This window comes from Nocardia macrotermitis, from assembly GCF_009604405.1.
Taxonomy (GTDB): Bacteria; Actinomycetota; Actinomycetes; order Mycobacteriales; family Mycobacteriaceae; genus Nocardia; species Nocardia macrotermitis.
On sequence record NZ_WEGK01000006.1, the window covers coordinates 57,672 to 114,186 of the forward strand.

Here is a 56,515-nt window from a genome sequence, read left to right on the forward strand (position 1 = left end):
GGTGCGGGGGACCCGGGTCATCACCGCCCCGATCCCGCGAGCGTGCTCGGCCGAGATGTCCCCGCGTCGTAACGCTGCTGCCGTGCACGGTAATTCGGGTTCGCGTTCGTCCCCGGCAAGGTTGCGGAACGTGCCCACACGAGTGGCGGCGCGGACTCGTGCACCGGCCTCGGCGTGGGACAGGCGCAGGGTTTCGGTCAGGAACCGTTTGATCGTCTTCGCACCCGTGTTCGCGGGGATGGATCGGGAATCGATATCGATCAACACCTGATGCTGGACCGCGGTGAGTATGCGTGCCGCGCGTTCGATCCCACGCAGAAACTCCACCACCGCACTATCGGACAGCGGGGTCAATGGCCGGTCGAGCAGGTCACCGACCGCGGCCAGCAACGCCTCGGCGGTGAGCTCCTCGATCCCCTCGCTGTTCGAATCCATGTTCGAATTCTATCCCGAAAATCACCCCCCGAACACCGCCACAGCGATGTGAAATCAGAATCTTCACCCTGGACAACCGACCGAATCACACACGCACACACCACCTTTCACCACCGAGCAAGCGGAAGGCTCGCCCTGGCTCTGCGCGCACTCCTGGACCCGATACAACGCCGTTCGTCTGGCGCGCGCTCGTATTGAACCTCGATTCACCCGAGGCGACGGTGTGTCCGCCTGACGGTTGCGAGTCCGCCTCGATGACCGGGCTCATCCCGTCGAGTTGGTCCGCGACCCGTGTGCGGGCCGTCGACCGAGTAGTCGACGGCCCGCAGCAGGCGGGATCGGGGCGTTACTCCTCGACTTCGATGGCCAGGGCCGGGCAGACTCGGGCTGATTCTCGGACGGCTTCGTGCTGGTCGGCGGTGGGGTTTTCCTGGAGTAGGACTACGACGCCGTCTTCGTCGCGTTGGTCGAAGACGGCTTCCGAGAGCATTACGCATTGGCCGGAGCCGACGCATTTGTCTTGGTCTACAACGACTTTCATGGGATGGTCCTTACCAGGTGACGGGGAGGGTGTGGACGCCGTAGACGACCATTTCGTGTTTGAACTGGACCTCATCGAGCGGGATCGCAAGGCGCAGTGTGGGAATCCGCTTGTACAGGGTGCTGTAGACGACCTGTAGTTCCATGCGGGCCAGGGGTTGGCCGAGGCATTGGTGGACGCCGTAGCCGAAGGCCACGTGGTGGCGGGCCTTGCGGTGGATGTCGAGGACGTCGGGGTCGGGGAAGGCCGAATCATCGCGGTTGCCGGCGTCATTGGCCAGGATGACGCCCTCGCCCGCGCGGATCAGCTGGCCGCCGACCTCGACGTCGGTGAGGGCGACGCGGCGGCGGCCGCCGTGCACGATGTTCAGGTAGCGCAGCAGTTCCTCGACCGCGTTCGCGATCAGCGCCGGATCGTCGGTGTCGCGGAGTTCGGCGAGCTGATCGGGGTGTTCGAGCAGGGCCAGGGTGCCCAGGGCGATCATGTTGGCGGTGGTCTCGTGCCCGGCGATCAGCATCAGCACGGACATGTCCGCGGCTTCCTCGACGGTCAGCTCGCCCTCGGCGACCTGTCCGCTGACGAGCCTGCCGATCAGGTCGTCGGCCGGCGTCTGTTGTTTGGCCGCAATGAGTTTCAGCAGATACTCGCGCAACGCCTCGTTCGCGGCGATGGCCTCCTCGGGCGGCGATTCGCGGGAGATCAGCTTGCGGCTGCACGCCTGGAAGAAGTCGTGATCCTCGTACGGCACGCCGAGCAGTTCGCAGATCACCAGCGAGGGCACCGGTAATGCGAACGCGGTCACCAGATCCGCGGGTTGCGGTCCGGCGAGCATGTCGTCGATCAGGCCGTCCACGATCTGCTGCACCCGCGGCCGCATCGCGTCGACGCGTTTGACCATGAAGTTGCGCGTCAACATCTTTCGCTGTCGATCGTGTTCGGGATCGTCCAACGCGATGAAGGTGCGGAAGGTGCGACGTCGCGCGTTGATCGCCGCGGACTGGTGCGGATAGCCCGCCCGCGAGGAGTCGGCGCTGAACCGCTGATCGGCCAGCACCGCGCGTTGCTCGTCGTAACCCGTGACGAGCCAAGGTGTTTCGCCACTCCAGATGCTCACCCGGCTGATCGGATCGAGCTCACGCAGCTGCGGCGGCGGGTCGAACGGGCAGCCCGTGGCGCGCGCCATGGGGAAGGTGGGAAGGGTTTCGGTCATGGGGACCCCCTGACAGAGTTACTAAACAATCGTTCACTAACTCGGCCAGGATAGATCCGGATGGTTCTGTTAAGCAACGATTAGCGAGATGTGAAGGGACTCAATCGATGACGAGCGAGATGAGTTCGTCGACGAAATCGGTGACCACCTCGGTCGGCCGCGCACCCTGGCTGGCGTGCCACAGCGCGACCCGCCCGTGCGTGCCGACGAACACCACCACCGCGGCCCGCTCCGGTGGCAGCCGCAGTCGCACCCCGGCCTCCTGACAGCGTTCGAACGCGGTGATCACCTGCTGCACGAACTGCGTCAGCGGCCCGGGACGCCCGGTATTGGCGGAGCGGTTGTCGATCATCAGCCGGTAGTGGCCCGGACTGTCCAGCGCGAACCGGCAGTACGCCTTCATCTGCGCGCGCACCCGATCCAGCACCGCGTCGGCGGGGAGTTGCGCCTGCGCCTGTGCCATCACCTCGGCCAGTTGCGTGGCGTCGTAGTCGATCAGGCCGTCGACCAGCGCGGATTTATCGCTGAAATGTTGATAGATGCTCGCGGGGGAGATCCCGGCCACGCGGGCCACGCCGCGGATGGTGAGCCCCTCGGCGCTGCCCAGCTCGGACAGCAACCGCGCGGCGGCCTCGAGAATCTCCAGCCGCAACCGCTCGCCCTGCCCCCAGGGGTTGCGTGCGCGTTGCGAGGTCTCACCCACGCGAGCACTGTAACCGGTGCCGATGCCCCGAGTCCGGCCCTCCTTGCCGGTGCTGGCAGGCCCGGTATCGGTTCACCCGGTCAGGCCCAGCAGGGCCGCGGTGAGTCCGAAGTCCGGGCCCAGATCCTGAACCCGTCCGGTCCGGCAGCCATCGGCCCGCAACTGGATCCGCTCGCAGAAGGTACTGACGATCTCGCCGCTGACGGTGCCGATCAGCGCGTGCGCGCGCCCGAACCGGCCCTGCCGATCGACCAGGCGATCGAGGTTCTCGGAGATCAGCGGGGCGACGTCGACGAACTCGATGACGCCGGATGCGTTGGCGCGCAACTGATTAGTGACGTTCGTCAGCCCGGTGAGACTGGACGCGAGCCGATCCTGATAGCCGCCGAAGGTGCCGCTGCTGTCGGACAGGAACGCCTCGAGTCGATCGAGCGTCGCTTGCAGGCCGGGGGCCTGTTCGGCGAGCATCGTGGACATCCGGGTGACGTTCGCGCCGAAATCGCGCACCGATCTATCGTTGTCGGCCAGCATCGAGGTCAGGTCGTTGAGCTGCACGATGATCTGCGAGATCGCGTCCCGGTTGTCCACGCCGACCCGCAAAGCGCCGGTCAGCGCGGTCAGGGTGTCGCGGATCTTCGCGCCCTGGCCGCCGACCATGTCGTAGAGCAGGGTGCCCGACAGCGGGCCGCGCGTACTGCCCGGCGGCGGGTCCAGGGCGGTGGTGAAGTCGTCGATGGTTTTCAGCAGCGTGTCCAATTCGACTGGGCTGCGGGTGGATTCGGTGGTCAGGTGCGCGCCGTCGGACAGCGCCGGGCCGCCGGTGTAGGCGGGGGAGAGTTCGATGTGCCGGTCGGTCACGATGGATTGCGAAATCAGTGCGGCCGTGACGTTTTCGGGGATCGTGATGTCGGGGTCGATGGTCATGTGCACCTCGGCGTACCGGTTGTGCGGGACGATCGCGTCCACGGTGCCGACCCGCAGGCCCAGGACGGTGACCGGGTTGCCCTCGAACATGCCCGAGATGCTGGTGAAATCGGCGGTGATGTGCCGGGGTTCGGGACGTCCGGGCATCGCCGAGCAACCGGTACACACCACTGTCAGCACGCCGATCAGCACTGCCGCCGCACACCGGATTCGTTGCTTCACAGTGCGGCTCCTCGTGGCGGGGACGACTGGTGGAGAAGGCATCGCCCGGTCGTAGGCCAAGGTAGCAGCGTTGCGCTCGCGGTACGGCGCAGTTGGACAAATTCCTGGACATTTGTATCGCCGATGGAATTCGGGTGCCCCCGAACAGGATTCGATCACAGGAAGTGTGAAACCGGACACAGTGTCCGGCTATGGTCTAGCTATTGATTGGCTATTCCTCGACGGTGACGGTGAGCCGCGGTTTGGCGGTATCGGGCTCGTCGGTCACCATCTGCCATACCGAATCGATCATCGGGGCCAGCAGCAGTTCCCCGAACTGACGTACCAGCACCGCCACCACCTGGGTCGATTCGCGGCGGGAGGTCGAGGCCAGGCCCGCCTCGCGCAGGGCGACGACCTCGCTGCGCACCAGTTCCACCTGGCGTTCCAGGAACTTCAACCGCGCCGGTTCGGGTTCGAGGACCGCGCGGCGGATGTAGTTCACCACCGCCGGGTTCTCCCGCAGCATCTCGCGCACGGCCTCGTCCCGCGCGCCCGCGACCTCGGCCGGGGTGCCGGTATTGGGCACCGAGTGCACGGCCTGATAAAAGTACTCGCTGACCAGCTGATCCACCGCCTCGCGCAGGCCCGCCTTGGTCTTGAAGTGGTGCTGGACCAGCCCGAGCGTCACGCCCGCCTCGGCCGCGACCGCCCGCAGCGACACCCGGGACTCGCCGTACTGCGCGAACAGATCCATCGCGGCATTGCGGATCCGTGCCTTGGCGGTCAGATCCTCGTTGGTCGCGCGTGGGTTCAGCATCGGTCCTCAGCTCGTCAGGGTCTGTCGGCGATCTTACGTCGGCGACGGCTCGCTCCGGTGGGGAACGACTGTGCTGTTGACCGGCAGACGATACAACTGTACTGTCACGTGCCGAGAACGACCGGGGTGCCTCACCCCGCGCGCCGGAAAGCAGAGGATCACCGATGTCCGAACTCTTCCCCGACTACCGTCCCTCCTGGGAGACCGATCAGCATCGCGAACTGCGCAAGCACGCGGCGGAGTTCTTCCGCAAGGAGAGCGTGCCGAATCGTCAGCGCTGGAGCGAACAGCACCACGTCGATCGCGAGTTCTGGAACAAGGCCGGAGCGGCGGGGCTGCTCGGACTGGATCTGCCGGAGGAATTCGGCGGCGCCGCAGGCGATTTCGGTATGCAGGCGGTCGTGCAGGAGGAACTGGTCTACGCGCACGACAACGGGTTCGGCTTCTCGGTGCACTCGCCGATCGTGTCGCACTACATCCACCAGTACGGCAGCGCCGAGCAGCGGGAGAGGTGGCTGCCGGGCATCATCTCCGGTGAACTGGTGCTGGCCGTCGCGATGACCGAGCCGGGCACGGGGTCGGACCTGCAAGCCGTGCGCACCACCGCGATTCGCGATGGCGACCACTACGTCGTCAACGGCTCGAAGACGTTCATCTCCAACGGAACCCACTGCGATCTGGTCGTCATCGTGGCCAAGACCGATCCGTCCCAGGGGGCCGCGGGCGTCTCGCTGATCGTGGCCGAGACCAAGGATCTGCCCGGTTTCGAACGCGGCCGGGTGCTGGAGAAGATGGGGCAGCACGCGCAGGACACCCGCGAGCTGTTCTTCTCCGACATGCGGGTGCCGGTCACGAATCTGCTTGGCGCACAAGAGGGTCTGGGCTTCTATCAGCTGATGGAACAGCTCGCCCGCGAGCGGCTGATCATCGCGACCATCTGTTCCGCGCTGGCCGAGGCCGCGGTGCTGGAGGCGCTGCGGTATTCCCGCGAGCGCGAGGCGTTCGGCCGCCCGATCGGCAAATTCCAGCACAACGCCTTCGCGCTGGCCGAGGTCAAGACCGAGGCGTTGGCCATCAAAACCCTTGTGGACCATGCGATCTCGCAGTACATCGCCGGGAAGAACGATCCGGCGACCGCGTCCATGGCCAAGCTGTTCGCCGCCGAGACCTCCGACCGGGTCGTCGACAAGTGTCTGCAACTCTTCGGCGGTTACGGCTACATGATGGAGTACCCGATCGCCAATATGTACACCGCGTCGCGGGTGAACCGAATCTACGGTGGCACAAGCGAAATCATGAAGGAGATCATCTCCCGGGCACTGTGATCCCGGGGCCGCCGCGGTGCTCAGCTCGGCCGGACCGGGCTGCACTCGGCGGGGTCGGCGAGTTCGCCGCAGGGGGTGCCGCCGTGCGTGCGGATGACGTCCTTGCCCGCGCCGTCGGTGAGGAAGCGCAGGAAGGCCGCGGCCAGTGAGTCGGGCGGCAATTCGCCGTTGCTGTAGGCGTATTCGACGCCCCAGAAGGCGTAGTCGTGCGCCAGCACCTCGTCGCGGGTGGGTGCGTGTCCGTCGATGGTGACCGCGGTGACGCCCCGATATCCGGCGGCCTCCTGGTAGGAGGAGTAGCCGACCGCGCCGGGGATGGCGGCCACGGCCTCGAGCATATCGCCGGTGAGCGGCACCTCGCAGGCGTGCACGCCCGGCGGATTGGTGACCTGCAAGGCCCGGCAGGTGTCCTCCGGCAGCGTGACGGACCGGCCGCCGAGCAGCCGCTGCTGGAAGGTCTCGCGGGTGCCGGATCCGAAGGCGCGGTTGACAAGTCGCACCGGCAGGTCGGGGCCGCCGAGGGTTTTCCAGTTGGTGATCCGGCCCTCGAACAGATCCTGGATCTGCCGGGTGCTCAGATCCCGCACGACCGGATCGCTGTGCACGATCACCGAGAACACCGCCATGGCCAGCGGGCGCTGGCGCAGATCGGGATAGCCGACGCTCTTGGGGCCGTCGGTGATGGCCAGCAGGTCGGGATTGCCGTGCCCCTGCTTGTCGACGGTGGCCAGGCCGCGCTCACTGCCCTCGAAGGCGTAGGCGAAATTCGCTGCGGGACAGGTCTTCCGGTACTCGGTGGCGGCGTCGCGGATCACCGGTTCGAACGCCGAGGACCCGACCAGGGTGAGTTGACCCGGCACACAGCCCTGCACCGGCGGATTGCTCCCGAACAGGGCGATGCCGAACTGCACGACGATCACGATCACCAGAAATCCGATGAACGCCAACATGTTTCGTGTCAGTCCGGTGCGGCTCTGGGTGGTGCGGACGCGGCCGCCCTTGAGTTTGCCGTGCAGGGTGGGTTCGGGGTAGTCGCCCGCGGTGGCGCCGCGCGCGAGAATGGCGAGGATCTTGTAGTGGTCCCGCCGGTTCATCGGGACCTTCGGTAGATCGATGATGCCGATATCGTGTGTTTCGTCCGCGCGCGCCGCGATTCCCCGGCCCGGTTCGAGATAGTCGCCCAGGACGGTGTCGCTCAACTCGGTGACCGCCATTCCGGCGACCCGGCGATTCGGGAAATGCAGATGCAGACCGGTGTCGTCGGGCATCGCGTAATCGTCGGAGTCGATACTCGTGACGCCGTCGTTCTCCACGCGAATCAGCACGATCGACAGGTCTTGCAGATTCTTGTCCGCGGCATTGCCGCCGGGCTGCAATTGTTCCAGCACGCCGGGAAATACCGACTCGATCTCGCCGGTCACCGGGGTGTCCATCTGCACGCGATAGCCCAGGCGTTTACGCCGGATGACCACGAATTCCCAGAGGAACGCGACCAGTGATACGACGAGCGCGATGACCGGTAGGCCGATCTGCACCAGATAGCTGTCCATTCGGATCAATCCCCCGAATATCTCGATGTCCAGCCATCTTCGTCGCTGCTACTCGCGGATTCATCCTCGGATCGAAGTGTTGGGCAACAGTTCACCGTTCGGATGAATCGGGCGAATGGTTCGCGCTGTTGTGTGGATCGGGCGTGGGAGCAGGTCGGTGGGTGCCGATTATGTTGTGTGGCAGTGGGATTCGAGGTCCAGGAGGGTGCGCTTGTGCTCCAGGCCACCCGCGTAGCCGGTGAGCGCGCCGTTCGCGCCGACGACCCGATGACACGGCCGCACGATCAGCAGCGGGTTCGCGCCGATGGCCGTACCCACCGCTCGCACCGCCGCGCGGGGCGCGCCGATTCGTTCGGTGATCCGGCCGTAGCTCACGGTCGTGCCGTAGGGGATCTCGTCCAGTGCGTGCCATACCCGGCGTTGGAAATCCGTTCCGCGGCTGGTGTATTCGAGGTCGAAGCCGGTTCGTTCGCCTGTGAAGTAGGCGTTCAGCTGAGCGATCACCTCGGCGAACGCCTCGGGTGCCGCGGTCCGTTCGCCCACGGCCGGTGGTTGCTTTCCGCCGCTCATGGACACCGAGTCGAGCATCAGGCCGTCCGGGCCGAGTTCGCCGGTCAGCAGCAGTTCGCCGACCGGGCTGTGGATTGTCGCGTAGACCGCCATCGCGATTCCTCTCACTCGTCGTCTCGCTACCGACTCTGCCCGAGTCGCACCGCCGATACCAGCGGTAATCGGACATGGCATTCGGTGGTGATTCGACACCGAGTTGCCTGGTCAAGGCCATGTGCACGCGGAAATCGGACGGCCGACGGGATCGAATCAGTCGATGGTCGTGCGTCCGGGGCGGATATCGATATCGCTCTTGGCCAGCAGAGTGGCGAGCTGTCGCCACCGGCGCTGCCGATGCCGGAACATGAGGTGGACGAACACCCGGACGCCGAATCCGGGCAGGCCGTCCTGCACCTCGACCTCATCGGTGTAGCGGCAACGGTTTTCGTCGATCGGCTCGAAGGTCAGCCGGTGATTCCAGACCCGGACCGGCCCGCCCCACTCGTTGGTGTAGATCTCCCGATCGGTCAGCCGCACGAGTCGCAGATGATGTCGCCACGCGGGGATCACACCGAACCACCAGATCCGTGCTGCCCCTTCGACTCCCGGCTCGACCCGATCCGGGATGTCCAGCCGGGGCGCCGAAATGATCGGGGCGACAACGAAAGCGAACAGCTCCGGTGTGCGGGCCAGTGCGCATGCCACCTCGGGGCACAGTGGCAGCTCGGCACTTAGGGTTACCTTACTAATGGTGTCATGATGGCTGTTGTCGCCTGCGGTCCGCAAGGGATTCGTGCTCGGCTACGGGTTTCGGGCCGAATCGATCCGGTCCAGGAGCCAGCGGGGGCCGGTTGTGCGTGCGCCGAGGGCTTCGACTCGGGTGCGTAGGCCGCGGTCGGCGGTGACGACCAGAACCTGGGTGCGATCGTCGCGTTCGGCCGTGACCGCGACGATGGTGTCGTCGCCCGAACCTGCGGCTCGCACCACGCGCAGGTTGCGGAATGTGTTGTCGTCCACGGCTTTCGCGGCACCTTCCAGGACGACGACCACCTCGCATGGAAGTTGTGCTCGGAGAGCCGCTACTCCCGTCAGTAGCCGGTGGGCCGCGCCCGCGCGGTCACGCCACCAGCCGTCGGGGCGCGAACCGACCACATTGGCCGCATCCACCACGAGCATCCGCACGGAATCGTCCATCACGTCCCAAGTCTCCACCACGGGCAGATGAGAGGTCGGGTTCCGTAGACTGCGGACGTGACCGATCTCGCGGATTTCGCCCGGCTGATCGCCGGTGATCATGGGCTCTGCGTCGTGTCGACCGCGCGGGCGGACGGCACGATCCACTCCTCGCTCGTCAACGCCGGTGTGCTGAAACATCCGCTGACCGGCGAGGGTGTGGTGGGAATGGTGTTGCGTGGGGGCACCCGCAAGATGGCGAATCTGCGGGCCCGGCCGCGGATGACGGCCGTGGTGCGCGTCGGCTGGGAGTGGGCCGCGGCCGAGGGGCCGGTGTGGATCGCCGGGCCCGATGATCCGGTTTCGGGGATCGATGCCGAACGGCTGCGTCTGCTGTTGCGTGCGGTGTTCACCGCTGCCGGTGGTACGCACGAGGATTGGGACGAGTACGACCGGGTGATGGCGCAGGAGCGGCGTGCGGTCGTGCTCATCGAGCCTGACCGGGTGTACGCCAACGGCTGAGTTCGTACTCGGGTCAGCGCAGCCCGTCGTGGGGATCGGTGGGCTCCCACGCGACCGGCAGGACCACATCCACGTCATCCCGCTGTGCCAGCGGCAGCAGCAGGTCCATCGTCGCGTCGAAGTTGTCCGCGAAGTACGGCAGTGGGCGTAGCGGCTGGTCCAAGCCGCGGAAGAAATCGTCCCAGTGCACCAGGACGACGCGGCGCGCGCCGACCGTGCCGGCGACATCGTCCCAATAGCGGTGCACGAACTCGCGGGACTGCCTGCCCAGGCCGCCGATACCCAGATAGACGACCTCGGCGCGTCGCCCGTCCAACATCCCCGGACGATGATTCGCACTGGCGTGCAACAGGATTCGGCCGACCGGATGCTCGATGAGTACGGAATAGGCGGCACCGGTCTTCCACGCGCCGGTCCGCGCCGGGGGCACCAGCGGGCGCGTCACGACGCCGGGATACCGATCACCCGGACTGTGCACCGAATCCAGAAACGTCAGCGTGAACCGCCCGTACTCGAGCGCATCCCCATCACCCACCACCCGCAGCGACGCCTCGGCGAGCCCGAGCCCACGCCCGATATTCGCGGTGGACTCCGAACCCACCAGTTCGGCCCCGGTCTGCGCACACCACACCGGCGCGTCGAGGGCATGGTCGTAATGCGAATGCGCACAGAACACCGCGGCCAGCGAACGCACCCCCAATCGCTCGATCGCCGCGCGCACCAGCCCCGCGTCCGGCGCGATCCGACCGAGCCCGACGCGGAGAAGCCCGGGGCGAGTGACGAATCCGTCGCACAGCAGCGTCGTCGTACCGTCCGACAGCAGCAGCGAACTGGTCCCCAGGAAGTGCGCCGTCAACCCGCCGGACGCGGTGCCGGACCGCTGCCGGTAGGTGAGGTAGGGCTCGAGATCGGGCCGGCCGAGAGGATTGCGCACGTGGTCATCCTGCACCCGTTCGGCGGGATGGTGTGCGATCGGGTGGCCGCGTGGTGTGTCACCAGGTCGGTAGATCGGGTGGGCGATCGAAACCGCCGTAGCGTTCGTCGGCGGCGCGGATGTAGCGGTGCAGCGCGATCGTGCCGTCGGGCATCCGCAGCAGCGGCGGGGGCCGCACGGGCAATGTGGCTCCGGCGACGATCGCACGGACCGCATCGGACGGGCGGCCGGCCGTCTCGGACACTGCTTGCGGCTCCGGATCCGGTTGGGCAGAAAGTGTTTCCAGGATCAGCACCGCGAGTTCGGTGGTCGTCGAATCCGGTGGCGGGCCGCCGGGCACGCCGACATTGAGCAGTACCTCGATCAGTTCCGCCATCAGTGCCGCGTCCGCGAGCCTGTCCACCCAGTCGAACAGCAGGGCCTGGAGCGTGGAATACAGTGCGGCGGTGCCGATCCGGCCCGCCGCGTCCGCTAGTTGCACGCGGCGCGACTCCAGGTACAGCATGGCCGGAAGCGCCAGATCCAGGGCCGGTCGCAGCGGGCCGTCCGGTCGCATGAGGGTCGTCTCGGCCGCCAGGATGTCGATGAACGCGACGTCGATCGTCGTGCCCAGTGTCACATTCAGTTCGCGGGCCCGCGCCAGATGTCGCAGCGCGAGTTCGTAGTTGCCGCAGGTGCGGTGCGCGATCCCGATATTGCGGTGGCAGGCCGTGGTGTTCGCGCGGAACGCCGGATCGGACTCGAAGTGGGACAGTGAGGATTCGAGCAGGGCCAGCCCCTCGGAGGTGTGGCCCTGCATGAGGATCGCGACGCCGAGGTTCTGTCGGCAGGCGGCGGCGCGATCCGGGAAACCGGTGCGCTCCAGATCGGCCGCGGCGTGGCGGAACGCGGCCGCGGCGTCGGCGTAATTGGCCTTCTTCATGTGGACCCCGCCCAGATTCGCCTGTGCCTGAGCGAGATCCGCGGTTCGGCCGATCTCGGTGAATATCGCGATCGAACGGTGGAAGGACGCGATCGCGCGGTCCAGTCGGCCGGTCTGCATGAACAGCAGGCCGAGGTGGTGTTCGGTGGCCGCCTCATGGGTGTGGGTGCCGAAGGACCGTTGTGCGACAAGGGCTTCGGTGAGTGCCTGCTCCGCCTCGTCGTAGCGGCCGAGCTGTTGCAGGCAGGCGCCCTCGGTGGCGCGGCAGGCCGCCGCCAGCGGCCACGATCCGATGCGTTCGAGTTCCAGTCGTGCTGCGGCGGATTCTCTTGCAGCACTGTCATATTCGCCCATATGCAGCAGTGCGGCGGCGCGGTTCGACCGGCAGTGGGCATGGAATTCGGGATCGTCGCAGCGCGCGGCGAGCGGCAGGGTGATGGTCGCCAGTTCCAGGGCCTCGGCGTATCCGCCGCGCTGTAGTGCCGCGGAGCCGAGATGATGTAGTGCATGGGCGAGCAGTTTGTGTTCGTCGGCGGCCCGGAACAGATCGCGGCACTGCCGGAGGGTCCGCTCGGCGATACCGTCCGGATCGCCCTGCGAGAGACGTAATGTGGCCAATTCCATGTCGCAGCGGGCGATCTGGATCTCGTTCTCGGTCGTGAGATGACAGTCCCGTGCCCGGACGAAGGCCGCGCGGGCCTCGTCGTATCTCCCCAGGTTCTGTGCCATCGATCCCTGGACGATGGCCATGTCGGCGGTGATACCGGGCTCACCGGCCGCGGCGAATTCGTCGGTCGAGAGTCCGAATTCTCTTGTCGCCGCGTCGATTCGACCGATTTCGAGCAGCAGCATGCCGATCCGCCGATGGCAGTCACCCGCCTGGAGATGATCCTCGAGCGCACGATGGACAGCCGCCGCGGCGCGGAATTCCTCGATCGCCTCGGCCGTTCTGCCCAGTTCGGCGAGTATCTCGGCCAGCGTCCGGCCGCACTCGGCGAGCGCCTGCCGCGATTCGGCCGCGTCGGTCTGCCGGTACAGCCGCGTCGCGGCGAGATACTGTTCGCACGCCGCGGCCGCGTCCTCGTCCGCCAGCGCCATATCGCCGGCCGCGTGATGACATTCGGCTGCCTCGGAAAGGTTTTCGGCGGCAATGAATTTCGCCGCGGCCTCGGACATGGTCCGGTATCCGGACCGGACCTCGCCGGTGTCGGCCAGAGCGAGGGCGAGTTCGCTCGTGCACTGGGCCTCGTCGCCGAGGCATTCCAAGGTGTGATAGCCCCGAATCGCTTGTTGCAGATACGGAATCGACTTCTCGGTCCGACCCGACATATCGAGGGCGTTCGCCGCGAAATGGGCGCAGTCGGTACACAATTCGGAGTCTTCGTCCAACAATCCGATCGCCTCGACGAAGGCTTCCGCCGCTGCGGCCGGGTCCTCGGCCTGTAAGTGGGCCAAGCCGATCCAGTACAGACACAGAGCGGTGTCGTCATCGAGTTCATTTGCAGTACAAAGCATCCTGGCCTGGTCGAGCAAATCGATCGCGCGCGTCGTATGCTCCTGCTGGAGCGCCTCCACTCCGGCCTGGAAGAGCGTCTCGGCGATCTCGATATCCTCCGCGCCCATCGCGTGACCTTTCGAATGTCCTGCGTGTGAATGATTTCCGTGGGCGCGCTGCGGTGCTAATTTTTGATCCGTCCCCACGGAATTATTCGGTTGTCAAGGGATTCAACGGAATTCAGGGTGGCCGAAAAGTATTCGGCTGCTCCGAGACTGGAGTATTCGATATGCATATCTTTCTTGTCATGGTGGTGGCCGGTGTGATCGCGACGGTCGGCGTCGGCGCGATCGGCGGTGCCGGAGCGGGATTCGTCGGACTGCTGATCTGGATCGGTGCGCTGCTGATCCTGGGCCTGGTGCTCAGCTCCATGGCGAAGCGGCAGGTCAGCGTGCGGCTCGGCGCGCCCGCGGAACTCGTCCTGGAGGCGGTGCTCGACGAATTCAAGACGCTCGGCTGGACACGGGTGAACGGTCCCGGTGCGTTCAATTTCAAGGCCCGTGGCTTCGGTATGTCGATGAACCTCGGGAAGCCGGTGGTGTCGGTCGATGTCGAACAGCAGGAGGACGGCAGTACGGGGGTGGATATCTGGCTGTCGACGTGGAATTCGCAGTGGGGCGTGGTGGGATGCTGCGATCGGGTGGTGACCAAGGTGTGGCAGGTGCAGCGGCGGATGGCGCAGTTGGAGGCCGATACGCGCACCGACGCATAGCAATTCGATGCGCGCGTGATCCCCGGGCCGAGTGACTCGGCCCGGGGATCACGCGTGGTGTCACAGCTTCGCATCTCGACGCAGTTCGGCGAACCACGTCACCTCGTCGGCAGCGCCGAGTTTCTTTCCGTCCAGGCGGGTCCGAACCTTGTTCAGGTATCCATCGGCGACGGCGTCGTCGGACGCGGCCAGCAGCAGGGCGTGCCGGACGATATGTCCGCGCGCGGCCGGATCCAGGTCGATCGCGCGGTCCTTCGCCGCGGTGAGGGAGCGGCCGACCATGTCGTGCCAGTTCGCATCGATCATCCGGAATCCGGACCGCTGGCCGTCGTTGCCGAGGTAGGTCAGCAATTCGCTGTCGTACAGGCCCTGGACCACCGATTCGGCGGCGCGGTTCTCGACCAGGTCGCGCAGGTCCGCAGCGGTCGTCACCGGATGACCGGTGTAGGCCAGGTCCGCCGACGGGGCCAGTCGCGCGACGAAGTAGGTAACCAATTCATCGGGGCCCCAATCGTTTCCGTGGGTCTTCAACGCCGAATAGGCGTCCCCGGTGCGTACCTCGGTGGTGAGCCATTCGACGAGTCGCGGCCGACCCTTGCCGGCCAGGGCGCGGGCGGCCGCGTCGGGATGGGCGGCCATCGCTCGGCCGAGTTCGGTCGCGTCGAAGAACTCGCCGACCCCGGCGATCACGAAGGGTTCGGCCGCCCGCGTTCGCCCGGCGTCCACCGGTGCGGCGTGTACCTGCGGTGATTGCCCGTCCAGCCAGGCGGTGACCTCGTCGTAGCCCCAGCGGGTGTGGTGATCGTGGGTCAGCAGCCCGGACAGCAGCAGCCGCCAGCGGGCCCGGTGTCCGGGTGGGAGCGGGGTGTCGTCGAGTGCGTCGAGGGAGATGTCGTTGTCGAACAGCGCGCGGCCGATGACCCGTTCGTCGATGGTGCCGCCGTCGGCGCGGACGAAGTAGCGCCGCCCGACCAGCACCCGGTACAGCACCATGCCCAGACTCCACCAGTCTGCGGCGGGTCCCTTGAACAGCACGAGTTCGGGCGCGCCGTAGGCGGCGGTGCCCAGGCCGAGATTGGTCACCCGGGACCGGTCGCCCATCTCGGCGGCCAACCCGAAATCCGCGAGTACCAGATCGAGTGGTTTCGCCACGCGGACCAGGATGTTTCCCGGTTTGATATCGCCGTGCACCAGCGTGGAGCCGCCGGTGCCGCCCTGGAGGCCGTGGATGGCTCGGGCCAGCCCGGCCAGGATCTCGCGGGCGCGCGCGTTGCCGGGCGGGCCGGGATTCTCCTCGAGTTGTTGCTCCAGGGAACCGAGCGGGCAGTACTCCATCACCTCGTAGTGCACGCCGTGGTCGGCGTCGCGTTCGAAGACCTCGACGGTGAATTCGCGGTCGAGATTCGCCCGGAACTCCGGCGCACCGAAATCGACGTTGTAGGTCGGCGCGGTCCGGTAGAGCTTGATCGCCACCTGCGCGCCCGTGTCGGTGTCGCTGCACAGCCACACCGACGCCTCCCCTCCGCGGCCGAGCAGGCGTTCGATGCGATAGTGCGACTCCAGCCGGGGCGGGAGGCGTTCGAGGTGATACTGCTGCTGTGGCGCGGCGGTGGCGGTCGCGTCGGTGTCAGCGCGATCGGAACTCTCGATCCGGGTGGGTGGCGCCGCCCCATCCGTTCGGGTCTCCGGCGCCGAACGCGCCGTGGAGGTTTCGATCCGGGTGGGTTCTGCCATCGTCTTCTCCTTCGTCGGAAGCGGACCCGGGTCTGTGCGTCACCGGAGCCGCGATCGCCTCGACGCGGACCACCGTGACGTTGTCGCCGCCACCGCCCGCGAAGGCGAGATCCCTGGTGGCGGTGAGGAATTCGGGTCCGGGGGTGACTGCGAGTCGTTCCAGGTCCGCGGTGTTCGTGTAGTCGGACAGGCCGTCGGTGCACAGCAGTAGGCCGGGGGCGGGCGGGATCGGGCAGTCGAAATAATCCGGCTCGACACGCGTCCGCACGCCCGCCCCCAGGGCCTGGCGCAGGACGTTCGACCCCGCCCGGCGATGATCGACGGTCAGTTGGGCCAGGTAGCGGCCCTCGACGCGGTAGCAGCGCGAATCGCCGACGTTGAACACGATCGCCCGGCCGTCGGGGACGACCACCACACCGACCATGGTGCAGCCCATCCGGGCCAGCCGGGGATCGGCCGCGCCGAGGTCGTTGATGATGTCCGACGCCTGTTGCAACTGCCGGCCCAACGTGTCCAGGATCGCGTCGTTGTCGGTGGCGGTGCCGAAAATCCCTGGTTCGGTGAGGATTTCGCAGGCCAGGCGGGCGGCCTCGCGGCCACCGGCGTGACCGCCGAGGCCGTCGCACACGACGATCGTGGTCGGCTGCTCGATATCGAACTCCACCGTCATCGGTGCCGGGGCCGGGCCGCTGAACGACCAGCCGTTCCAGCCGACGCTGTCCTCGTTGACCTCGCGATGCAGGCCGCGATGGGTGAGTGCCTCGATCCGGATCCGCATCAGCGCCGCCGCAGGATCTCGATCGGGACGTCCGCGGCGAGGCGCAGACGCTGTCCGGGCCGGACCTCGTGCTCGCGGTGGGTGTCGATGCGGATGTCGTCGACGAATGTTCCGTTGGTGGAATCGGTATCGGTGACGAACAGGCGTTCGCCGTCGAAGCGGGCGATCGCGTGTCGGCGTGAGATGTTGGTGTGGGCGCGGAAGGCGGGTTCGACCGGGTAGTCGTCGTCGCGGCCCAGGAGTAGTCGATCGCCGGGGGCGAGGGTGTGGTGGGTGCCGTTCACCACGAGGTCTATGTGTGTGGTCCGCTTGTCGGGGTCCACTCTGGTTCCCGCGCCGGGCTGATCGGGTTCGATTGGGCCGGTGTGCCCGCGGCCGGTTGTGGTGCCGTCGTCGGTGTCCCCGGGTGCGGGCGGGGTACCCCGGTTCGCGAGATCGGTCAGATCCGTGCCACAGTACGGGCATTGCGCGAATTGCGCACTGTCCCAATACTGTTCGCATACGCAGAGAACGGGCTCGCGCATCACATCAGCCATGAGGTCCTCGTCAGGTCGACGCCCCGCTCGGCGAGGTCGTGTTCGAGTCGGCGCAGATCGCCGGGCAGCGGTATGCCGACCATCCAGACGGACCGGTCGTCGACGTGCAGGGCCAGGCTGCGGCGCTGTTCGCGGTAGCCGTCCTCGAGCGTGGCCTCGGGATAGCGGTCGCGGCCCAGGTCGGTGTGGGTGCGCACGAGCTGGTTGTCCGAGCCGCGCAATGCGCAGTCGGTGGCACGCGCCGCGATGAACGGTTCGCTCACCAGCACGTCGGTAGAGTCGGCGAGCCAGTCGAACTCCCGGTCCAGATGTTCGCTCGAACGTCCCGAGTACAGCAGGATGTCGACCGGACGGTCGTATCCCGCGCGCCAATCATCCAGTCCCGCAAGCAATTCACGCAGTGCGTCGAGCTGGTCGGTGGGTTCGCCGCCGGAGATCGTGATGCCGTCCACGGTGTCGGCGGGCAGGGCACGCACCCAGGCCAGCACGTCCTCGACGCTGCTGCCGCGCGCCGGATCGAACGGCCAGGTGTCTCGGGAGATGCAGCCGCGGCAGTACACCGTGCAGCCCTGGAACCAGATTCCGGCGCGGCAGCCGAAACCGAGATTGTGGATCGGAAAGTGCAAGCGGGACAGCAGAAGTGGGGTCATGTCAGTACCGCCGTCCAGCCCTCGGGGGATTCGGTGAGGTCGGTCACGGTGGCCGTGCGGGTGGTCGGCGGGAGTTCGAACAGGGCCCGGGCCAACGGATTCACCAGCAGCGACTCCACCGTGCTCGACACGCCCCGGGCGCCGAAATCCAGTTTGGTGAACGCCTTTTCGAGCAGTTGGTCGTGCACCTTCTCGGTGACCGACACCTCGATCCCGGTGGTGTCGCGCACCCGGTCGGTCACATTGCCGATGAATCGGGGTATCAGCGACCGCGCGGTGTCCTCGCCGATGAAGTCGAACACCACGATGTTGTCGCCGATGCGGTTGAGCAGTTCCGGGCGGCCGATCTCGCGGGTGAAGTGCTCGCCGACGGCCGCGCGGATCGTGAATTCGACCTGCCGGTAAGCGATTCCGCGCGCGATCACCGGTGCGCGCTCGCCGCGTTCGTCGAGCCGGTAGACCCCGAGGTTGGAGGTGAACACGATGAGGGTCTCGGTGAAGAACACGGTCGCGCCGGTCCCGTCGGTGAGGCGGCCGTCCTCGAGGATCTGCAGGAATTTGTCCAGGATGCGCGGATGCGCCTTCTCGATCTCGTCGAACAGCACCAGCTGGAACGGCTTCTGCCGGATGGCGTTGGTCAGCTCGCCGCCGGTGTCGAATCCGGTGTAACCCGGTGGGGCGCCGATCAATCGGGCCTCGGCGTGTTCGGCGGAGAATTCGCTCATATCGAAGCGGACGAAGGCGTCCTCGCGGCCGAAGACCAGTTCCGCGATGGATTTGGCCAGTTCGGTCTTGCCGACGCCGGTCGGGCCCGCGAAGAACAGCACGCCCTGCGGCCGGGTCGCGCTGCCGGTGGTCTGGGCCCCGGTCAGGCCCAGTGCGGACCGGATCAGGATGTCGACCGCCTTGCGGACCGCAGCGGGTTGTCCGAGTACCTTCTCGCCCAGCAGATTCGGCGCGTTCCGGATGCGTTCGCGCAGATCCGGTGCCTGCCAAGGGTTTCCGGGCACCCCGACGCGGAAGGTGCGCACCGCCTCCTCGATGGACCGCGCCGGGATCCGCCGATCGATGGCCAGCCGGTTGATCTCCCGGATCGAGCGCAGCGACAACCCGGCGGTGCGCGCCGCGTACCGCTGCACCACCTGGTCGAACTGTTCGCTGCCGCGTTCGGGTGCGTCGGGCAGGGAGGGGATCAGGGTGCTGGTCAGGGTGATGCGCTGGGACATCTCCGGCTCGGGTATGGAGATCACCCGGGCGGTCTCGCCGCCGATCAGCCAGTGCGGCAGGTCGTTTCCGCGATCCAGCAGCCAGATCACCGTGTTGTACAGCAGGGCCCGATGCGGGCCCGGCACCTGCACGCGCGGTGCGGTGGTCATCGCCTTCTCGGCGGTGACCAGCAGCCGGTGCATGGCGGGGTCGGCGAAGTCGCCCTGCGGCGTCAGCCGGGACGCGCCGTCGATGATCAGGCAGTTCGGACCGCTGGAATGCACTGCCGCGCGCAGCAACTCGGGCAGCCATCCCAACAGTGGGATGCCGCCGTCGCGCGGCTGGGCATTGCGGATCAGGGCCGTCGCCATACCCTTACCGTCGAGCGCGGGGCGTGCGCCGTCGACCGAATCGGCGACCACCACCGCGGTATGTCCGGCCGCGGCCAGCACGGCCAGGAGTGCGTCGACCACGGATACCGTGCGCGGCAGCATATCTCGTGTGAGGGGCGGTGCATCGACCACGGATATGTTGCGCGGCACGGTATTTCGTGTCGGCGATGCGGCGTCGGCTGTCGACGTGCGGTGTGAGAACGCATCTGGTGTCTCGTCCGTGGCCTGCGGTGTCTGCCGGACCGGCGGCAGCAGGACGAGATCTCGGAGGTTGCCGGTGATCAGCAGTTGGGGGTGGGCGGCCAGGGCGACGTCGATCTCGCGCAGCCACTCCGGGAAACGGTCGATCGGTTCGGGTGTGGTCATGAGGTGCTCCGGTCGATCGTCCGGGGTGCGGCCTTGCGCTTGGTCTGCGCGGCCGGTGTGGTGAGCCGGACTTCCGGGGGCGTGACGCTGCCCGGCGGGAGTCTGCGGACGCGGCCGGGTTGGATGCCGCGGCGGCGGAGTTCGTCCAGCAGCGGTTCGACCTCGGCGCACAGCGCGGCGTCCGCGTCCCGGTCCGCCTCGCGGTCGGTCGCCGGGCCGGTCCGCACCGTGTGCAGGTCGATCTCGTCGTCGGAGACCCGGGCGCGGATCGCGTGTGTGCCGGTTCGGTTGGGGCGCAACACGATCGAATCGGCGGTGTCGAGTTCGACCGGAGCGACGTGGTAGCCGAGTTCGGCCAGCGATTCGGTGACCGCGGACAGTACGAAACGCCGGTCGCGTTCGGCCCGCGCGGCGACGGTCAGGCGTTCGAGTGTGATGCGGGCGTGCTCGAGTACCGCGGCCGCGTCGCCACCGCCGTCGAGTGCCGCATCGGCCTGCCGCAGCTGCGCCGAGACGGCCGATGGGTCGTCCAGACCGGCTGCCTCGCAACGTAATTGCTCCAACTCGAGGCGCTGTTCGCGCCGCCGGGCACAGCGCCGGTTGGCCGCGCGTGCCCGCGCGTCCAGATCGGCCAGCAGCAGTCGGGTGCGGTGCGGTTCCGCCCGCAGCGCCGCGCTCGCGGCAGCGGTGAGTTCGGGTGAATCCTCGCTCAGGGAGGCGAGGATTCGGGATACCCGGGCCGGCACGTCGAGGTCGGGGGCCTGCGGACGGGCGACCGGCGCCGAGGCGGCGGCCTCGCGCCGGGCGAGATCGTCGAGCAGTCCGGACAGGTCGTGCTCGACGCGGCGCGAGCGTTGTCGGACGAGGCGGTTCTCGAGCCGGGATTCGGCGTCGCGGATCCGCTCCTCGAGCCGGGTGCAGGCGGCCTCGAGCGTTTCGGCGTCCCGCGCGGGCGCGCTCTCCGGCTCAGTCACCAGCAGGTCGGGGCACTCGAATGCGTTGCAGCGCAACGAATGCGCCCGCGAACGTCCGAGCAGTCGCCGCCAGCGCCGCTGCGCGTCCTCGAGGCGTTCGCGGGCCGAGGTGATGCGGTAGGCGACCGCGGTCGGCCCGCTCATCGCGGTTCTGCCAGCTGCTCCGACGCCGCGAGGGTGCGGAGGTAGAACCCGTACGCGGCGTGTGCCAGGACCGCGAACAGCGGCCCCCAGCACCAGCTCATTCCCGATCCGGAGCCGGAGAACGCCTGCACGACCAGGATGAAGGTGCCGATCGCGAAACCACCGATCGCCGGTGTGGAGACGACCTCCTTGTCCCGCGGATACGGCAGCAGCAGCGCCAGCACGGTGAGTGCCGCGATCATGCCGATGATCAGTTCGGCGCTGAGTACGTACAGCGTGCCGGGCCCGCTGCCCGCAGTGTCGCCGGTGTCGCCGTGCAGGAAGATCGCCGAGGTGACCTTGTCGTCGGCCGCCGCCAGGAACGATCCGACGACCGGGGTCAGCAGCCAGACCGGGATGGAGATCAGCAGCAGACCGGTCGCCTGCCGCCGGATCCGGCGGAGGCGGTCCCGGCGTTCGCGACGGTGGCGGATCTCGGCCTGCTCCTGGGCCTGTCGCTCGCGCTCGTCCGCCTCGGCCTGCCGGGCCTGGGCCTCGGCGCGCGCCTGTACCGCGAGTTGTTGTGCCTGCGTTGCGGTCGCGTCGACCAACAATGCCAGTGCCATGTCATGGCTCGATCGCATCAGCCCACGATGGCACGGCCGGTGCGGGCTGTCTGTCGGCCGAACACCCGACATCCGCTGTGCCGCTTGACCGTACCTGTCGGCTGTTCGAATGAACTTCGGGCCGAAGGGATTCCGCGCACGATGCGGATCGGGTGAGAATGCGCGGGACAGTTGTCGTCGCCGAGATGTCAGGACGGTGGAGCGGATGCCGGGATACCCGAAACCGACATGGGTACGGCCGCTGTGGTGGGCGTCGCCGCCGAATTCGGGCGCGACATCGCGGCGGCGGATCGCGGAGCTGTGGGTGCGCGCGGCCGCCTCGCCCAAACCTCGGCTCAAGGAGTTCGCCACCGAGCTGCGCGGCTGGTCCGGTGGGCTGTCCGCGCTCGCGTGGGTGTCGGCGAAATACGGTGCCACGGCGGTGTTCCTGGCGCGGGTGGATACCGAGATGGAGGATCCGGAGGGCTGGCTCGCGGTATCGCGGCTGTATGCCGATCACGGCGACGGGCTGGCGCGGTTCACCGCCCAATTCGCCGCTGCCGCACACGAATACCGGCCGCAGGGGCTGCCCAATCTGCTGGGTGAGACGATCCGGAGCTACCAGCTGAAGGTGCCGCCCGCGGTGCGCGCGGTGATGTGCGGTCCGGCGCGTGGCGAGGTCGGCGCGGTGGTGGAGACCGAGGAGTCGGTGTACCGGTTCCTGGCGGATCCGAGCCGCCCGCGGCGGGTGTACCACCCGCTGGCCATGCGCCGGTACGCGTCGATCCTGCTCGCGAAGCGGCCCGAGTTCGCCGACGATCCCGGTGCGCTGGAGTCCTTCGACGTCGCGTTGGCGGCGTTGCGGCAGTTCGGGGAGCCCGATCGGCCGCGTGCCGACCCGACCGAGGCGCAGCGCCGGCATGTGGACGAGTTGCTGTGCGCGCAGGTGCGCGCCGACACTCGTCTGTTCGACGACCCGTATCTCGACGAGGCCTATCTGCGGGCGCGAAACACCATGCTGCGCTGGGCGATCGACGGGCGGGAACTCGACAACGCCGCGGTGCTCTACACGAAGTTGCGGGCGGCCAGACTGGACGGGCAACGCGCCGAACGGGTCGTCGCCGAGCACGAGCAACCGGTCGCCGAGCCGATCGCGGTGCCCGCCTCCCTGTCCGAGCCGATGGATCTGCGCCGCGTCCCCGACGCCGATATCCTGCGGCGTGCGGCCGCGGTGGTGCGCGCGGTCGCCGCGCCCGGCCCGGACGACTGTGCGGACTGCTGGGAGAAGACGACCGCGATAAGTATTCTGAATGATGGTGTGGCACAGGAGAGTACGTCCGCCACGGTGGTCGCGGCGTGGTCGGCGCAGCGGCCGTCCGGGCATCGTACGCGGCCGCGCGGCGCGGTCACCGCGTCGGCGATCGCGGCCACGGAGCTGGTGTCGGCGTTGCTGTTCCTGGGTGCGTCGGCGGTGACGCAGACCGGTGATCTGCCCGAGGTCTTCCGGGACGCGGCGGCGATCGGCCGGCTGTCCCGTCGGCAGGCCGAGATCACGAATCTGTTGTACCGCTGCGGATTCGACATCGATGGAGACGGTGAGTGATGAGCAGGGAGCAGGACGGGGTGTTGGTCGTCGAGGCCGACGGCGCGGTGAGCTGGTGGTCGCGGCGCGCGGCGGCGGTCGGCGAGGTCGATCTGCTGATCGCCGCCGGGATCGGTGCGCAGACCGACGCCGCGCGCTCGGATATGTTGCTGGCCTGGACGATTCGTCCGGAAGCCGAGCCGGGCCCGCTCGCCGCGGCGGTCGGCGATCCGGTACTGGCCGAGGTGGTGGACGAGTTGCGCCGCCACGGTGAGCGGGTGTGCGCATACCGCTGCCCGCCGCTGGTCCCGGTGTGGCGGCGGCGGGCGCTGGTCGCGGCGATCGGCCGCTGGACGATGCGTCCGGTGCACAGCGGGGCGTTCCTGCTGGACGAGGCGGTAGCGGAGAAGGATCTCGGGCACGACGCGGTGGCCCGGCGGCTGTTCGGTTACGCGGAGGCGGCGCTGCTCGACCTCGGCGAACGCTGCGCCGCGAACGAATTGCCCGGCGAGATCCTGCCGCTGCTGCGTCGCGCGGCCACCGACGCGACGGTGCTCGGCGTCGGCGACGACGGGCTGGTCGCGACGTTGGCCGACCTCGATCGCATCGACGATCAGGAGTTGCTGCGGGTGCTGGGGGAGTGGAGTCAGAACAGCGGTACCGCCGGGGCCGTACCGGTCGCCTCGGCGCTGGACGCGTCGGTTCCCGGGCGCGAGACCGACAGTTATCCGCTCGATCCGGCCGTGCTGCCGCCGCGGATCGTCGCGTGGCACGGTGCGCGGGCCAGTGAGCTGCTCGTCGAACATCGGCGGGCGCGCGATGTGTTCGTGGTGAGTGCGGCGTTGGCCGAGCGGGTCGATCCGACCTGCCGCGAGCTGGCCGAACTGCTCGCGTACGCCGTGCACCGGAACAGCGGGCGGGTGTTGGCTGTCGCGCCGATCGCGGTGCAGGACAACGTGATTCAAGCCGAACTTCCGGCGCAGGGAGCGCGGATCGGCGCCCTGGTGTTCGGCCTGTGCCGCGGTGATGTGGCTGCGGCGGCCGCGCGCTGCGGATCGCTCGGGCGCACGCTGATCGATATCGACCGGCGGATGCTCGACGGCTGGAATCAGCACCGCGCCGCGCTGGCGAAATTGTCGGCCGCGGGTGCGTCCGGTGGCCGGGCCCGCGCCGCGGGGGAGATGCAGTGGTTCGCTGCCGCGGCCGCGGTGCGCAGCGCCCGACGGCAACTGCGCGACCTGCTCGAATCCATGACCGAGGAGACGGACCCGGCGGTGCTGGCGGCGTTGCGGGCGCGGCGGACCGCCATCGACGAATATCTGGGCGATCTGGCCGGGCCGACCGCTGTCGACACCGCGGAACTGCTACTGGCCGAACTGATTCCGCCCGATCCGGCGGAGCTGTGAGCCGGACGCTGTGAGCGGGGCGCAGGTGCTGCTGCGGGCTGTCGATCGCAAGCACACCTATCTGGCGTGGCGTTGGCTGGATCGTCCCGGGGACCCCGACTACGTGGTCATCGGCGAGACCGCGGCGCGGGCCGCCGGAGCCGCCCTCGAATCGGCGCTGTTCCCCGCGCTGCCCGGTGAGACCGGCGCCGAACGCGAACATCGGGCCCTGGTGACGGGTGCGTTCGCCGACCGGGATCGGGAACGGGCCTTGGCGCGCAGCCTGACCGACGCCTTCCTGCCGGACCGGTTGCGCACGCAGATCCGGGACCGGTGGCGCGCCGGGGAACGGGTGCGGGTCCGGATAACGCCCAGTCCACGGCTCGCCCGGGTGCCGTGGGAACTGCTCTGGATCGATGCCCGGCATCGCCTGATCGACGCCGCGACCGTCGTCTACGAGCCACCGGCGGTCGTGCACGCGGGTCGTGCGCGGACGCCGGAGGAGTGGGCGGAGGTGCGGGATCGTCCGGTGCTGTTCGTCATCGATCCGGCCATCGGTTCGAATGCCGCCGCGTTCGGCCTGAGTTCCGCGCTGCCGGGAGACGGTACCGAGCCCTTCGTGGCTCGGATCGGGCAGTACATCGCAGCCGGGCGGGCACTGGCCGAGGAACTGGATCTCGCGATGGGGCCGACGTTCACCCGGCGGGATCTGACCGAGGCGCTGGAGACTCCGCGATCGCGGCTGCTGTATTTCGGGCACGCTTCCGCCTCGCCGAACGAACCTGCTTCTGCCGCAATACATCTCAGCGACACCGCGGCGATCTGGGGATTGGCGCCGCCGCTCGTCCGCGCCGGGAGCACGCCGTCCGAATCCGATCATCGTCCGCTCGCGGCCATCGACCTGCTGCACGGGACCGGCACCGCGGATGAGCGCTCGCGCCGGACGTACCGGATCGGCGCGCCGCGCAGTGGTCCCGACCTGTGGCCGATGCCGTCGCGGGTCGCGCTCATCGCGTGCGAGAGCGGTGCGGACTACCGCTCCGCCGAACTGTTCGGACTCGTCGTCGCGATGGTGAATTCCGGTGCGGCACTGGTGACTTCGACGCGGTGGGTACTGCCCACGGACGGTTCGCTGCGTGGCCGGGCCGGCCGGGACTCCGCCGCCCGCCCGACCACCGAACTGGCACTGCGGGTGGACGCCGCGCACGAGCAGGCCGATCCCGTCGAGGAACTGGCGCAGTGGCAGCGTCGGCAGTTGGCCGCGTGGTCCGAGGGGACGGACGAGGCCACCACGCCGTTGGTCTGGGCCTCGCTCACCCACACCGTCGCGCCGAAGCGGCCGTCGGCGTAATCGCCGACGGCCGCTTCGGTACGGGGAGTGCTACTGCCAGTGACCGCCGTGCTCGTTGCAGACCAGGCCGGTGTCCTTGCAGTTCCGGCAGTGCAGCGCATCGCCCAGCGGGCTCTGCCCCGCGCGTCCGCCGCGACAGTCCTGACACTCGTTCAGATGACGATGGCACTTGGTGCAATTGCTCATGGGACAGCCTTTCGGAATGTCGATGTGATTCCCCCTGTGACGTCGCCGCATTCAGCGTAGGTGCGTTGCGTGCCCGGGGCCATCGGCCGAACGGGGGACACGAGCGGGTGAACGGGCGCCGGCGGGTGGGGCGTCCGGGGGATCGGTGTTCGGGGCGAGGACTTCGGTTCTCGCTCACGAGAGGAGATCCCCCGATGACAGTACTTCCGACCGACATCACCGGCGCGCCGCCGGGATGCGACCGGGCATTGGAGCTGTTCCACCGGGCCGCCGCACAGCTGCCCGCCTATCGAACATTCCTGGCGGACAATGGAATCGACCCCGAGTCGATCCGTACGCCGGAGGACTTCGCCACTCTTCCCGCGGTGACCAAGCAGGACTACCTGCGCAGGTATCCGCGTCGGGATCTGGTGTGGGACAGCAGGATCGAAGGTTCCGAGACCTGGTCGACGAGTTCGGGATCGTCCGGGACGCCGTACTACTGGCCCCGGGCGGAGGTATCGCTGGGTGATGCCGTGGAGCTGTACGACCGGATCTTCCGATCCGGATTCGGCTCCCATGATCGAACGACGTTGCTGGTCAACGCATTCGCGATGGGCACCTGGATCGGCGGTACGTACACCTACCGGACGGTGTCGGGGTTGCGCGAACGCGGCCACCGGCTGTCGGTGATCACCCCCGGGATCGACCGGGACGCCGTGCGGGCCTGCATCACCGACCTCGCCCCCGACTACGACCAGGTCGTGCTCGCGGGCTACCCGCCGTTCGTGCAGGACATCCTGGACGGCGCGGATCCCGCTGTGCTGCACCAGGATCTGAAGATCCTGCTGGCCGGGGAGAGCGTCACCGAACAGTGGCGCGAATACATCCTGGACCTGATCGGCGCGTCCGGTGATCCCGGGCGGATCCGCCTGATCTACGGCACCGCCGACGCCGGGGTGATGGGGCACGAGACCGCGACCAGCGTCGCGGTCCGCCGGTTGGCCGCCGCTGACAGCCGGTTGGCGACCGCGCTGTTCGGCACAGCCGAGGTGCTGCCGACGCTGGTCGAATACGACCCGCTGCTGCGGTACACCGAGGTCGACGACGAGGACCGGTTCCTGTTCACCGTCGACAACACGCTGCCACTGCTCAGGTATCGGATCAACGACGTCGGCCGCATCCTGACCGCCCGCGAGATCGGGGATACGTTGCGCGAGTGCGGGTATCGGGCACCGGTCGAGACCAGTACGCCCGACTGCGGGTTCCTGGCACTGCGCGGCCGCACCGATGTGGCCGCGAGTTTCTATGCCCTGAACATCTATCCGGACAGTGTGCGGGCCGCGTTGGCCGAGCCCGGGGTACGTGAGTACGTCACGGGCAAGTTCGTGCTGTCGACCCGCACCGGGCCGAAACTCCGGCCGATTCTCGGACTCGCCGTGGAACTGCGCGAATCAGTGGTTCCCGCAATCGGTTTCGCCGACATGGTGCGCGATCGGGTGGTTCGGTCGCTGATCCGGACCAATGGCGAGTACCGCCGCCTGCACGCCGAGCTCGGTGCGGCCGCCGAACCGATTGTCGCCGTGGATCCGTTCGGCGGCAACGCCTTTCGCTACAACATCAAACAACGCTACGTGAGGAACGACCGATGATCGAGATTCTGGACCCGACCCGCGACGCCGCACGCATCGCGCTGCTGCTCGAACCCGGCTCCGGCTACCGGCTGGTCGACGCCTGGCCGATCGCCGTGCGGGAGTGGCGGGCGATCGCCCCGACCGCGCCGCTGCCCGAGATGCGTTATGTCGTGTATCCATGGCGTCGCACGGTGGTGAAACTGCCTGCGGCCGAGGCGTATCGACGGCTGCGCACCACGCGCAACCGCTATCTGATCGACGATTCCGAACAGCGCCGATGGTCCCGCGCGGTGCTCGGGATCGCCGGGCTCAGTGTGGGTTCCTCGGCACTCACGGTGTGCGCGCTGACCGGTGCGAGCCGGTTCCGGCTGGCCGATCCGGACCATCTGGGCCTGACCAATCTGAACCGGTTGCCCGCCTCGGTCTGCGATATCGGAGTGTCCAAGACGGTGCTGGCCTGCCGCCGGGTGCTCGAACTGGATCCGTACAGCTCGGTGACGGCGTTCCCGCGAGGATACGACGACACCACCGCCGCAACGTTTCTCGGCACCGCGCCCGGTGCCGAGCCGCTCACGGTCCTGATCGAGGAGATGGACGATTTCGCGGCCAAGATCGAGATCCGGTTGCGGGCGCGGGCGGCCGGAATCCCGGTGCTGATGGCGACGGACAACGGCGACAACGTCATTCTCGACGTCGAACGCTTCGACCTGGACAGCGACTACCCGCTGTTCCACGGCCGGGCCGGTGAGGTGACCGAATCGCTTGCCGCGGTGAGTGATCCGCGCGAGCGGGCGCGGATCGCGCAGCGGATCGTCGGCACGGAGATCACCCCGCGCACCCGGTACTCCCTCACCGAGGTCGGCCGTTCGCTGACGTCCTGGCCGCAATTGGGCACCGCCGCAACGCTTGCCGGGGTCGCGGCCGCCTACGCGGCCCGGCTGGTGGCGTGCGGCAGCCCGCTGCGGTCCGGTCGTTACCGGATCGATCCGGACCTCGCGCTGCGCGGTGCGGCCGCGGCGGCGGCGACCCGATGGAACGAGATGGACACCGCGGCATTCCTCGCGGTCATGAATCCGGCAGCGACCACACGGGAGTGATGAGATGACGATGCACCCGCCACCCCTCACCGGTGCGGACCGCCCGCAGTTCGTACCGGCTCGCGACCAGCTGCGGCCCGCCCTCGGCGGTCACCAGCGCCGCGAGGACGTTCGCGAGCACCCGCGCGGTGTCCGGCTCCGGCCGGATCGCCGCGATCGTGACGAAATGCTGTGTCTGCCGGAATATCTCGTGATTGCGCCGGGCGACCTCGACGATCTCGGTGACGCCGGTGCACGTCGCACCGGGCAGCGTGAGTTCGGCGTCCGCGGCGTAGATATCGGCCAGGCCCGCGAAATCCCTGGCGTCCAGGCAGTTTCCGATGCCGGTGGCCAGTTCTGTGAGTTCGGCTCGATCCAGCAGCGTCTGGATGCGGAGTTCGGACGGGGTCATGCGCACAACGTAGTGCGACGGACCCGGGCGCGGAAGGGAGTTCGGCGATGAAGCTGTCCACTCGCCTGCGTGCGACGCTCTGCACGCTCACCGGCACGACCGGGCCGGTGGTCCGGCGTGCCGGGGCACGCGCGGTACTGCCGGAGGTCTTCGTGCCGCGCTGGGCCCGCCTGGCCGGTGTACCACCGGCACGGCTGGCCGCACAGCTGGACGGCGCCCGCTCGTTCGCCGATCGCGAATGGTGCGAGTACTGGACCGGTATCGCCGAACATCATGTGGCACAGGCAGATGCGCTGTTGCACGATCTGGCCGTCGCGTCCGGCGTGACCCCGGTGAGCGTGGCCGCGATGTCGCGATCCGGATCCGCCGCGTTGCCGGGCCCGGCGGCGCAGTTCCTCGCCGAGCGCGAATCCCCGCCCACCACAGCGGAAGTCGAGCGCTTCGTCCGATCCCGCGCGGTCGGCGGCGCGCTGGACGAGCGGCTGCTGTGGGCGACCCGGGCGGTCGGTGCCCTGCGTACCGCCGTCGGCTATCACCTGATCGCCGCCTGGCCGGGCCGCTCACCGGCGCGGCGAGCGGCATATGCGCGGGCACAGCGCCTGTTTCGCGTGCTCGTCGAGCCGCTCGCCGCGGAACTCGGCATCACCCTCGAGGTCACCGATCTGGTGGCCGACGGTGAACGGGTCCGCCTGTGGGCGATGTTTCCGATCGGAAAGGATTGTCGGGCAACGGTTCTGGTCACCAACGGTCTCGACGGCTCGGCACTGGAACTGCTGCTGCCGCTGTTACCGCACCGGAACTCCGGTCTCGGCTTCGTGGTGATGGATCTGCCCGGAACCCACACCGCACAACGTCCCATGTCCATCGAGTCCGAGCGCGTCTTCACGGCGGTCCTGGATCATCTCGCGGCCCATCCGCGGGTGGACGCGGACCGGATCGCCATGCTGGGCACCAGTTTCGGCGGATACTGGGCGGCCCGGATGGCCGCGGTCGAATCGCGACTGCGGTGCGCGGTGGCCTGTGGCGCGCCGACGCATCGTGGTTTCGGACCGGCCGCGGCGATCGGGGCTCCGGCGATCATGGTGCGCACCCTGTGTGATGTCACCGGGGCGCGCGGGCCGCTCGGCCTGGGCCGCGCGCTGTCCCGGCTCTCGCTGCGGAAACTGTACCGGCGCATCGCGATACCGCTGCTCGTGGTGGACGGCAGCGCAGACAGCGTGGTCGACGTACGGGACTCGATCGAGCTCGCGGACGCGACCCGGTTCGGCGTGCTGCGCCTGTATCCGGGCGACGACCACTGCGCGACAGGTCATTTCGCGCAGTGGCTGGACATGGCAGTGGCGTGGATGCGAGCGGAGTTGGGAGAGAGCTGATCCCGCCGTCAGCTCTTGCGTAATCCGTTGATCGTGAGCCCGGAGACGAACGCCGCGTTCTGCTCCGGGCTCACGTTGCGGCGGGTGAAGCAGCGCAGCAGCAGCGTATTGGTCAGCAGCGCGGCCAACTCGACGGCCGGTTGGTCGTCCGCGAAGACCCCGCTCTGCTGGCCCTGGGCGATGACCGGGGCCAGCAGAGCGGGAAAGCTCAACTCCCGCTTGATCGATATCAACCCCTCGGGCTCGGCGTAGGTGTCATGGGCGACCACGGCCATCAGGGCGTCCATCAGCGCCCGCTCGGCCACCACCAGCCGCGCGCAACGCAGGAAATGGTTCTCCAGCACGGCGATTTCGTCGCGACCCAGGGCCAGATCGTCCTCGATTCCCTGGCGCAGTGTCTCGTACGCGGGTTTGAGTGCGCCCGCGATGATGTGGGCCTTGGTCGGGAAGATGCGGTACGCGGCGTCGGGTGGGACACCTGCCTCGGCGGCAATGGTTTTCATGGAGGTCATGAAGTAGCCGCGCTTGGTGAATTCCCGGCGGGCCGCTTCCAGCAGGGCCGCGCGGGGTTCGGGCGGCAGTGTTCGGGTGTGGTTGTGGGAGCGGGTGATCGCGGCGAGTGCGTCGTCGATGTGGGTGTGCGGCTGGGTGCTGCCGACCGACGAATTCAACACGGTCAGAACGGCATCGGTGACCAGTTCGGGTGTGACCGCCTGCGGGTCGGTGCGGTGCCGGAGCACCAGACCGTCGATGAGTGCGGTCAGCATGACCCCGAAACTCTTGGCGGTCAGCGGTTTTCGGAAGGTCGCGCCGCTCTGGGCGAACAGCAGGTCGAAGATCTCCAGCACGATGGCGTCGCTGCGGCGGTGTGCCGCGAGCATCGCCGCGGCGGTGCGCTGGGTGGCCGGGCCGCAGGCGGCCGCCAGTAATCGGTGGGCGCCGGCATTGTCGTCGAAGACCCGGTCGAAATGCTGCTGTACCACCATGTCCAGGGCGCGGCGGCGGTCGCCGTCCACCGCTGCCAGGGCGGCTCGGACCGGTTCGCGCACGTCGACCGGCAGCGGCGGTGTGGATTCGACCAGGCGGATCAGCACCTCCTCGACGTATCGGGAACGGGTGCCGAACTTCCGATAGAACGTCGCATGCGCGGAATTCGCCTGGTTGATCACCTCTTCGGTGCGTAGCCCACCGTCGAGCAGCCGGTCGGGTGACTCGATCACGAGTTGCAGGCCGGTCTGCACCAGAAGGTCGGTGATCACTCGATCGTCAGCGGACATGCTGGTCCTTCCCCAGGATTCACCGCGGGGGTACGCGCACCCGCTCGGGGGGATGATCCGGTCCGATAGCCGCGTTGTTACGCGCCGCGTGAGAGCAAATGCTCTCACGCGAGCCGGGTCGGTCCGGCGGGCGGAGTGATCTGATGGCCTGCCTGCGTTTTCATGGTGAATGCCTGCCGAATGGCATTGTCCGAGTGCGGTACTCGGCAGCAGAAGGGATCCGGCCATGAATCCGTCGCCCGGCCTGTCCGATCGACCGTCGTTGAGCCGCCGCGAGGTCGAGGTGCTGCTGGCATGGCTCGCCTCCGATTCGAAGGTGGAAGTCGGCCGCCGCCTCTACATCTCGCTCGGCACGGTCAACACCCATTTGTCCCGTATTCGCGGCAAATACGCCGCCGTCGAGCGCCCGGCCTCCACCAAGGCCGCCCTGGTGGCTCGGGCCCTCCAGGACGGACTCGTCGACATCGAAGAGCTGTGAACGACTCGCGGGCCACCGGACGTGGTCTCGGACAGGACATCGCCGTGGGTGTCCTGGGGACGATCGTGCTGATCGCGGTGACCGGAGTCGTGCTGATCGTGACCGGCGGGAGTACCCGGCACGTGGTCGACGCGGGCCGCGCGACCGTCTCGTCCCCGATGTCGCAGTACGCCGCCGCACCGGAGGTGACCTCGGCCCCGACGACGACGGCGATCGAGTCCGACGCGGCGGCCGCCGACGAGTTGCGCCGGATCGCGGACGTGGACCGGCCGGTCGTTGCCGGACAGCTCGCGGATCGCTGGATCCCGCAACTCAGCACCAAGCGTCCCGGACTCGTGGCAGATGGTCTGACCTGGGACAACATCGCGATTCTGCGGGAACATCGGGAGTTGCGCGCGAAATATCCGGGGGCGCGGCTGCTGTGGTCCGGGGAGTGGAGCACGTTCAGCGGTCGCGATTACTGGATCACGGTCGCCGGGACGAGTTTTGCCGATTCCGCCGGTGCGAATTCGTGGTGTGACGGCAACGGCTTCTCGGCGGATCACTGCTTCGCGAAATTGGTCAGCAGTACCCGGCCGGTGGAGGGGAGCACGGTGTATCGGGGGTGAATGCTGTTCGGGGCGAATGGGTTCAGGGGTGTGGTGGGGGACCGGTCGGTTCGATCGATGTGGTGAGTTCGTGGCCGATTTCCCGGAGGTATCGGTCGGGGTGGCCGAGGAACGCGGTCCAGGACAGGAGGCGTTCGAGGTAGCGGTGGGCGGGGTGTTCCCAGGTGTAGCCGATGCCGCCGAAGATCTGGATGGCGGTTTCGGCGACGGTGGCGAGTTCGGCGGAGAATGCCTTGAGGCGGATCGCGGCGAGGTGGTGGTCGGTGTGTGGGGCCGTATCCGCGGCCCAGAGTCCGTGAAGTACGCCGCCACGGGTCAATTCGATGGTTTCGTACATGTCGACGCACAGGTGTTGTACCGCTTGGAAGGCGGCGATCGGGCGGTCGAATTGTCGGCGGGTGCGGGTGTGGTCGATGGTCAGATCGAACAGGGCCTGGGCCGCGCCCAGGGCGTCGGTGGCGGTGGCGATGAGGATGTCATCGGTTGCGGCGCTGAGGGATTCGGTTGTAATTTCGCCGAGGTATCGGGCCGGGGCGTTGTATAGGGTGGCGCGGCACAGTGGGCGGCTAAGGCTGGGTAACTGTTCGAATTCAGCACCAGCTGTGGGGATTTCGACTGTGAATAGGCCGAGGTTGGTGCCGTGACGTGCGACGACGAGCAGCGTCTGGGCGATGTCTGCGTCGGGAATTTCGGCGATACTGCCGTCCAGCGTGACAGGGTCGTCCGGGTGCCTCGCGGGTTCGGGCCTGTCGAATGTGGCTCGCACGGTCGGCTCGTGGGCTCCGGACAGCCCGATGGTAGCGGTCGTTGAGCCGTTGGCTATTGCGGTGAGAAGTGTTGCAGCGCTGTCAGTTACTCCTGCTCGCGCGATGACACGCGGTACGGCGACCGAAGACGACAGCCACGGTCCGGAATCCAAGGCGCGGCCGATCTCCTCCAGGACCACACCGGCGTCGACCATCGACGCGCCCGCGCCGCCGTGGCTCTCCGGAATCAACAGACCCGCCAGATCGAGCCCGGCAAGGGAATCGTGGCCTCGAGCATCCGATGTCGAGTTGCTCAGGTCCGCACCGGCTTTCAGGCAACGTCGCACCGAATCTCGTAGCGCCAGCTGTTCGGGGGTGAGTTCGAGGTTCATCGTTCGATCGGTCCCAGGATGCGGCGTGCGGTGATGTTCTTGTTGATCTGTGTCGTTCCCCCGGCGATGGTGAGTGCGCGGGCGGCCAGTCGCTGGCGGGCCCAACGCCCCTGTGCGCCATGGGGTCCGAGCAGATCGAACCCCAGCGCGGCGATGTCCTGACCGAGCTCACCCCACACCGTCTTGGCCAGGCTCGCCGAATCGAACGACGTATTCCCGGCCAGGCTCGCCGATATCCCGCGCTGGCACAGGATCCGGAGGAACGCGCTGCGCACCTCCAAACCGCCCAGCCGATGCAGCGTGACCGGATCATCCAGTGCCGCGGCACTTCCGGATGATTCCTCGACCACATCGCGAACCAGATCCTCCAGCCGAACGCCCAACTCGCTGTAAAGCCTTGCCGCATTGGCCCGTTCATGACTCAAGGTCGTCGTGGCCACCTGCCAGCCCTGGTGCAGCGGCCCGAGCAACGCCGTCGCGGGCACTCGGACCTCGTCGAAGAACAACTCGGCGAAATCGGAGTCGCCGGTGAGCGTGGCCAGCGGCCGCGCCTGGATGCCGGGCAGCGACATATCCACGATCAGACACGAAATCCCCTGGTGCTTGGGAGCTTCCGGATCGGTCCGCACGAACAACTGACAACGATCGGCATGATGCCCCAGCGAGGTCCAGATCTTCTGCCCGGTGATCACGAACTCCGCACCTTCGCGCACCGCCCGGGTGCGCAGCGAGGCCAGATCGGATCCGGCCTCGGGTTCGGACATGCCCTGACACCAGATCTCCTGCGCGCGCATCATCCGGGGCAGCAGGGTGCGCTGCTGCTCCGGCGTGCCGTACCGCATGATCGCCGGGGCGATATTGTTCATCCCGATCACGTTGAGCGGCATGGGAGCTCGCGCTCGCACGGTCTCCTCGACGTACACCATCTGTTCGAGCAATCCGGCGCCCCGGCCGCCGAATTCCTCCGGCCAGCTCACCGCGGCCCAGCGATGGTCGGCGAGCAGGGCGTTCCAGCCGCGTACGAGCTCGAAGGCCGCCGGATCGCTCGCGACGTGCCCGCCGGCCGCGATCACCTCCGCGGTGAGATACGACGCCAGCCAATCGCGCAACTCCGCCCGGAACTCCCGAACCGCTTGCGGCAGTGTGAAATCCATGATCAGCCGAACAGCACCGGCAGCGCGGTGGGGGAGCGGAAGACCTGACCGCGGATGTGCGGATCGTCCGCCTCGGGATCCAGCCGCAGATTCGGCAGCTTGTCCAGCAGCTTCTCCAGCGCCAGCCGCATTTCGGTGCGGGCCAGGTGAATTCCCAGACAGTTGTGCGATCCCTGCCCGAAGGACATGTGCGGGCGGGGCGCGCGGAAGATGTCGAAATCATCCGGATCGTGCCACCGGCTCTCGTCGCGATTGGCCGCGGCGAGCATGAGCATCACCGTCGAACCCTGCGGAATGGGCACATCGTGCAGCACCGTACTGGTGGTGGCCATGCGGGTGATGTTCAGCAGCGGCGTCTCGTAGCGGATCGACTCCTCCACCGCGCGGGGGACGAGTGCCCGATTCTCGCGCAGCGCCTGCAACTGATCAGGGCGAGACAGCAAGGAGTACAACATATTTCCGGTTGAACGGTAGGTCGTCTCGATTCCGGCGGGCAGCAGCAGCCGCAGGAAGGAGAAGATCTCCTCGTCGCTCAGCTTCTCCCCGTCCAGCTCCGCCCGGGACAGATCGCTGATGAGGTCCTCGCGCGGTTCGCGACGACGTTCGGCGAGGATTTCCGCCAGATACTCCTTGACCTCCTGCGAGGCGACGATCGCGCGCTCCCGGTTGGTGTGGAACCCCAGAATGGCGATCGACCAGCGCTGGAACCGTCGCAGATCCTCGCGCGGCAGCCCGAGCATCCCGGCGGTCACCAGCGTGGGGAACGGGAAGGTGAACTCGGTGACCAGATCGGCCCGGCCGCGGTCGGCGAACCGGTCGATCAGCTCGTCCGCGACCGGCTCGATGAGCCGTTCCTCCCAGTTCGCCAGCGCCTTCTGCCGGAACGCGGTGGACACCAGCGCCCGATAACGCCGGTGTTCGGGGTCGTCCATCCCCAGAATGATGTGTTTGCCCATGATGTCGCCCATGAGCATGTCGATGATGTGGGCCGAGGAGTAGGTCCTGCCATCGCGCAGCACTTCGAGAATGTCGTCGTAGCCGTAGACGAAGAACACCGCCGCGTCGTCGGCGTGCGGCATGTTCGAGGTGTCCAGGCGCTGCACCGGATGGGCGCGGCGGGCGGCGGCCAGTTCCGGATAGGGGTCGCGGACATCGCCCGCGACATCGTCGTCGAACACCTCGAAGGCGCTGTCGTCACCGGCCGCGCGCCCGTTCGGGGCCTGGTCTGCGGTGGTCTCGACGTGTGTATCCACGAACCCTCCTCGGAAAGACCAAATATTCGTTCCGAAGCGTACGGATCCCTGGATGGTCGGTCAATACCCGTTCATACCGGTTGATGCCGACCGTTGACGACGGCCGTCCGGCCTCCGTAACATGTGGAACGAATTTTAGGTTCGCTGCTCGAGCGCCCTGGCAGACGGAGATACACGTGGCCTACGAAAGCACTGCCGAGCCCATCAAACTCGGCTATCTGTTCGACTTCCGCCTCCCCGAGAGTTTTCCGCCGGATATGCGGGACGACCTGGTTCGCCCCTTCCATCTGGTCTTCGCGGAGGGACAGCGGCGGGGTCTGATCGATCGTCCCGTCGAGATCGTGTTCCGCGAGGTCGAGGGGCTACCGAAGGGGTCGGTGAAGGCGGTGATCGACGCGTACGGGGAACTGGTGGACGAGGGGTGCCTGGCCGTATTCGGCCCGCACATCACCGAGAACGCCGTGCCCATGCGCGAGGAGATCGAACGCCGATTCCGCGTCCCGGCGATCAACGTCTGCGGATCGGACGACTGGCTCGGCGAATGGACCTTCGCGCTGCCGCAGGGCTCGATGACCGACGAACCCGTGTTCTGGGCGCAACTGCTGGCCAAGGGCGGGCACACCGAGGTCGGCGCGCTGGTGGAACGGTCCCTGGTCGGCGAGAGCTACATCCGGAATTTCCGGAAAGCCTGCCGCGAGGAGGGAATTCGCATCGTCGCCGAGGTCGCCATCCCGCAGACCGCACAGGACATCAGCGAGGAGGTGCGCGCGCTGCACGAGGCGAAGGCCCACGCGATCGTGCACTGCGGCTTCGGATTCGGCGTCGCGATGGTGAATCCTGCACTGGCCGCGCTGAATTGGGATCCGCCGCGGTTCATGGGCACCGCGTTCCAGAACGCCTGGATCAACGGGCTGCTGTGGAACGCCTTCCTCGGCTGGACCGGCGTGGACCAGTACGACGAGGGAAACCTTGTGGGACAACGCTTCCTGGACGTCTACGAGGCCGATGCCGGACGTCGTCCGCAGTACTGCGTGCCCGTGGTGAACCACGACGTCGCGACCGTCCTGCTGCACGCCTTCGCCGACGCGCATCCGCTGTCCCCGCGCGGGGTCGCCGAGGCGCTCGAGCGGGTCAAGATGCTGCCCGCCGCGGCCGGTGCGCCCGGCACCCGGCTCTCGTTCGGGAAGTGGACCCGGCGCGGCTGGATGGGTGCGGGCTATCTCGTTGCGCGGCAACTGGATCCGGACGGCGTGACCTCACGCCTGGTCGCGCGATTCGGGCAGGAGTAGTGCCGTGAGCGCCCCGGAGGAACTCCGGACCGGCACCTCGCCGGACAGCCCGCCCGCACCGGGCGGTACCTCGCGTCGTCTCGTCACGGCGGGGATCACCGTCCTGGTCGTCGCGCTGCTGGCCGTCATCGCGGCCCACGCGAGCCGCGGCGCCGATGATCCCCGGATCGCGAACCCCGCGGTGAGCGGTGCGCCTCGCCCGGTGCCGCCGCTGTTCGGGTGGAATCACTGGGTGGCGGTGAACGAGATCGGGACCGTGGTGATGATGGTGGTCCTGGTGACCGCCGTCGTGCTGGCCTGGCGACGCTATCCCGCCCATCCGGTGCTGTTGATGACGCTGGTGACCACCGCGATCGTCTGGCAGGACCCGATCATGAACTGGGCGCCGTACGCCGCGTACAACCCGCAGCTGTGGCATTGGCCGGTGCACTGGCCGCTGGTTTCGCTGTCGCCCACGGTCGAGCCGTTCATCGTGATCGGTTATGCCACTTTCTATCTCGGTCCCTACTTCCCCGCGATCTGGGTGCTGCGCCGGTTGCAGGCGCGCCGTTCGCACGATTCGTTCGTCGCGCGGCATCCGCTGTGGAGCCTGGCCGCGCTGACCCTGGTGATCGGGTTCGTCTTCGACGCCATTCTGGAATGTTTCCTGGTGCGGACCCAGCTGTACATCTACACGCAGGTCATCCCGTTCGGCTCGCTGTTCACCGGCAAGCCCTACCAGTTCCCGCTGATCTGGGAATCCGCGCTGGTCACGGTCGTGATGATACCGGCCGCGGTGCTGCTGTACCGCGACGACACCGGACGCACGGTCGCCGAGCGACTCGCACACCGGGCGCGGATATTCCGGAACCGTCCCACGCTGGGCGCGTTCACGGTGATGTTCATCCTGATCAATATCGCCTACTTCTGCTACGGCGGCGGCTTCGCCGTCATCCGGGACAGCGGCGCGGCCACCTCGGTCGCCTGCCCGTGGCCGTTCCCGGAGGCGAAAGTCTATGACCCGCAAGGGTTCTACGAGAAGAGCGGACAACCCGGGCCGTATTCGGCGGGGATCTGGGCGGGTTGGGAGAGCGCACAATCCGGTCGTCCGGACGTGAGCATGCCCGCCGATGGCGGGCGGTGCGGGGGCACGAGGTGAGCGGTGTGAGTGTGCGGACGGGTGATCGCCGGCATGAGCGGGGCGAGGCCGTGACGCTCTCCCCGGCCGATCTGCCGCGGCGGGATCGACGCGGAGGCTCGAGTGCGGATGGATCAAGGCATGGCGGCTGACCTGGCTGAAACACCGGTCGGTCCAGCACGATTCGGACTGCTGGCGGCGGGAGTGGCGGGAGCGGCGTTGCGGGTCGCTCCCGGGCCGGTGGGGGAGCGAGCCTGGACCGATGGCCGGGTGATCTTCCTCGACGCCGAATCGACTGTGCCCGAGCAGATTACGGCGATAGCGGTGCAGGCGTCGATGGTCGCCGCGGGGAGTTTCGACTCCGAGGTGGTGCGGCGGCTCGTGCGACGGCCGTTTCCGGTACTCCAGCGGTATCTGCTGCTGGAGGGGCATCGCGCGCTGGCCGCAAACGCCGATCTGCTGCCGGTCGTGGCCGGGTCGCTGTTCGATCCGGAGACCGCCGAGCTGTCCGATTGCGCTGCAACATCATTGGCGCTCGCGATGGGTAAACACCCGCTGGACGATCCGCCGCGGGAGTTCGGCGCGATTCATCCCAAGCGACTGTTGACCGCGCAGGAGAAGCTCGCCGAACGAGCGGCCCCCGACGCCCGGCCGCCCGACTCGGCCGATCCCGAGGACGAATCGCCGGACGAGCAGGACGACGATGAGTCCGGCGGCAAGCTGCCCGCGCTGTTCGACAATGTGGTCGGCGGGCAGGGACCGCTGGCCCGGCTGTTCCGCCGAATGCTGAGCCTCGGCCGGGAATCCGAAGGCGGCATCACCGGCGGTGGTGTCCCGAAATCGGCTCGGGCACTGGTGAAACCGGGCCGCATCAACACCGGCGGCACCGGTACCCCGATCGCGGCCGATGCCGTGGCCGACCTCCGTCGCGACGGGCTGTCCTATCCGGAATGGGACGTCCACCGCCGCCGATACCGGCCCGGCTGGTGCACGGTCGCCGAATCCGATCCCCGTCCCGGAGACCACCCGATCCCGCTCGCCCCCGTGAGCAACGCCCTGATGCGCGCCCTGGCCCGTTTGCGCTCGAGCCTCGATCACAAGCATCGCCGCATGCAGGGCGACGACATCGACGTGGACGCGGTGGTGGACGAACGCGTGCAACTACTGTCGGGCGCATCACCGGACGGCGCGGTCTACATCGAAAGCGTCAGGTGCACACCGGATCTGGCAGTGGTCGTACTGCTCGACATCTCCGGCTCGGCCGCGCTGCCGAGCATCTCCGGCGGCACCGTGCACGATCAGCAGCGCACCGCGGCCCTGATGCTGACTTCGGCGCTGCACGCGCTGGGTAATCGGGTGTCGCTCTATGGGTTCTACTCCCAGGGCCGATCGGCGGTCCGGGCATTGCGGGTCAAGCGATTCGACGATCCACTGGACGCCGCCGCACTGCGCAGACTCGCGGCACTGGAGCCCGCGGCCTACACGAGAATGGGTGCGGCGATCCGCCACGGCACGACCATCGCGGGCGAATATCGTTCCGCCGCAAGAACACTACTGGTAGTGCTGTCCGACGGCCTCGCCTACGACCACGGCTACGAAGGTGCGTACGCCGAGTCCGACGCCCGGCGCGCACTGTCCGAGGCGCGCCGCCAGGGCATCGGATGCGTCTGCATGAGTGTCGGATCGGAGACCGAAACCGATGCGCTGCGAAGAGTTTTCGGCACCGCCGCGCACGCCGCCGTCGCGCACCCGGGGGAGGTGTCGCAGGTGGTCGCACCACTGTTCCGGGATGCGTTGCGCTCCGCGGATCTGCGTCGACGGATATCCCGGGCACGCGCGTCGTGAAACATCGATAGTGCTGTCGCGCAAGCAATCCCGGAAGACTACCGAGAAAGGTCAGGACGAGATGGAGACCTCCGTTCGCCCCTACTATGTACCGGTCGGCAACGAGGAACGAGTCTTCCTCGCGGCCTTCCGGCAGGGCCTGCCGATCATGCTCAAGGGTCCGACCGGCTGCGGTAAGACCCGATTCGTGGAGGCCATGGCCCACCAGGCCGGACGTCCGCTCATCACCGTGGCCTGCCACGACGACCTGTCCACCGCCGACCTGGTCGGCCGATACCTGTTGCAGGGCGGGGAAACCCGCTGGGTCGACGGCCCGCTGACAAGGGCCGTGCGCGAGGGCGCGATCTGCTATCTCGACGAGGTGGTCGAGGCCCGGCAGGACACCACCGTGGTCCTGCACCCGCTGGCCGATCATCGCCGCCAGCTCCCCATCGACCGGCTCGGGGTGACTCTCGATGCCGCCGAAGGGTTCTGCCTGGTGGTCTCCTACAACCCCGGATATCAGAGCGTCCTCAAGGATCTCAAGGATTCCACTCGCCAGCGCATGATCGCCATCGAATTGGGTTATCCCCCAGCGGAAATCGAGGAGAAGATCATCGCCGTCGAGGCCGCCGCCGATCAGCGCGCCGCCGCGCAACTGGTCCGCATCGGCCGCGCCGTCCGTCAGGCCGACGCCCCCGGACTGCGCGAGGTCGCTTCGACCCGGGTCCTGATCAGCGCGGCCAAACTCATCGCCGAGGGTCTTGCCCCCGGCGATGCCGCCCGCGCCGCCATCGCCGGACCACTCACCGACGACCCGTTGGTCGCCGCGAACCTCACCGCCGTGATCGACGCCTACCTCCAGGAGTGATCTCCGGTATCCCGTTGTCCACGTGCCGATTTCCGGCACATCACCACCCACCGGTGCCGCACGAGTCGATGCGGCACCCGCCCAGCCGAGAAAGCAGAAGCCCATGTCCGACACGGCGACAACAGATTTCGAACCCCGCATGCTCATCGACGGCCGCCTCACCGACGGCGAGGCGGGTCGCTTCCCGGTCATCAACCCGGCCACCGAGCAGGTGCTGGGCGAGGTCGCCGACGCCTCACCCGCCGATATGCGGCGGGCCATCGCCGCAGCACGCAGCGCCTTCGACCACACCGACTGGTCCACCGATCGCGCCCTGCGCCGACGCTGCCTCGAACAACTTCAGGACGCGCTGGAGAACGACCGAGAAGCGTTGCGGGAGGAGCTGATCGCCGAAGCGGGCTGCCCCCGGGCGATCACCTTCGGCCCGCAACTCGACGCCCCGCTGTCCGACGCGCTGAAGGTTCCGGCCAAACTCATCGACGACTATCCGTGGGAGACCGATCTCGGCGATATGTACGTCCCGGTGACCGGCCGCGAGACCAAACGGGTGGTGTGGCGGGAGCCGGTCGGCGTCGTCGGCGCGATCGTGCCCTGGAATTTCCCCTTCGAGGTGAGCATCCACAAACTCGCGCAGGCGCTGGCCGCCGGTAACACCGTGGTCCTCAAACCCGCGCCCGACACCCCGTTCAACGCGACCCGCATCGGTCGGCTCATCGCCGAACACACCGACTTCCCGCCGGGCGTGGTCAATATCGTCACCGCCGCCGATCACCTTGTGGGAGAACAGCTCACGCTCTCCCCACAGGTCGATCTGATCTCCTTCACCGGTTCCACGGCGGTCGGCCAGCGCATCATGGAGAAGGGCGCGGCCACCATGAAACGCCTGTTCCTGGAACTGGGCGGCAAATCCGCGAGCATCGTGCTGGACGACGCCGACTTCGGCCAGGCGCTGCTGCTCGGACTCGCCCCCTGCCTGCACGCCGGGCAGGGCTGCGCCAATCCGACCCGGCTGCTGCTGCCCCGCGCTCGATACGCCGAGGGGGTGGAATTCCTCGAGGCGATGTACCGCGGCATCGAACCGGGCGATCCGCAGGATCCCGCGACCCTGTGCGGCCCGGTCATCTCCGCGCGGCAGCGGGACCGGATTCGCGGCTACATCGACAAGGGCGTCGCGGAAGGCGCGCGACTGGTCGTCGGCGGCAATACCTCGCCGTTCGAGCACGGATTCTGGGTCCGCCCAACACTTTTCGCGGATGTGGACAACGGTATGACGATCGCCCAGGAGGAGATCTTCGGCCCGGTTCTCGCGGTCATCGCCTACGACGACGATGACGACGCCGTGCGCATCGCCAACGACAGCCGCTACGGCCTGGCGGGCAACGTCATGTCCGCCTCCTTCGAGCGTTCGATGTCGGTGGCGCGCCGGCTGCGCGCCGGATTCATCGGCGTGAACGGCGGTGTCGCCTACGGCGCCGACGCCCCCTTCGGCGGCTACAAGTTCAGCGGCGTCGGCCGCCAGAACGGCGTGGCCGGATTCGATCAGTACACCGAGATCAAGTCGGTCGGATATCCCGTCGACTGATGTGGACGCCGGGGGTTACCTGCGCTGGTACGACTACCACGTGTGAAATACGCGGTGCCGCAATCTCTTCGGCGCAGTCGTGCCGAAGAGATCGGGCAGGTGGTTCGCGGGCCGGCGCTGGCAGGCTGCTCGTATTCCGGCCGACCGGTCGTCGCATGCGGCCGGACTCGGGCGGCTGGCACTCTCGAATCGGTCGGCGCGGTAGTGATCTCCGGCGGTCCGGTTCGCAGTGCTGGACCGAAACCGTCACTACTGCAACGGATCAACCCCGAGACGCTCACAGATCCCGAAGACCTCCTCGAAGATCGACCCCGGTGTCCGCGCCGTCGCCGCGCATGCTGCCGCCGAGATCGTTGACCACGACCGCCGCGCCCCGCGCCGCCAGTTCCCTCGCGTAGAGCCGCCCCAAACCGCGGCCCGCTCCGGTCACGATGGCGACCTGGCCGGTGAAGTCGATCATTCCCGTTACGGTACAGCGGAACGAATATTTGGTCAACGAATCCGGGCGGGAAGGCGTGCCGTGTGCTGCCGGATTGCCTGCCCGCATTCGGTCGAGATACCCGCGCTGCCTGCGGAAATATAATTCTCAACTACTGCATACGACGTTGTACTTCGGGAGCCGATCCGTTATCGTTGGACGACGCGGCCGAAGGGTGGCCGCGGGGCGATGGCGCCGGGTATCACGCGCCGTCCCCGGATGCCGGCGTGCTGCGGCGTCCCACGACAAGGCGAAAGCCTTTCTACAGCAAGCGATTCGATGTCGACGAGAGCTGTATCCGGCGGTAGTGCCGCCGAGCGGGCGGTATCGGGTGCCTTCCGCGAACTGATCGAGTGCCTGCGGTGCGGTGACGGTATCTCCGCCGCCATCCGGCAGTTGGAGGCCGCGGCCACCGGCTGGGCGGCCACCGGGGTCACCCTGCGCGCGTTCAATGCCGAGCTACAGGCGTCGCTGACCGAGGCCGTTCGCGGCGTCGTGCGGTCGGCCGCGCTCACCGGCGACGCCGAATCCGTGGTCGAGATCATCATCTCCGCGACCGCGGTGGTCGCGGACATCCATCACCGGATCTGGTGCGACGGCCGGTTGGGGGAGATGCAGTCGCTCGCCGGGGCGTTGCTGTCGGGTGAGAATCCGCTGCGATTGTCGCGGGAGAGCGGCATCGCGGTCGCCGGATCGTACTGGGTGGTGGCGTTGTCGGTGCCGCCCGGCGCCGCACCGGCCGCCGAACCCGTGTTGCGGCGGATCCGGATCGAACTGGCCGAACGCTACGGCGACCGGGTGCTGCCCCGGTTGTCCGCGGCCGGTGGCACCATCCTGGTTCCGGCTATCGACGCGGCGGATCCGCCGGCCTCGCTGGTGTCCGAATTATCCGCTGCCGCACAGGTTCCGGTCACCGCGGCGGGGGTGTGGGCCGCGCGGCCCGATATCCCGGCCGCGGCCCGGCAGGCGCACGATCTGCTCGAACTCGCGCTGCTGTTCGGCCGCACCGGCCGCTGGCACACCTTCGCCGATCTGGCCCTGGAATATCAGCTCACCCGGCCCGGCAGCAGCCGCGAACACCTTGCGGCACTGCTGGATCCGCTGTCGAGCCATCCGCATCTCGCGGAGACGCTGCGGCTGCATCTGCGCGGGGACCTGTCCCGCCGCCGCATCTCCCAGATGCTGAACATCCACACCAACACCCTCGACTACCGCCTCAAGCGGATCGGTCGGCTCACCGGGGTGGACCCGTTCAGCTCGGACGGTCAGTGGTATCTGCGCGCCGCGCTCGTCGCGCATACGGTGCTGTCGAGTCCGGTTGCCGCACAGCGAATTCCGAAACCGGCCACGCAACATCTGCCGAAATCCGCCGCCCCCAGGCTCGCGGAATCGGCGCCGCAGCACCTCGTGGAGGCCGCCGACGATCAGTCCGCGCGCGCGACGACACCGCGAAGTGTGGTGTCGCGCAGGTGAATCAGCGAGGCGCGCGTGCCGATCTCGCCCAGGATGTTCTCCGGAATCCAGGCCACCCCGATCATGCAGCGGGCCAGCATCTCGTCCGAGGGACTCTCGATCGCGATCTCACCGGATCGAATTCCCTTGGCCAGCAACGCTTTCATCTGCCGCACACGTTTGCCGAAGAGCCAGCCCGGATTCGGGGTGTCCGGCGGGGACTGCCGCATCCAGGCCAGCTGGATGCGGAACTCGTCGCCGAACCGGTCGAGCATATTGGTGTTGATCCAGCTCAGCGCGTCGAGCTTCTCGATCGGTGAGGATTCCGAACGCAGCACATCGGTCCAGCCCACGGCGACCTTCTCGCCGAAGGACTGCATGATCGAGGCGAGCAACTCCTCCTTCGAGCCGATCACCCGGTACACCGATCCGGTGCCCAGCCCGGCCGCGGCCGCGATATCGCGAATCGTCGTGCTCTCGTAGCCCCGGCGGCCGAATTCGGCCCGGGCGACCGCGCGGATGTGCGTGGCCTTGGAGTCGTCCTGGTCCTCGGACCAGGTCCGCACGACCGCGTCGGCGGTCAGGAAGGCCGGGGACGCGTCGAGTGCGGCGTCGGAATGCGTTGCAGTGGCGATACCTTCGAGCAGAATCCGGCAGAACAGCCGGGCCACCTGATCCGCGGCCGCGTTGTGCCGGATGACATCCAGCCCGACGTGCAGCATGGTCTGGGTGATCCGGTCGGCCAGCAGGTGCAGATCGATGTCGGCCCGCAGGTATCCGGCCCACCGCGCGGCGCGCAGCGTCTGGAACATGGCCTCCAGGATCGCGGTCGGGCGCTGCCGGGTCAGCTCGATCAGCGTGGGGTTCGAACTGGGGCCCTCGTAGAACGACATCTGAAGTGCCGCACGGTGATCCACGGCACAGCCGGCGATCTGCGCGCCCAGGTCGGCGATGCGATCGAAGGGGGAGCGGGCATCGGGCCGATCGAGGGTGTCCAGGGTGCGCTGGGCGATCTGATCCAGCGCGGCGTGATAACGCTGGAGCAGGCCGACCAGAATCGCTTCCTTGGATTCGAAATGGTGATAGAGGCTGCCCGGCAGAATGCCGCAGGCGTCCGCGATTTCCTGTAGTGACGTGCGCAAACCCGAGGATGCGATGAGTGATGCCGCGGTCTGCAGAATTTCGGTGCGGCGGGATCGGTCCTCCTCGGTGCGGCTCACCTGACCACGCGCCACAACACCTCCACAACATCTCCGCCCCGCGCGTCGCACGGCGGCGGGCCCGGCGGCTGGGAATACCAATTCTTTGCTCCAACGGTATCACCAGCCGTGATTCCGTACCGGCCGCGGCATTCCGGCCGCCGGTACGGAATTCGCGACTCGGATCAGGACGAGGTCGGCAGCTGCCTGGCCAGATCCAGGACGGTCACCGTATCGGTGCCGGTCTTCTTGAGCCGTTCGGAGGAGCGGTAGCCCAGATCCACGTCGGTGGCCTGCGCCCGCAGCGCGCCGACGGTCACCTGGTCCCGGTCGAGCCGGTCGAACATGTCGAAGGAATAGAGTCGCAGCGCATTCTGGTGGGTTATCTTGTTCACCTGATCGTCGGGCACGCCGTCGAGATGAAAGGCCAGCGTTTCGGGGGCGACCGGCCAGGTGGAATCGGAATGCGGATAATCGCATTCCCAGTTGAGCATGTCGAGATTGAGTTTGTCGCGCGCCTCGATCCCGAATCCGTCATCGATGAAACACAGTGCGATGCGGTCGAGGAACACCTCGCTCGGGAGTTTGTCGCCGAAATCCTGGTGGGTCCACGCGCGATGCATCTTGTAGACCCGGTCGATACGCTCGAGAAAGTATGGCACCCAACCGATTCCGCCCTCGGACAGGGCGAATGTCAGGTCCGGGAATTTGCGCAGCATCGGCGACCAGATCAGATCCGCGGCGGCCTGCACGATACTCATCGGTTGCAGGGTGACCATGACGTCGACGGGGGCGTCGATCGAGGTGATGACCACGCTCGACGACGATCCGATGTGCAGATTCACCACCGTGTTCGTATCGCTGCACGCGGCCCAGAACGGATCCCAGTGCGGGTCGTGCAGCGACGGGTAGTTCAGTTTGGTGGGATTCTCGGAGAATGTCACCGCGTGGCAGCCCTTCGCCGCGGTGCGCCGGACTTCCGCGGCCATCAGTTCGGGATCCCAGATGGGCGGTAGCGACTGCGGAATCATCCGGCCCGGATAGGTCCCGCACCATTCGTCGATATGCCAGTCGTTGTAGGCACGCAGTACCGCCAAGCCCAGATCCTTGTCCTGCGCGCGGGCGAAATACTGCCCGCAGAACTGCGGATAGGACGGGAAATTCAGGGCCGCCGCGACACCGTTGGCGTTCATATCGCGAATGCGCTCGTGAATGTCGTAGCAGCCCTCGCGGATTTCGGAGAGTTTGGTGGGTTCGGCGCCGTATTCGTCCGGCGGGCGGCCCGCCACCGCGTTCAACCCGACGTTGGTCGCCTCCTGGCCCTCGAACACCCAGGCGTCGGTGCCGTCCGCGCGCTGGATGAGCTTGGGCACGTCGTCGGCGTACCTGGCGGGGATGTGGTTCTCGAACATGTCGGGCGGTTCGACGAGGTGATCGTCGACCGAGACGAGCACGAGGTCGTTCATGTCCATGCTGCACTCCTGTCCGGGCTCGGGGTGGTCCGGTGGCGCGAAATCCGTGCGCGACCCCGCTCGCAGACCGCCGCTCATCTGGACTGTAGTCCGGAACAGATATTTGGTCAACAGGGTATTGTGCTGTGCCGTAAGTGAATAGAATCCGGACAGCAGCAGATCCGGGGTAGGAGTGCGCACATGGCCGAGCCGCGAACCGTCGTCGTCACCGGAGCCTCCCGAGGGCTCGGACTCGTCTCGGCGGCCCATCTGTATCGCCGGGGCTGGCGGGTGATCGCCGCCATGCGCTCGGTCGACGCCGGTCTGAGCCGACTGCGGGAGCTGACCGGGGCCTCGCCGGGGGACAACCGGCTGGTCGGCGTCGCACTGGACCTGACCGAAGCGGCCTCGGTCGAGCGGGCCGCGAAGGAGATCCTCGAGGTCGCCGGTGCGCCGGACGCGCTGGTGCACAATGCCGGGATCTCTGCGGCCGGAATGGTCGAGGAGACGCCGATCGCGTTGTGGGAGAGGATGTTCGCGACCAACCTGTTCGGTCCGGTGGCGCTGACCAAGGCGCTGCTGCCCGCCATGCGCGCGGCCGGGCGGGGGCGCGTCGTGCTGGTCTCCAGCGAGGCGGGTGTGCGCGGAATGCCCGCTACCGCACCGTATTCCGCGGTCAAGGGCGCGGTCGAGCGGTGGGGTGAGTCGATGGCCGGTGAGGTGGCGCCCTTCGGCATCGGGGTCACGGTGCTCGTCGCGGGCACCTACGAGACCGACATCATCACCGATGCGGGTACCACGGACAGCCGTGACCTGGACGGACCGTACGCGCGTCTGCATCGCACGATCGATCGGCGCGGTCGGCTGCTGGTCGGGCGCGCGGCGCGGCCTCCGGAGCGTTTCGTCGGCGGGTTGGCCGCTGCCCTGGACGACACCGGGGCCTACATTCGCCGCCCGGTGGGTCCGGATGCTCGAATGTTGTTGCTGCTCAACCGGATCGCGCCGACCCGGCTGATGCATCAGATGATCCGGCTGCTGCTCGGCATTCCGCGTCGCGGCAGTCTGTGGCCCGCGCCGGAGGGATCTCAACCAAATATTTGATCCGAATGCGATCGGGTATCTCCGGTGGCGGGGAGTTTCGAATCAGGCTGAACGCAACAGGAGGGTCGGGGCGGTCGTTCGCCCTACCATGACCCGGCGTGCGGACGAACTGCACTCGTCGTCCGTGCCGCGTATCGAGAGGATTTGTTGTGAAGCCGAACCGTTTTCGGAATTCCCGTGTCCGGGCCGTGGCCGTACTGGCCGCCGTCGCAGCCCTGGGTCTGTCGCTGACCGCCTGCGGGAAGAGCGATTCGGTGCACGCGGAGAACGGTGTCACCACACTGCGTTACCTGGGGTGGGCCGATCAGGTGACCCCGCCGGAACTGGCCGAGAGCCTCGGTTACTTCGACGGGAAGGTCAAGCTGGACTGGTCCGGCACCACGACCAGCGGCCCGTCGGAGATCCAGGCCGCGGCCACCGGGCAGGTCGATTTCGGTGGGGCGTTCGCCGGTGCGGTGGCCAAGCTGATCACCGCGGGCGCGCCGATCACGGCGGTGATCAACTACTACGGGTCGGATGCGAAGTCGTTCACGGGCTACTACGTGCCCGACAACAGCCCCATACACACTGCCGCGGATCTGGTCGGCAAGAAGATCGCGGTGAACACCCTCGGCGGCCAGAACGAGGCCGATATCCACGACGCGCTGGCCAAGGCGGGCCTGAGCCAGGATCAGATCAAATCCGTGCAGCTGATCGCGCTGCCGCCGCCGAACCTCGAGGACGCGGTACGCAAGGGTCAGGTCGACGTCGCGTCACTGAACGGTCAGTTCCAGCAGCGCGCAGTTGCAGCCGGCGGCCTGCGCCCGGTCTTCACCGAACTCGACGAATACGGCGGCCCGATCAACGGCGGCCCCTACGTCTTCCGCAATGACGTCATCGCGAAGAACGCCGACGCGGTCCGCACCTTCACCACCGGCGTCGCCAAGGCTCTGGAATGGGAACGCGACACCCCGCGCGAGCAAGTGGTCGCCAAGATGAACCAGATCATCACCGCCCGGCACCGCCCCGGCGAAGACACCAGCACCCTGAAATACTGGCTCTCGGTGGGCGTTCCGGCAAAATACGGCGTCATCTCGGACCAGGATTTCACCCGCTGGGAGAGCTGGCTCCGCGACACCGGCGCCATCCACGGCAAACTCGATCCGAGCAAGTTCTACACGAACAAGTTCAATACGCTGGCTCAGCATTCGTAATAGCCACTGCCGCATCGCACTACGTCGGCGCGGTTGGTGGTCGTCCTCGGCCGTCGCGATCTCCGCGACGGCCGTCGGCGTTTCTGTGCGGGTGCGGTTCTTGTAAGGGGCGCAATATGTTTCGCGCATCGCACGGTCGGCACGGAGACGTAACGCGCGCCGGTCCGGTTCGAGACGCGATAGGGATTCGAACCGGGTTGGCGCGCAGGTAATTCGGTGATCGCGGGGGATTCGGCGGAGTTCCGGTTGGTTTGTTTCCCACGCCGCCCCCGGATAACTAGTTTGCTGAAACATGTTCTAGATCAATGGATCTCGAGAATTTCGGCGGCGGCGGGAACATGTCGAAAACGCGGCCTCGGCGGCGATCTCGTCGGTAGAGTGCGGGAGCGTACGGCGGGTCGATCGTTTCGTGTTCCAAGGGGGGCCGGTGCTCGATCAGAACAATCATCAGGGCAAGTTCGGTGCGGACTACGTCCGCGTTCTGGCGTCCGCGGCCGGATTGCTGTGGTCGCAGGACGACCTCGATTTCGACACCGTCGATCTGTGCCTGAAGGTGCCGGGGCGCACTCCGCGCGGTTTCTCGCCGCGAATCGATGTGCAGGTCAAGACCGTTCGCAGACTCGACGTCAGCGGTGGTGCGATTCACTACGGCCGGCTCAATCACGCCCAGTTCAACAATCTGGCCGGTACCGACTTCGTGGTGCCGCGCTACCTGTTCGTCGTGCACGTCCCGCCGAGCACCGCCCGGTACGCCGATCTGAGCACCTACGGACTGCTGCTGCGGCACATCGGCTACTACGTATCGCTGAGCGATCGGCAGCCCATGCCGGTCCCCGATCCGAACCGGCACGTCGGGGTGAAGATCCCGCTGACCAACGTGCTGACCGCGAACAGCCTGCGGCGCTTGGTGACCGGCAATGTCGTCTTCCCCGTCGGATAGGCCGCGCCGGTGACCACGCCTCCCCGCATCGACCATGTGACCGCCTATCTGGCCGCCCGCGGCTGGACCGTGAGCGGCCGCTGGCGCGGCGCCGACATCTGGAGTCGGAGCGAGTTCGACGTCCTGGTCCCCGCGACCGACGCGGTGGGCGATGTCGTATCGCGGTTGCGTGAGCTCGTCTCGTGCGTCGCCGACGCCGAGGGGCTCGCACCCGAGCTGATCTGGCGTGAGATGACCACGCCCGCAGTCGATGTCGTGTCCTACCGCACGCACGATGCGATCGAGGCGCTCACCCTGCCGGCCGGTGCGGCCGCGATCGGGGCGGTATCGGAGCTGATCGCGACGACTGCCGGAGAAGCACTGGGGGACAACCGAACCGGCGTCCGGCGCAGGTCCGATGCCGTGCGACTGCTGCTGGACCGGTCGTTGCTGTCGCTGACCGAAGATACCTTCGGGCTCGAGGTGCGGCTCCCGTACGACGACGATCCGGAGCCGCTCGGACGTCGCACGGCGCTGCGGATGCTGCACAGCTCGCGTACGGTGCTGTACGCGGTGAACTCGTCCGAGGTGGACGCGTTCGAACACGTTGCCCGAGAAGGTGTTTCCGGCGCGGTCTGCCGTGCCCTCGCCCTCCTGGCGGGTCCCGATCGTGAGGCGCCGTTCGACCTGGGATTCCGCTGGTCGCCGCTCCAGCCCCTGGACGACGTGGCCGTGCACTTCCCACCCGGTGCCGGTACCCGTATCGCGACGATCGGCCGTCGGGAGGAACCAGCGCCCGATACGACCTCCGGAGGCGTCGAGGGCCTGGTGACCGGCCTGTCCCATGACGCGGACGGCGCCAACGGGTGGCGCATCGAGGTGCGCGGCATCGTACGTGCGGACGGCGACCCGATCGGGGAAGCGCGACAGTCCGTGACGGTCCTGCTGCGCACCGCCGACGAGTACGCGACCGCATTGGCCGCGCATCGCGACGGCCGTGTCGTGCGGGCCGTCGGCGAACTCGTCCGGAACCGGAGAAGACCCGAAATCCACAGTGCGGAACAGGGATTCACCCTTTCCGACCAGATCCGACCGGAAACGTGACAGAACGGAAATACTATGTGCGATGACCAGTTGACCTTGCGGGAGCGCTGCATCCTGCTCGTGTTGATGGCGGAGGCCCGCGAGCTCAGCAATGCCGAGTTGTACGCGCGAGCCGGAGTGAAGCTGGACGGCGAATCCCGGCGTCGCCTCAACGAATTCGGGCTGGTGGAGAGCAACAAGGTGAACCGCGCGTATGTGCACGAACTCACCGAGCGCGGCACCCGGTGGTGCGCCACCGAGCTGTCCGGTACCCGGCCCGCCCGCTCCGGAAGTACCGGTGGCGCACTGTATTCGGTGCTGGCGGGGCTGGGGCGCCATCTCGACGAGACCAAACGCTCACTCCTGGACATCTTCCGTGCGGATGTCGTCGGACAGGTCGAGGCGGCCTACGCCCAATTGAGCCGGGGCAGCGGAAAACCGGTGCGCCTCACCGCACTTCGGGATCGGCTCGACGGCATCCCCAAGCGGGAGATCGATCGCGCACTGGACAAACTGGCCCGCCGCGAGGACGTCAACGTGCGCGCCGAAGCCGATCAGAAGACGCTCACCGACCGCGATCGTGAGGCCGCCGTGGTCCTCGGCGGTACCGCCAGACATCTGCTGAGCATCGAGGCGCCACGATGAACGATGAACAGCGCCAGGCACTTTCGGCGATCCAGTTCAGCAGTGTGCTCGGCACCGAGGGGATCTGGAGCCCGCTGAGCCATCATGTGGACGGTCTGCATCCACGGGTGGTCGCGGAGATCGAGAGTGCGGTGCGCACGGCGAAGAATCGGCCGCGCAGTCAGCCGGTCGGACTGGTGCTCCAGGGTGAACGCGGTGTCGGCAAGACCCATATGCTCGGCTGGCTGCGGCAGCACACGCAGGAGCAGGGCGGCTCGTTCTTCATGCCCAAACTGATCGTCGGCGGTTCGTTCTGGGCGGGCGCGGTGCACGGCATCGTCAATCAGCTGCGCGGGGCCGGGGATCAGCAGCTGGGCCGCATGATCGATGTGCTCGGTGAGCAGACCGGATGCGATAACGAGCTGCGCGTCCGGCTGCGAGGCATGCCGCCGGTGGACCGCCGGAATCTCGACGAATTCGTCGAGCGCGTGCGGCAGTTCGACGAGTTTTCGATGCGCGATTACGACGACACACTGCGAGCCCTGGTGCTCTACCAATCCGGGGATCGCGACCTGCGCGAGATCGGACAGTCCTTCCTGTCGTGGGAGGAGGGCATCGAGGATGTGGTCAAGGCGCGCTGGGGTTTTCGCGCCCGGTACCGCAAACCGCAACTCATCTTCAACGACCTGTCCGCGCTGTTCGCGCTCACCGGTCCGATGGTGCTCGCCATCGATCAGGTGGACACCGTGATCACGCAGTCGGGGCGGACCGACGAGGCGCGGTTGGCCGACGATCTCGCGGGCGGGCTGATGGCCATGCGCGAGGAGACCGTCCGGACCATCGTCGTAGCCGCCTGTATCCCCAAGTCGTGGGAGTTGATCGAGCAGCGCGCGGTGAATTCCGCGGCCGACCGATTCCGGGTGCTGGAGCTGCGGACTGCCATGCCGAGTACCGAGGTGGCGCGAACCCTGGTCGAACGTCATCTGGCGGAGCAGTACGAGGAGATCGGGTTCGAACCGGAGTATCCCTCGTGGCCGGTGGCGCCGACGGCGTTCGCGGACGACAGCGTCGCACACTACACGCCACGACAGCTGCTCAAGCAGGTCACCGAGCATGTGCGCAGATGTCTGGACCTCGATACGGTCACCGAGCTCGAGCATTTCGGCGAGACCGTCGACGCCGCTCCGGCGCCGCTCCTGCCCGCGCATGAAATGCGCGGTTTCGACGCCGAATTCGAGCGGTTGCGGGCGGCGGCGGATGTGACCGCGCCCCTGGACCCCGCGACCGAGGACGAGCGCATGGTCGCGGTGCTGAACGCCGCGCTGCATTGCTACGTGCTGGAACAGGGCGAGGAGGTGCTGAATCTGACGCTCGATCGGCGTACCCAGGTGCAGCCCGCGCTGCATGCCAGGTTGCGGCGGACGTTGGACGAGGCGAGTGAGGACGAGGAGCACTGGAGCTTTCGCGCCATCGGGCACACCAATGCGCGGGCCGTGCTCACGCGGTTGCGGTCGGCATGTCTGGAGGCGGGGGTCGAGCCGGGGCTGCAGAAGCGTCATCTGGTGGTGGTGCGGAATCTGCCGTTTTCCGGGGGTGCGGTGACGACTCGGACGTTGGCCGAGTTCGAGGACGCGGGTGGGGTGGCGCTGCCGGTGTGTGAGGACGATCTGCGTACCTACTCGGCGTTGGAGCAGATGGTTGTCAGTGGGCGGGCCGGTTTTTCGAGTTGGCTGCTGGCTCGTCAGCCTGCGGGGCGGTCGCAGTTGTTCAGTAGTTCGGTGGTGGGTAGTGGGTTGATCGAGTCGTCGGCCGAAGCGGTGGCTGTGGCGGACTTCCCGGCCGCGCGGGAATCTGCGGTTGTTGTGGAATCTATCGAGGCTGAATCGCCTGCGGCCGAGGATGATTCGACGGGCGAGAACGTGTCGGGTAACGCGACTGCCGTGCCCGGCCGTGAGGTGCCCTCGGTGTGTCTGGGCCGGACGAACAGCGGACGCGAATTCCGGATTCCGTTGGAACTGTTGCGTAAACACACCGCACTGTTCGCGGGGAGTGGATCCGGCAAGACCGTCCTGCTGCGTCGACTGGTGGAAGAGACTGCGTTGCAAGGAGTTTCATCCATTCTGATCGACAGCAACAACGATCTGGCGCGGATGGGTGATCGGTGGCCGCGTCCGCCGGAGGGCTGGGGCGATGCGGATTCCCAACGCGCCGAACAGTATTTCGCCGAAACCGATGTAGTGGTGTGGACGCCGGGCCGCGAATCGGGACGGCCGATCGCGCTGAATCCGTTGCCCGACTTCGCCGAAGTGGGCGGCGACGCCGACGAATTGCGCAGCGCCGTCGATGCCGCGGTGGCGGGTCTGATGCCGAAGACCAGACTGCCGCGAGGTCAGCAGAACAGAGGTGCGGCCGTTCTCACCGAGGCGCTCACGCATTTCGCCGACGAGGGCGGTAGCGAGCTGGACGATTTCGTGGATCTGCTCTCGGATCTGTCGCCGGAGGTGAGCACCATCCGGCGCGCACCGCAACTGGCCGCGACCATGGCCGACGAACTACGCGCGGCCATGATCACCGACCCGGTGTTCCGGGGTGCCGGTAACCGCCTGAGCCCCGGTGACCTGCTCGCGCCGCCGCCGGGTAAACGCGCCCGGGTGTCGGTGATCAGTGGTATCGGCCTCACGGACGGCCAGCTCGAAACCTTCGTCAACCAGCTGAACCTGGCCCTCTACGCCTGGATCAAACAGCACCCGTCCCTGGATCGCCCGGTGGGTTCGCTGCTGGTACTGGACGAGGCGCAGACATTCGTCCCCGCTCAACGCCCTGCGGTGTCGAAGGAGAGCACCCTCAGACTCGCCACCCAGGCCCGCAAATACGGCATGGGCCTGGTCTACGCCACCCAGGCCCCGAAATCCCTGCACAACGTCGCGAGCGGCAACACCGCCACCCAGTTCTACGGCAGATTGGGCGCCGCGGTACAGATCCGAACCGTGGAAGAACTGGCCCGAGCCCGCGGCAGCCAGATCGACGACCTCCTCAAACTGAACGCCGGCCAGTTCTACGGCGCCACCGAAGGCACCGCCTTCACCAAACTCCGAACCCCCATGTGCCTCACCCACCACGCCAACAGCGCCCTGACCGAAGGCGAGGTCCTCGACCGAGCCCGCAAAACCCGCTGACCCACCACCAGAGCTATTGGGGAACAGCGGTTTCGACAATCCCAGCCGGATATCCGGGCTAGTGTCGACGGCGTGACCTCTACAGGGAAGACGGCGTTGGTCACCGGCGGTTCGCGGGGATCGGACGGGCGATCGTACAACGCTTGGCGGCGGACGGGGCGCGGGTGGTGTTCAGTTATCGCGAGGGCGAGGGCGGGGCTCGCGAGCTGGCCGAGGAGGTGGGCGGGGTTGCGGTGCGGGCGGATCAGAGGGATCTGTCGACCATTGATGCGCTGCTCGAATCGGTCGGTCCGCGGCTGGACATCCTGGTGAACAATGCCGCCATCAATTCGGTGGTTCCCTTGGCGGCCGTCACTGCCGAGGAGTTCGATCGCGGCTCGAGAACTCGGTGGACGGGGCATCACCGTGAACACCATCTCCCCAGGTCCGACCGATACCGACCTTCTCCGCACCAGTAATCCACCCGAAGCAATCGGTCAACTTCCATCCCTGACGGCCCTCCGCCGCCTCGGCACTACTGCTGATATTGCCGCGGCGGTAGCTCTCCTAGTAGCCCCTGACGCCGGTTGGATCACCGGCCAGAACATCCGTGCCACAGGCGGCTTCGTCCTGTAGCGCAATCGAATCCGGACGGTGGTCGATGGGCAGGCTGCGTTGGAAGCGCCGCGATCGGTAAGCGCACTGCGGAGCAACTGTGCTGGTCGGGTGGGTTCAGTCGTCGGTGGGGAGGGGGTGGAACTGGATGTGGAAGGTTGCGCCGTGGGGTGGGTTGGGGGAGAGGTGGATTCGGGCGTTGTGGGCGGTGAGGATGGCGGTGACGATGGCCAGGC

The 56,515-nt window shown here is 67.5% G+C and carries 53 protein-coding genes and 1 pseudogene (2 of these 54 only partly in view); 25 read left to right on the forward strand and 29 right to left on the reverse strand.

Features of this window, described 5'->3' with window-relative positions; translation table 11 throughout:
- The 6 genes from NRB20_RS15790 to NRB20_RS15815 all read right to left on the reverse strand — a co-directional run.
- On the reverse strand, nt 1-435 hold the 5' end (the start) of the coding sequence (locus NRB20_RS15790) for an HNH endonuclease signature motif containing protein (protein WP_153410902.1). 1,053 nt of this gene lie to the left of the window's left edge; 435 of the gene's 1,488 nt are visible here — the first part of the coding sequence; its start codon is at nt 433-435; its stop codon lies off the left edge, out of view.
- A 346-nt stretch (nt 436-781) separates the two neighbouring features.
- On the reverse strand, nt 782-976 hold the full coding sequence (locus NRB20_RS15795) for a ferredoxin (RefSeq protein ID WP_153410903.1): 195 nt from the start codon (nt 974-976) through the stop codon (nt 782-784).
- Nucleotides 977-986: 10 nt separating this feature from the next.
- Nucleotides 987-2,186 carry a cytochrome P450 gene (locus NRB20_RS15800; protein ID WP_194289875.1) on the reverse strand — a complete coding sequence of 400 codons (1,200 nt, stop codon included), beginning with the start codon at nt 2,184-2,186 and terminating at the stop codon, nt 987-989.
- A 100-nt stretch (nt 2,187-2,286) separates the two neighbouring features.
- Nucleotides 2,287-2,889, reverse strand: a complete 603-nt coding sequence (locus NRB20_RS15805) for a TetR/AcrR family transcriptional regulator (RefSeq protein WP_319944973.1) — start codon at nt 2,887-2,889, stop codon at nt 2,287-2,289.
- Nucleotides 2,890-2,961: 72 nt separating this feature from the next.
- Nucleotides 2,962-4,035 (reverse strand): MlaD family protein, encoded by a 1,074-nt coding sequence (locus NRB20_RS15810; RefSeq protein WP_319944974.1) that lies wholly within the window; start codon nt 4,033-4,035, stop codon nt 2,962-2,964.
- A 211-nt stretch (nt 4,036-4,246) separates the two neighbouring features.
- Nucleotides 4,247-4,834 carry a TetR/AcrR family transcriptional regulator gene (locus NRB20_RS15815; RefSeq protein WP_153410905.1) on the reverse strand — a complete coding sequence of 196 codons (588 nt, stop codon included), beginning with the start codon at nt 4,832-4,834 and terminating at the stop codon, nt 4,247-4,249.
- 164 nt (nt 4,835-4,998) lie between these two features.
- Here NRB20_RS15815 and NRB20_RS15820 point away from each other — a divergent pair, with 164 nt between their 5' ends.
- Nucleotides 4,999-6,159, forward strand: a complete 1,161-nt coding sequence (locus NRB20_RS15820) for an acyl-CoA dehydrogenase family protein (RefSeq protein ID WP_153410906.1) — start codon at nt 4,999-5,001, stop codon at nt 6,157-6,159.
- 20 nt (nt 6,160-6,179) lie between these two features.
- Here the strand turns inward: NRB20_RS15820 and NRB20_RS15825 are convergent, their stop codons facing one another.
- The 4 genes from NRB20_RS15825 to NRB20_RS15840 form a co-directional block, all read right to left on the reverse strand.
- Entirely contained in the window at nt 6,180-7,709 is a 1,530-nt protein-coding gene (locus tag NRB20_RS15825) for a substrate-binding domain-containing protein (RefSeq protein WP_153410907.1), read from the reverse strand.
- A gap of 168 nt (nt 7,710-7,877) precedes the next feature.
- The gene (locus NRB20_RS15830) at nt 7,878-8,372 is read right to left on the reverse strand and encodes a methylated-DNA--[protein]-cysteine S-methyltransferase (protein ID WP_153410908.1); all 495 of its coding nucleotides are present in this window, start codon (nt 8,370-8,372) and stop codon (nt 7,878-7,880) included.
- A gap of 156 nt (nt 8,373-8,528) precedes the next feature.
- A complete protein-coding gene (locus tag NRB20_RS15835) occupies nt 8,529-9,008 on the reverse strand; it encodes a hypothetical protein (RefSeq protein ID WP_319945036.1) in 480 nt (159 codons plus the stop codon).
- Nucleotides 9,009-9,059: 51 nt separating this feature from the next.
- Nucleotides 9,060-9,455, reverse strand: coding sequence for a PIN domain-containing protein (locus tag NRB20_RS15840; protein ID WP_406603841.1), 396 nt, complete (start codon nt 9,453-9,455; stop codon nt 9,060-9,062).
- Between the two features lie 54 nt (nt 9,456-9,509).
- Between NRB20_RS15840 and NRB20_RS15845 the strand changes: the two genes are divergently transcribed.
- Nucleotides 9,510-9,953: a pyridoxamine 5'-phosphate oxidase family protein gene (locus NRB20_RS15845; RefSeq protein WP_319944975.1), complete on the forward strand. Its 444-nt coding sequence runs from the start codon at nt 9,510-9,512 to the stop codon at nt 9,951-9,953.
- Nucleotides 9,954-9,966: 13 nt separating this feature from the next.
- Here the strand turns inward: NRB20_RS15845 and NRB20_RS15850 are convergent, their stop codons facing one another.
- On the reverse strand, nt 9,967-10,887 hold the full coding sequence (locus NRB20_RS15850) for an MBL fold metallo-hydrolase (protein ID WP_194289876.1): 921 nt from the start codon (nt 10,885-10,887) through the stop codon (nt 9,967-9,969).
- Nucleotides 10,888-10,945: 58 nt separating this feature from the next.
- Entirely contained in the window at nt 10,946-13,432 is a 2,487-nt protein-coding gene (locus tag NRB20_RS15855; protein WP_153410910.1) for a tetratricopeptide repeat protein, read from the reverse strand.
- Between the two features lie 161 nt (nt 13,433-13,593).
- On the opposite strand from NRB20_RS15855, the gene NRB20_RS15860 reads away from it, so the two are divergent.
- Nucleotides 13,594-14,076 carry a hypothetical protein gene (locus NRB20_RS15860; RefSeq protein ID WP_153410911.1) on the forward strand — a complete coding sequence of 161 codons (483 nt, stop codon included), beginning with the start codon at nt 13,594-13,596 and terminating at the stop codon, nt 14,074-14,076.
- A gap of 60 nt (nt 14,077-14,136) precedes the next feature.
- Here NRB20_RS15860 and NRB20_RS15865 read toward each other — a convergent pair whose 3' ends face one another.
- Genes NRB20_RS15865 through NRB20_RS15895 form a run of 7 tightly spaced genes read right to left on the reverse strand, consistent with a single transcriptional unit; the run spans nt 14,137 to nt 21,479 of the window.
- Nucleotides 14,137-15,810 (reverse strand): protein kinase domain-containing protein, encoded by a 1,674-nt coding sequence (locus NRB20_RS15865; RefSeq protein ID WP_153410912.1) that lies wholly within the window; start codon nt 15,808-15,810, stop codon nt 14,137-14,139.
- On the reverse strand, nt 15,704-16,588 hold the full coding sequence (locus NRB20_RS15870; RefSeq protein WP_153410913.1) for a PP2C family protein-serine/threonine phosphatase: 885 nt from the start codon (nt 16,586-16,588) through the stop codon (nt 15,704-15,706). The genes NRB20_RS15865 and NRB20_RS15870 overlap by 107 nt, the downstream gene beginning before the upstream one ends.
- The gene (locus NRB20_RS15875) at nt 16,588-17,124 is read right to left on the reverse strand and encodes an FHA domain-containing protein (RefSeq protein WP_153410914.1); all 537 of its coding nucleotides are present in this window, start codon (nt 17,122-17,124) and stop codon (nt 16,588-16,590) included. Before NRB20_RS15875 ends, NRB20_RS15870 begins: the two co-directional genes overlap by 1 nt.
- Complete coding sequence (locus NRB20_RS15880; protein WP_153410915.1) at nt 17,112-17,774, reverse strand: 4Fe-4S cluster-binding domain-containing protein; 663 nt, start codon at nt 17,772-17,774, stop codon at nt 17,112-17,114. Before NRB20_RS15880 ends, NRB20_RS15875 begins: the two co-directional genes overlap by 13 nt.
- Nucleotides 17,771-19,738 carry an AAA family ATPase gene (locus NRB20_RS15885; protein ID WP_153410916.1) on the reverse strand — a complete coding sequence of 656 codons (1,968 nt, stop codon included), beginning with the start codon at nt 19,736-19,738 and terminating at the stop codon, nt 17,771-17,773. Before NRB20_RS15885 ends, NRB20_RS15880 begins: the two co-directional genes overlap by 4 nt.
- Nucleotides 19,735-20,856 (reverse strand): hypothetical protein, encoded by a 1,122-nt coding sequence (locus NRB20_RS15890; protein ID WP_153410917.1) that lies wholly within the window; start codon nt 20,854-20,856, stop codon nt 19,735-19,737. The genes NRB20_RS15885 and NRB20_RS15890 overlap by 4 nt, the downstream gene beginning before the upstream one ends.
- Entirely contained in the window at nt 20,853-21,479 is a 627-nt protein-coding gene (locus NRB20_RS15895) for a hypothetical protein (RefSeq protein WP_153410918.1), read from the reverse strand. The genes NRB20_RS15890 and NRB20_RS15895 overlap by 4 nt, the downstream gene beginning before the upstream one ends.
- A 187-nt stretch (nt 21,480-21,666) precedes the next feature.
- Here NRB20_RS15895 and NRB20_RS15900 point away from each other — a divergent pair, with 187 nt between their 5' ends.
- Genes NRB20_RS15900 through NRB20_RS15910 form a run of 3 tightly spaced genes read left to right on the forward strand, consistent with a single transcriptional unit; the run spans nt 21,667 to nt 25,758 of the window.
- The gene (locus NRB20_RS15900; RefSeq protein WP_153410919.1) at nt 21,667-23,043 is read left to right on the forward strand and encodes a hypothetical protein; all 1,377 of its coding nucleotides are present in this window, start codon (nt 21,667-21,669) and stop codon (nt 23,041-23,043) included.
- Complete coding sequence (locus tag NRB20_RS15905) at nt 23,043-24,428, forward strand: hypothetical protein (RefSeq protein ID WP_153410920.1); 1,386 nt, start codon at nt 23,043-23,045, stop codon at nt 24,426-24,428. Before NRB20_RS15900 ends, NRB20_RS15905 begins: the two co-directional genes overlap by 1 nt.
- Nucleotides 24,429-24,438: 10 nt before the next feature.
- Entirely contained in the window at nt 24,439-25,758 is a 1,320-nt protein-coding gene (locus NRB20_RS15910; protein WP_153410921.1) for a CHAT domain-containing protein, read from the forward strand.
- A 30-nt stretch (nt 25,759-25,788) separates the two neighbouring features.
- Here the strand turns inward: NRB20_RS15910 and NRB20_RS15915 are convergent, their stop codons facing one another.
- A complete protein-coding gene (locus tag NRB20_RS15915) occupies nt 25,789-25,944 on the reverse strand; it encodes a hypothetical protein (protein ID WP_153410922.1) in 156 nt (51 codons plus the stop codon).
- Between the two features lie 194 nt (nt 25,945-26,138).
- On the opposite strand from NRB20_RS15915, the gene NRB20_RS15920 reads away from it, so the two are divergent.
- Both NRB20_RS15920 and NRB20_RS15925 read left to right on the forward strand, forming a co-directional pair.
- The gene (locus NRB20_RS15920) at nt 26,139-27,575 is read left to right on the forward strand and encodes a phenylacetate--CoA ligase family protein (RefSeq protein ID WP_153410923.1); all 1,437 of its coding nucleotides are present in this window, start codon (nt 26,139-26,141) and stop codon (nt 27,573-27,575) included.
- Entirely contained in the window at nt 27,572-28,654 is a 1,083-nt protein-coding gene (locus tag NRB20_RS15925; protein WP_153410924.1) for a ThiF family adenylyltransferase, read from the forward strand. The genes NRB20_RS15920 and NRB20_RS15925 overlap by 4 nt, the downstream gene beginning before the upstream one ends.
- On the opposite strand, the gene NRB20_RS15930 is transcribed toward NRB20_RS15925, so the two are convergent.
- Complete coding sequence (locus NRB20_RS15930) at nt 28,623-29,045, reverse strand: nuclear transport factor 2 family protein (RefSeq protein WP_153410925.1); 423 nt, start codon at nt 29,043-29,045, stop codon at nt 28,623-28,625. The genes NRB20_RS15925 and NRB20_RS15930 overlap by 32 nt on opposite strands.
- Before the next feature lie 47 nt (nt 29,046-29,092).
- Between NRB20_RS15930 and NRB20_RS15935 the strand changes: the two genes are divergently transcribed.
- Nucleotides 29,093-30,418, forward strand: a complete 1,326-nt coding sequence (locus tag NRB20_RS15935) for an alpha/beta hydrolase family protein (RefSeq protein WP_153410926.1) — start codon at nt 29,093-29,095, stop codon at nt 30,416-30,418.
- 8 nt (nt 30,419-30,426) lie between these two features.
- Here NRB20_RS15935 and NRB20_RS15940 read toward each other — a convergent pair whose 3' ends face one another.
- A complete protein-coding gene (locus NRB20_RS15940) occupies nt 30,427-31,695 on the reverse strand; it encodes a TetR/AcrR family transcriptional regulator (protein WP_227833569.1) in 1,269 nt (422 codons plus the stop codon).
- Between the two features lie 226 nt (nt 31,696-31,921).
- Here NRB20_RS15940 and NRB20_RS15945 point away from each other — a divergent pair, with 226 nt between their 5' ends.
- Both NRB20_RS15945 and NRB20_RS15950 read left to right on the forward strand, forming a co-directional pair.
- Nucleotides 31,922-32,173 (forward strand): LuxR C-terminal-related transcriptional regulator, encoded by a 252-nt coding sequence (locus NRB20_RS15945; RefSeq protein WP_153410927.1) that lies wholly within the window; start codon nt 31,922-31,924, stop codon nt 32,171-32,173.
- Complete coding sequence (locus tag NRB20_RS15950) at nt 32,170-32,781, forward strand: hypothetical protein (RefSeq protein ID WP_153410928.1); 612 nt, start codon at nt 32,170-32,172, stop codon at nt 32,779-32,781. The genes NRB20_RS15945 and NRB20_RS15950 overlap by 4 nt, the downstream gene beginning before the upstream one ends.
- Before the next feature lie 22 nt (nt 32,782-32,803).
- On the opposite strand, the gene NRB20_RS15955 is transcribed toward NRB20_RS15950, so the two are convergent.
- From NRB20_RS15955 to NRB20_RS15965, 3 genes are read right to left on the reverse strand one after another with little or no spacing between them, the layout of a single operon-like run.
- Entirely contained in the window at nt 32,804-33,919 is a 1,116-nt protein-coding gene (locus tag NRB20_RS15955; RefSeq protein ID WP_153410929.1) for an acyl-CoA dehydrogenase family protein, read from the reverse strand.
- Nucleotides 33,916-35,073, reverse strand: coding sequence for an acyl-CoA dehydrogenase family protein (locus NRB20_RS15960; protein ID WP_153410930.1), 1,158 nt, complete (start codon nt 35,071-35,073; stop codon nt 33,916-33,918). Before NRB20_RS15960 ends, NRB20_RS15955 begins: the two co-directional genes overlap by 4 nt.
- A gap of 2 nt (nt 35,074-35,075) precedes the next feature.
- Nucleotides 35,076-36,251, reverse strand: a complete 1,176-nt coding sequence (locus tag NRB20_RS15965) for a cytochrome P450 (protein ID WP_319945037.1) — start codon at nt 36,249-36,251, stop codon at nt 35,076-35,078.
- Between the two features lie 251 nt (nt 36,252-36,502).
- Between NRB20_RS15965 and NRB20_RS15970 the strand changes: the two genes are divergently transcribed.
- The 5 genes from NRB20_RS15970 to NRB20_RS15990 all read left to right on the forward strand — a co-directional run bounded on the left by NRB20_RS15970 (nt 36,503) and on the right by NRB20_RS15990 (nt 43,009).
- A complete protein-coding gene (locus tag NRB20_RS15970) occupies nt 36,503-37,615 on the forward strand; it encodes an ABC transporter substrate-binding protein (protein WP_319944976.1) in 1,113 nt (370 codons plus the stop codon).
- A gap of 4 nt (nt 37,616-37,619) precedes the next feature.
- The gene (locus tag NRB20_RS15975; RefSeq protein ID WP_319944977.1) at nt 37,620-38,753 is read left to right on the forward strand and encodes a spirocyclase AveC family protein; all 1,134 of its coding nucleotides are present in this window, start codon (nt 37,620-37,622) and stop codon (nt 38,751-38,753) included.
- Between the two features lie 120 nt (nt 38,754-38,873).
- On the forward strand, nt 38,874-40,577 hold the full coding sequence (locus NRB20_RS15980) for a nitric oxide reductase activation protein NorD (protein WP_153410932.1): 1,704 nt from the start codon (nt 38,874-38,876) through the stop codon (nt 40,575-40,577).
- Nucleotides 40,578-40,638: 61 nt separating this feature from the next.
- A complete protein-coding gene (locus tag NRB20_RS15985) occupies nt 40,639-41,427 on the forward strand; it encodes a CbbQ/NirQ/NorQ/GpvN family protein (protein ID WP_153410933.1) in 789 nt (262 codons plus the stop codon).
- A gap of 139 nt (nt 41,428-41,566) precedes the next feature.
- A complete protein-coding gene (locus tag NRB20_RS15990; protein WP_153411126.1) occupies nt 41,567-43,009 on the forward strand; it encodes an aldehyde dehydrogenase family protein in 1,443 nt (480 codons plus the stop codon).
- A gap of 307 nt (nt 43,010-43,316) precedes the next feature.
- Here the strand turns inward: NRB20_RS15990 and NRB20_RS15995 are convergent.
- Nucleotides 43,317-43,469: pseudogene (locus NRB20_RS15995) on the reverse strand (SDR family NAD(P)-dependent oxidoreductase); the annotation flags it as partial.
- A gap of 297 nt (nt 43,470-43,766) precedes the next feature.
- Between NRB20_RS15995 and NRB20_RS16000 the strand changes: the two are divergent.
- Nucleotides 43,767-44,960: a PucR family transcriptional regulator gene (locus NRB20_RS16000; RefSeq protein WP_194289878.1), complete on the forward strand. Its 1,194-nt coding sequence runs from the start codon at nt 43,767-43,769 to the stop codon at nt 44,958-44,960.
- Here the strand turns inward: NRB20_RS16000 and NRB20_RS16005 are convergent.
- Nucleotides 44,912-46,174, reverse strand: coding sequence for a TetR/AcrR family transcriptional regulator (locus tag NRB20_RS16005; RefSeq protein WP_319944978.1), 1,263 nt, complete (start codon nt 46,172-46,174; stop codon nt 44,912-44,914). The two genes, NRB20_RS16000 and NRB20_RS16005, sit on opposite strands and share 49 nt — an antisense overlap.
- A gap of 149 nt (nt 46,175-46,323) precedes the next feature.
- Nucleotides 46,324-47,610, reverse strand: a complete 1,287-nt coding sequence (locus tag NRB20_RS16010) for an amidohydrolase family protein (protein WP_153410936.1) — start codon at nt 47,608-47,610, stop codon at nt 46,324-46,326.
- A gap of 180 nt (nt 47,611-47,790) precedes the next feature.
- Between NRB20_RS16010 and NRB20_RS16015 the strand changes: the two genes are divergently transcribed.
- The 8 genes from NRB20_RS16015 to NRB20_RS38140 all read left to right on the forward strand — a co-directional run bounded on the left by NRB20_RS16015 (nt 47,791) and on the right by NRB20_RS38140 (nt 56,300).
- On the forward strand, nt 47,791-48,690 hold the full coding sequence (locus NRB20_RS16015; protein WP_153410937.1) for an SDR family oxidoreductase: 900 nt from the start codon (nt 47,791-47,793) through the stop codon (nt 48,688-48,690).
- Nucleotides 48,691-48,839: 149 nt separating this feature from the next.
- Nucleotides 48,840-49,883: an ABC transporter substrate-binding protein gene (locus NRB20_RS16020; protein ID WP_319944979.1), complete on the forward strand. Its 1,044-nt coding sequence runs from the start codon at nt 48,840-48,842 to the stop codon at nt 49,881-49,883.
- A 427-nt stretch (nt 49,884-50,310) separates the two neighbouring features.
- Nucleotides 50,311-50,823, forward strand: a complete 513-nt coding sequence (locus NRB20_RS16025) for a DUF4365 domain-containing protein (RefSeq protein WP_319944980.1) — start codon at nt 50,311-50,313, stop codon at nt 50,821-50,823.
- Between the two features lie 9 nt (nt 50,824-50,832).
- Complete coding sequence (locus NRB20_RS16030; protein WP_153410938.1) at nt 50,833-51,906, forward strand: hypothetical protein; 1,074 nt, start codon at nt 50,833-50,835, stop codon at nt 51,904-51,906.
- A gap of 15 nt (nt 51,907-51,921) precedes the next feature.
- Nucleotides 51,922-52,530: a hypothetical protein gene (locus NRB20_RS16035; RefSeq protein WP_153410939.1), complete on the forward strand. Its 609-nt coding sequence runs from the start codon at nt 51,922-51,924 to the stop codon at nt 52,528-52,530.
- On the forward strand, nt 52,527-55,685 hold the full coding sequence (locus NRB20_RS16040; RefSeq protein ID WP_153410940.1) for an ATP-binding protein: 3,159 nt from the start codon (nt 52,527-52,529) through the stop codon (nt 55,683-55,685). Before NRB20_RS16035 ends, NRB20_RS16040 begins: the two co-directional genes overlap by 4 nt.
- Before the next feature lie 143 nt (nt 55,686-55,828).
- Nucleotides 55,829-56,143 (forward strand): SDR family oxidoreductase, encoded by a 315-nt coding sequence (locus NRB20_RS38135; RefSeq protein WP_227833571.1) that lies wholly within the window; start codon nt 55,829-55,831, stop codon nt 56,141-56,143.
- Nucleotides 56,091-56,300 (forward strand): SDR family oxidoreductase, encoded by a 210-nt coding sequence (locus tag NRB20_RS38140; protein WP_319944981.1) that lies wholly within the window; start codon nt 56,091-56,093, stop codon nt 56,298-56,300. The genes NRB20_RS38135 and NRB20_RS38140 overlap by 53 nt, the downstream gene beginning before the upstream one ends.
- 96 nt (nt 56,301-56,396) lie before the next feature.
- On the opposite strand, the gene NRB20_RS16050 is transcribed toward NRB20_RS38140, so the two are convergent.
- A protein-coding gene (locus tag NRB20_RS16050; protein ID WP_153410941.1) for a sensor histidine kinase crosses the window boundary here: on the reverse strand, nt 56,397-56,515 show its 3' end. 1,351 nt of this gene lie beyond the right edge of the window; 119 of the gene's 1,470 nt are visible here — the last part of the coding sequence; its start codon lies off the right edge, out of view; its stop codon occupies nt 56,397-56,399.

What these genes read in the sequence shown, in the direction of transcription:
- NRB20_RS15990 (WP_153411126.1), top strand. Translation starts at nt 41,567, where the DNA reads ATGCTCATCGACGGCCGCCTCACCGACGGCGAGGCGGGTCGCTTCCCG.
- NRB20_RS15795 (WP_153410903.1), bottom strand. Translation starts at nt 976, where the DNA reads ATGAAAGTCGTTGTAGACCAAGACAAATGCGTCGGCTCCGGCCAATGC.
- NRB20_RS15870 (WP_153410913.1), bottom strand. Translation starts at nt 16,588, where the DNA reads ATGCGGATCCGGATCGAGGCACTCACCCATCGCGGCCTGCATCGCGAG.
- NRB20_RS15960 (WP_153410930.1), bottom strand. Translation starts at nt 35,073, where the DNA reads ATGGATTTCACACTGCCGCAAGCGGTTCGGGAGTTCCGGGCGGAGTTG.
- NRB20_RS15865 (WP_153410912.1), bottom strand. Translation starts at nt 15,810, where the DNA reads ATGGCAGAACCCACCCGGATCGAAACCTCCACGGCGCGTTCGGCGCCG.
- NRB20_RS15885 (WP_153410916.1), bottom strand. Translation starts at nt 19,738, where the DNA reads ATGACCACACCCGAACCGATCGACCGTTTCCCGGAGTGGCTGCGCGAG.
- NRB20_RS15820 (WP_153410906.1), top strand. Translation starts at nt 4,999, where the DNA reads ATGTCCGAACTCTTCCCCGACTACCGTCCCTCCTGGGAGACCGATCAG.
- NRB20_RS15830 (WP_153410908.1), bottom strand. Translation starts at nt 8,372, where the DNA reads ATGGCGGTCTACGCGACAATCCACAGCCCGGTCGGCGAACTGCTGCTG.
- NRB20_RS15945 (WP_153410927.1), top strand. Translation starts at nt 31,922, where the DNA reads ATGAATCCGTCGCCCGGCCTGTCCGATCGACCGTCGTTGAGCCGCCGC.
- NRB20_RS15815 (WP_153410905.1), bottom strand. Translation starts at nt 4,834, where the DNA reads ATGCTGAACCCACGCGCGACCAACGAGGATCTGACCGCCAAGGCACGG.
- NRB20_RS15985 (WP_153410933.1), top strand. Translation starts at nt 40,639, where the DNA reads ATGGAGACCTCCGTTCGCCCCTACTATGTACCGGTCGGCAACGAGGAA.
- NRB20_RS15935 (WP_153410926.1), top strand. Translation starts at nt 29,093, where the DNA reads ATGAAGCTGTCCACTCGCCTGCGTGCGACGCTCTGCACGCTCACCGGC.
- NRB20_RS15860 (WP_153410911.1), top strand. Translation starts at nt 13,594, where the DNA reads ATGCATATCTTTCTTGTCATGGTGGTGGCCGGTGTGATCGCGACGGTC.
- NRB20_RS15930 (WP_153410925.1), bottom strand. Translation starts at nt 29,045, where the DNA reads ATGACCCCGTCCGAACTCCGCATCCAGACGCTGCTGGATCGAGCCGAA.
- NRB20_RS15800 (WP_194289875.1), bottom strand. Translation starts at nt 2,186, where the DNA reads ATGACCGAAACCCTTCCCACCTTCCCCATGGCGCGCGCCACGGGCTGC.
- NRB20_RS16040 (WP_153410940.1), top strand. Translation starts at nt 52,527, where the DNA reads ATGAACGATGAACAGCGCCAGGCACTTTCGGCGATCCAGTTCAGCAGT.
- NRB20_RS15875 (WP_153410914.1), bottom strand. Translation starts at nt 17,124, where the DNA reads ATGGCTGATGTGATGCGCGAGCCCGTTCTCTGCGTATGCGAACAGTAT.
- NRB20_RS16010 (WP_153410936.1), bottom strand. Translation starts at nt 47,610, where the DNA reads ATGGACATGAACGACCTCGTGCTCGTCTCGGTCGACGATCACCTCGTC.
- NRB20_RS15895 (WP_153410918.1), bottom strand. Translation starts at nt 21,479, where the DNA reads ATGCGATCGAGCCATGACATGGCACTGGCATTGTTGGTCGACGCGACC.
- NRB20_RS16015 (WP_153410937.1), top strand. Translation starts at nt 47,791, where the DNA reads ATGGCCGAGCCGCGAACCGTCGTCGTCACCGGAGCCTCCCGAGGGCTC.
- NRB20_RS15980 (WP_153410932.1), top strand. Translation starts at nt 38,874, where the DNA reads ATGGCGGCTGACCTGGCTGAAACACCGGTCGGTCCAGCACGATTCGGA.
- NRB20_RS15940 (WP_227833569.1), bottom strand. Translation starts at nt 31,695, where the DNA reads ATGTCCGCTGACGATCGAGTGATCACCGACCTTCTGGTGCAGACCGGC.
- NRB20_RS16035 (WP_153410939.1), top strand. Translation starts at nt 51,922, where the DNA reads ATGTGCGATGACCAGTTGACCTTGCGGGAGCGCTGCATCCTGCTCGTG.
- NRB20_RS15900 (WP_153410919.1), top strand. Translation starts at nt 21,667, where the DNA reads ATGCCGGGATACCCGAAACCGACATGGGTACGGCCGCTGTGGTGGGCG.
- NRB20_RS15825 (WP_153410907.1), bottom strand. Translation starts at nt 7,709, where the DNA reads ATGGACAGCTATCTGGTGCAGATCGGCCTACCGGTCATCGCGCTCGTC.
- NRB20_RS15880 (WP_153410915.1), bottom strand. Translation starts at nt 17,774, where the DNA reads ATGACCCCACTTCTGCTGTCCCGCTTGCACTTTCCGATCCACAATCTC.
- NRB20_RS15915 (WP_153410922.1), bottom strand. Translation starts at nt 25,944, where the DNA reads ATGAGCAATTGCACCAAGTGCCATCGTCATCTGAACGAGTGTCAGGAC.
- NRB20_RS16000 (WP_194289878.1), top strand. Translation starts at nt 43,767, where the DNA reads ATGTCGACGAGAGCTGTATCCGGCGGTAGTGCCGCCGAGCGGGCGGTA.
- NRB20_RS15920 (WP_153410923.1), top strand. Translation starts at nt 26,139, where the DNA reads ATGACAGTACTTCCGACCGACATCACCGGCGCGCCGCCGGGATGCGAC.
- NRB20_RS15905 (WP_153410920.1), top strand. Translation starts at nt 23,043, where the DNA reads ATGAGCAGGGAGCAGGACGGGGTGTTGGTCGTCGAGGCCGACGGCGCG.
- NRB20_RS15925 (WP_153410924.1), top strand. Translation starts at nt 27,572, where the DNA reads ATGATCGAGATTCTGGACCCGACCCGCGACGCCGCACGCATCGCGCTG.
- NRB20_RS15890 (WP_153410917.1), bottom strand. Translation starts at nt 20,856, where the DNA reads ATGAGCGGGCCGACCGCGGTCGCCTACCGCATCACCTCGGCCCGCGAA.
- NRB20_RS15955 (WP_153410929.1), bottom strand. Translation starts at nt 33,919, where the DNA reads ATGAACCTCGAACTCACCCCCGAACAGCTGGCGCTACGAGATTCGGTG.
- NRB20_RS15855 (WP_153410910.1), bottom strand. Translation starts at nt 13,432, where the DNA reads ATGGGCGCGGAGGATATCGAGATCGCCGAGACGCTCTTCCAGGCCGGA.